Raw genomic sequence first — 56,572 nt, 5'->3', positions numbered from 1 at the left:
GTGCCGTAGATCGTCAGGGCAGGGCGCTTGCCGTCAATCGCGTCCAGCATCAGCGGGATCAGGTGCGTTTCGGGCTGGTGGAACTCGCCCACCTCGGCCTCGGGGTCGGCCCCCGCCACGTTGAAATAGCGAAAGATCACCGCCTCCAGATCGTGCCGGGCCGAGAAATCGCGCAATATCCCCTCGATGGCCAGCTTGGACCCGCCATAGGCGTTGATCGGCTCCTGCGGGGTATCCTCGGTCAGCGTCACCTCGTCCTTGTCGCCATAGGTGGCGCAGGTCGATGAAAACACGAAATGGCGGCAGTCCGCTGCAACCGTTGCTTCGATCAGGTTGAGCGCGCCCATGACGTTTTCGCGCCAGTAACGTCCGGGGTCTTGCATCGACTCGCCCACTTGGGACAGTGCCGCGAAATGCATGACGGCGGCGGGTTTGTGCTTGGCAAAAACCTCGTCCAGCCGCGCACGATCCAGCAGGTCGCCCTGTTCGAACGGTCCGAACTTCACGGCATCCTGCCAGCCGGTCGACAGGTTGTCATAGGTCACGGGCGTGAACCCCGCCGCTTTCAACGCCTTGCAGGCATGTGCCCCGATATAGCCCGCGCCGCCGGTGACAAGGATGGTGTCGGTCATGACGTATGCGTCCCGTTTGAAATATGCGGTCTGGATAGCAGGTCAGGCTTGCGATTCCATCCCTTTCCTGCCCGCGCCCCGGGACGAATTGTCGACTTTCGCACCTTGGCAGAGGGGGGCAGCCGCTGCCCCAGGAAACCGGCACCTTGCCCGTGATTTGGGCGCACCGGGGACCATCAGCGTCGGTGGGGCATGTTCAGGCCTGCCGTGCGTTCCTTTGCTGCCCAATTCATCACCACCTCGCCCATCTTTCAGCGCCTTTCGGCGTTTCGATAGCGGCCAGGTCGGGCCGTCCCGTGCCAATCGCGCCGCACCGCCTATACTCGCCCCATGTCGCCCTCACTCGCGCTTTTGGTGTTTACCGATCTCGACGGCACGTTGCTGGACCATGGCTCCTATAGATGGGACGCGGCCCGCCCGGCGCTGACCGCCCTGGCCCGGATCGGGGCGGGCGTTGTGCTGGCCAGCAGCAAGACCGCCGCCGAAATGGCCCCCCTGCGCGACCGATTGGGGCTGGGGGATTGGCCTGCCATTGTTGAAAACGGGGGCGGTGTCTTGCCGCCGGGCACGGGGGGCGAGTTGCCCGCAAACACCCATCAAACGGTCCGCGCGCGGCTGTCCGGCTTGCCTGCGGGCTTCGTTGGTTTTTCCGACCTGTCTGTTGCCGACCTCGCCGAGTTGACCGGATTGTCGACGGATGTGGCCGGGCTGGCCAAACAGCGCCGCTTTACAGAGCCGGGAATATGGACGGGGGCCGAGGCGGACCTGCCGGATTTCCTGAATGCAGCCGAACAGGCCGGGCTTGGCGCCACCCGCGGCGGGCGGTTCCTGACCCTGTCGCTTGGGCAAACCAAGGCGGGGCGGATGCAAGAGGTCATCGACCGCACCCGCCCGCTGCATAGCATTGCGCTGGGCGATGCCCCCAATGATGTCGAAATGCTGCAAGCCGCCGATCACGGCGTGATCGTGCAGAACCCCCATGGTCCGCGCGTGCCCCCCTTGCCGGGCGAGGCGACCGGGCGCATCCGCCGCACGACGCGGCCCGGACCGGCAGGTTGGAACCGCGCGGTGCTGGACCTGTTGCAAGAGTTGACCCTGATCGGAGACCCCCAAGGCGATGGCTGATTTTCACCAGAACGGGAACATCACGACCCTGCACAACCTGCGCACGCGACCGCTTGACGATCTGACGCTCGAACTCAAGACCTATGCCGCGACGCGCAAGATCACCCTGATATTGCCCTGTCTTTATTCCGAGTTGGAAGGACCGGCCCTGTCCAACATCCTCGATGAACTGGCCGAGGTGCCTTACCTGCACCGGATTGTCATCGGGCTCGATCAGGCAACCGGGGATCAATTCCGCCAAGCGAAGGCCTATTTTGCCCGCCTGCCGCAAAATCATATGGTGATCTGGAACGACAGTCCCCGGATGCTGGCGCTTGGCGCGCGGCTGGTCGAGCTGGGGCTTGCGCCGCAGGAACCGGGCAAGGGCAAGAACGTCTGGACCTGCATCGGCTACCTGCTGGCCTGCGCCGACAGTGCCGTGATGGCGATCCACGATTGCGATATCGTCACCTATGACCGCGACATGCTGGCGCGGCTGGTCTACCCGGTTGTGAACCCGTCCTTTTCCTACCAGATGGCCAAGGGCTTTTACCCGCGCATCGGGGATGGCAAGCTGAACGGGCGGGTGACGCGGCTGTTGGTCAGCCCACTTCTGATCGCGCTCAAACGCGTCATCGGCGACCGCGACTACCTCGATTACCTGCGCAGCTTTCGTTACCCGCTGTCGGGCGAATTTGCCATGCGCACCCATGTGCTGGCCGAATTGCGCATCCCCTCTGATTGGGGACTGGAGATCGGGGTGCTGTCCGAAGCGTGGCGCAACCTCGCGCCGAAATCGGTCTGTCAGGTGGAGATCTCGGATGCTTACGATCACAAGCATCAGGAGTTGTCGCCAGAGGACGCCTCCAAGGGGCTGAGCCGGATGTCGACCGATATCTGCAAGGCGATCTTCCGCAAACTCGCCGCCGATGGCACGGTTTTTACCCAGAACATCTTTCGCACGCTCAAGGCCACCTACTACCGCTCGGCGTTGGACCTGCTCGATGGCTATTACACAGATGCCAAGATGAACGGCCTCAGCATCGACCGGCACAGCGAAGAAAAGAATATCGAGCTTTTCGCAGAGAACATCCTGCGCGCCGGGCAGGTCTTTCTGGACAATCCGCACGAGACGCCCTTCATCCCGACATGGAGCCGGGTGCATTCCGCCGATATCGACTTTCTGTCAGACCTGCGTGCCGCCGCGGCGGCGGATGCAGAAGAGTTCGGCCAAGCTTACGCCCGCTCAGGCGCGGTTTGATATCCAGCGGCACTGGTAGGGCGCGAAGGGGATCTCGGCCCCCACCGGCAGGATCTCTTCCCCCGTCAGCAGGTCAAGCCACGGCTCGCCGTCGATCAGGTTCACCGCCGTGGGGCTGACCGTGACCGTTTCGTTGCTGACATTGTGGATGGCGAAAATCGACTGGTGCCGGTCGAGGCTCTGCCGCCAGATACCGAACAGCCGTTCATCCAGCGCCAGCGTGAATTGCGTGGCATTGGGGTGAAAGGCGGGCTGTTTCGCGCGCAGTTTCAGCCGCTCGGTCAGACCGGCCAGCACCCGCGCCTGGGTCGAGCTGGGGTCAGTCAGCCGCGCTTGCAGGTCGGGGTAATGCCAGCGGTGCCGGTTGATGGCGCGGTTCATGCCGCGATGGGCAACCGCGTCGTGATCGTTCGGGGTGGCCAGCAGGGAATGGATGTAGAAGGCGGGGATTCCTTCGAGCGACATGACGATGGTCTGCGAACACAGGAAGCGCGGAATATGGTGGTCGGCCTCGCCCGCGAAGGTCATGCGCAGCGCGTCGAAGAAGGTGCAGTTCAGCTCGTAGGGTTCTTCGCCGCCGTCTGGCGTGCTGCGCATCGACACCAACCCGCCCGCCTTGCGCACGGTTTCGATCACCTTGTCCTTTTCCTCGGGCGGCAACACCCCCTCGGCGGGGCGCATCCCTATGCCGTCATGGCTGGCGGTGAAGTTGAGATAGGCACAGCCCAGTTGCGCGGGCGGCATCGCCGCCTGCCAGCGGTTGAGAAAACGCGCCGTGCCCGATTGCATCGCGTGCAGGATCAAGGGCGGCAGCGGAAAGTTATAGATCGCGTGCGCCTCGTTGCGGTTGCCGAAATAGCTCAGGTTCTCGCTGCGGGGCACGTTGGTTTCGGTCAACAGAACCACGGACTCGACCGAGAAATCGCACAAGAGCCGCATCACCTGCACGATGGCGTGGGTTTGCGGCAGGTGAATGCAGGTGGTGCCCAGTTCCTTCCACAGAAAGGCCACCGCATCCAGCCGCAGGATGCGCACGCCCTTGTCGATATGCAGCCGCATGATGCGCAGGATTTCCAGCAGCACCTCGGGGTTCGAGAAATCGAGGTCGATCTGGTCATGGCTGAAGGTGCACCAGACATGGCGGGGGCCCATCCGGGTTTCGACCTCTTGCAAAAGCGGTGTGGTGCGCGGGCGCGTCACCCTTGAAAGATCGTCATCGGGACCGGCCTCGTAAAAGAACCGGTCATAGGGCGCGTTGCCCTGCCGGTACTGGTTGAACCATGTGCTCTGGCTGGAGACATGGTTCAGCACCAGATCGGACATCAGGTGAAACGCGTCCGCAATGCGGGTGATGTCCTCCCATCCGCCCAGTTGCGGGTTGACCTGCCGGTAGTCCGTCACCGCGAACCCATCATCCGAGGTGTAGGGAAAGAAGGGCAGGATATGCACGCCGTTCACCACGCCCGCCATCTGGCGCCGCAGAAAATGGTAGAGCAAATCCAGCGGCTTGTGGCGTCCGTCCTGAAACGTGTCGCCATAGGTGATCAGCACCGCGTCGCGTTCCGACCACAGGCCATTACCGGGCCGCCGCGCCCGTTTGCGCCGATGCGTGCCCTCGGGCCAGAACGCGGCAGCAATCTCTTGCCCAAGCGCCCCTGCGTCCTGCGCGGGATAGATCTGGCGCACCAGTTCCTGCAAACGGGTCTCGAAGGTCAGCGATGGGTGCGGCACGTTGGATCGGCTTTCAGTCTCGGGGGCCACTTGGCACGGGGCATTGAGGTCATGATTCGATCCCGGCCCGCCCTTGTCAAACCGCAGGCGGCGCCGCTCCGCCCGTCGCCTGCAAAGGCGGCACATCAGGGGCCGCCCGCCGCTTTTTCAGGTGGTTTGCAAAGGCCGGGAGGGTCCGATCGGCACGCCGCCACGCCAGACCTTGGCGGGCGCGTCCCCCGCCAAGGTGACATGCAGGAAATCCGCTGGCGCGCCGGGTCGCAACGTCCCGCTCCCGTCGCTCAGCCCGGCGACCTTGGCCGGGATCGCGGTTGCCATGGCCAGCGCGGTCTCTTCCCCTGCCGCCTGCCAGCGCAGCAGGTTGCGAATGGCGCTCAGCAGGCTCAGGTCCGCGCCCGCCAGCGTGCCGTCTTCGAGCGTCAGGCGCCCGTCGCGGCGCAGCACCGTGCGTCCGCCAAGATCGAAGCGCTCGGCGTCGGTCCCGGCCACCGCCATGGCATCGCTGACAAGGAAGATCTGACCGGGGGGCTCTTTGCCGCGCAGCGCCAGGCGCAGGGTCTCGGGGTGGACGTGATGGCCATCGGCGATCAGCCCGGCAGACAAGCCCCCCTCGGCCAGCGCCGCCCCGACAAGGCCCGGCGAACGACTGCCAAGCTGGCTCATGGCGTTGAACAGATGCGTGACACAGCGCGCGCCTGCCCCGACGGCGGCGCGCGCCTTGTCGAAACTGGCGTCGCTGTGCCCGAGCGAGACGACTGCGCCCGCCGCCGTCAGCGCGCCGATCTGCTCTGGCCCCACCACCTCGGGGGCCAGCGTCACCATCAGAACCGGCAGACGTCGCGCGGCATCGCACAGGGTTGTCACATCCTCTGGCGTCATCGGGCGGACGAAGGCGGGATCATGCGCCCCCTTGCGCGCCATGGCAATGTGGGGGCCTTCCAGATGCAGGCCACGCACGCCCGGCACCCCGGCAGCAATCGCGCGGGCCACGGCCTCGATGGCGGCGGCGGTCTTGGCCGGGCTGTCGGTGATCAGCGTCGGCAGGATCGCGGTCGCCCCCAGCCTGACATGCGCCTCGGCGATGCGGGTCAGGGTCTGGAGCGTGGGCGCGTCATTCAGCATGACGCCACCACCGCCATTCACCTGCACATCCACGAAGCCGGGGCAGATCATCCCGCCCGAAAGGCGGTGCACCGGTATGGCCGGATCAAGCTGACCAACCGCCACCATAGCGGCCACCCGGCCCGCTTCGATGACCAGCGCGTGGTCCTTGTGGCGGGTCTGCCCGTCAAAGATGTCGGCGCCTTGAAACGCGGTGCGAGGGCTGGTCATGGGGCGTTCGGTTCCTTTCTGGCGGATCGCAGGCGGGCAGGGCACATCGCGGGGGTCATGGCTGTTGCCATCCGGGGGCGATGGTGGCCGCAAGGGCCAGCGCCCCGTCCAGGCCGCTGCCCTTGGGCGGGGTCAGGGCGTCCGCCATCTCGTCGGGCAGACCGTCCCCGTAACATGCGGCAAGGCCACCCACCGGGCAAATGGCGTCGCCCGGCTGCCAGCCAAGCCGCCGCAAGCCCCGCTCGATATAGGCCGCCCCATCCGACAACAGGCCCCGAGCAACCCGGTCGCCTGCGGTCGCGGCCGCGACAATGCGCGGCGCAAGCTTGGCAAAATCGCGGGGCGTGGCCGTGGCCGCGAAGCCAATGACACCCGCTGGTCCGCCAAGCTCTTGCAGCACCGCCAGCGTCAGCTCCGAGGTCGGGCCAAGCCCGTCCACGCCCAGCACCGCCCGCTGCAACAAGCCGCGCCCCAGATGCGCGCCCGAGGCGTCGTCCCCAAGGTTCAAGCCCCATCCGCCGATCAACCGCGTCTGCCCCGCGACCTTGCGGGCAAGGAACGATCCGGTGCCGATGCCGATCACGCAGCCATCCGCCGCGCCAAGCGCCCCGGTGGTCGCGGCGATGCGGTCATCGGCCACGACGATATGGGGGAACGGCAGCCTTCGGGCAACTTCGGTGGCCAGATCGGCGCTGACCACGCCCGCCAGCGCGACATAAATCCGCGCCGTGGCAAGGTCAGCGACGGACCGGCCAGCGCGGTCTGCCAAGGCATGAATCCCGCCGTCCAGCGTTGCCATCGCCCCTTCGAAATCGGTCGAGACATTCGCCGGACCGCCCGAAACCTCGACCCGCTGCCCGCCCCGCACCAGCGCAAAGCGGCAGCCGGAGCCGCCGCCATCAATGCCGATCAGGGGGTCAGTCAGGGGTGTCATCATCGGTTCCCCCATTAAGGGGCCTTTCGGTGGATTGCCAAAAGGAATCTTGGCCAAGGTCGCGGCCGATCCTCATTTATACCCCCACCCCCGGCGCGCGCCGTCCGGTCAGGGGGCGGGCGGCGCGATCGCCTCCATCCGGCCCAACACATCCACCCCTTGCGTGTTCCAGAAATGCAGCAGGTCGATGAAGACCCAGTTCTCGGCCAGCTTGTCGCCCGCACGGCGGTAGATATCGACCACCCGGAATGCGCCCGCCTGTCCGGTGGCGGGCATCCCCATGAAGCCGCCGGTGGCGCGCGCGGTGAAATTGGGCCAGCCAAAGAACCCGCCGAAATGCCCCTCTGCCATCCGGCACAGGTGCTTGGTCTTGCTGCGATCGGCAAAGCCCGCGCGGAACGGGGCCGAATGCTGCTTGGCATAACGCGCGATGGTATAGGTCGCGCCAATCCCCGCCGGTCCCCACCACAGCATGTCGTCATGCCACGACCGCGCCAGTTCTTCTTCCAGCGGCAGGCCCGATTGCCATTGCCCAAGATCGGTGACCATGGCGTTGATCGCAGCCAGCGTCTGGCTGCCCTCGTCCTCCGGCTGCGCCTCGAACAGCAGCCCGTCATGGGTCAGCGGCCCCGGCTGCACCAGATGCGCGGCGGTTTGGGGCGGGAAGGGCGACAGCCCGGCCTGCATCATCAGGTGCGGGATGTCGATGAAAAGCGCGGTCTCGGTGATCCGTCCGCCCTCGACCCGGTGGAACGCGGCATAGCGCAGCATCGCCAGTTTCCCGGTGGGCGCGATCCCCAGCCATGGCCGGTCGAACAGCCCCATCAGATGCCCCATCGACGCGACCCAGACCGACGCGCCGCCATCCATTTCGTTCCGCCCGGCAAAGAAGATGTCCATCCGTCGCTGGATCGAGGACAGAGCGTCCTTGAGCGGGGCCCAGAATTTGGCGGCCACGTCATCAGGGCCGGTCATTTCGTGAAACGGATGCACCCCGCGCCAGAGTAATGCCGCATCGCAGTATTCATGCAGCACCGCAGCAGATTCGCGGCCCTTGGCGGAATCGAGGGCCGCGTAATAGCGTCGAACCAAGTCTTTCTCCGTTTGAAAGTCGCTCATACTCTCATCCTTTTCGCTGGCAAAGCCCTCGTTTTTCTCGGTTTCGGGCGGGGCAAGGGCGGCGCGTTGAATACGTTTGCAAAAAACTCTTGCCAAGTCATCCCCGACTTGTCTAGCGTTATTGCAAACGTATGCAATACATGCGCACGGGGAGGCCCATGGCTCAGATCCAGCTTCGCAACATCTCCAAGAGATGGGGCAGTTTCGTCGGCGTCGACAAATTCGACCTGACCATCGCCGACGAGGAATTCCTCGTTCTTCTCGGTCCGTCGGGCTGCGGCAAGACCACGACCATGCGCATGATCGCGGGTCTGGAAGACCCGACAGAGGGCGAAATCATCGTCGGCGACCGCGTTGTCAACGACCTCGACCCCAAGGACCGGGACGTGGCGATGGTGTTCCAGAGTTACGGCCTCTACCCCAATATGAACGTCTACGAGAATATCCGCTTCCCGCTCAAGGTGCGCAAGGTCGATCCGGCCACCCATGACGCGCGGGTGATGCGCGCAGCCGAGATGGTGGAACTGACCGAATTCCTGCACCGCAAACCGGCGGAACTTTCGGGCGGCCAACGTCAGCGCGTGGCCCTTGCCCGCGCCATCGTGCGTGAACCCAACGTATTCCTGATGGACGAGCCGCTGTCGAACCTCGACGCCAAGCTGCGGGTCTCGACCCGCGCGCAGATCAAGAACCTCAGCCACGAGCTCAAGGTAACCACGGTCTACGTCACCCACGACCAGATCGAGGCGATGACGCTGGCCGACCGCGTTGTGGTGATGGAACGCGGCGTGGTCCAGCAGGTGGGCACCCCGACCGAAATCTATGACCGCCCCGCGAACACATTCGTCGCGGGTTTCATCGGCAGCCCGGCGATGAACCTGATGCAAGGCGCGCTTGAGGGCGGTGTCTTCACCGGCAAGAACGTGCGCATCGAGGGGCTGTCCGGCCCCGACGGCCCTGTGCAACTGGGCTTCCGTGCCGAGGATGCCCGCGTTGCCGATGGCACCACCGAGGGCCAGATCACCGCGCCGGTCTACACGATCGAACTGTTGGGCGACGCCACCATGCTGACCGCACGGGCAGGCGGCGCGCTGGTGTCTGTCAAGGCGCACAAGGACTTCCGCGCTGAAATCGGGGACCGGATCTCGTTCTCGATCCCCGCTGAAATCTGCCACCTGTTCCATCACGAAACGGGGGCAAGACTCGAGGGCTGACAAGGCTCCGAACCTCAAATGGGTGCAGGCCTTCGAAGCTGCACCCGCTCATCGACAGGGAGACATTCGATGAAACTCAAGACCCTTCTTCTCGCAGGCGCTTTGTCTGCCGTCGCCAGCACGGCGATGGCCGATTGTGCCTTTGAAAACACTGTTCCGCTGCGGTCGCTGACCGCCGGGTTCGAGGCATGGAACGCCGTCACTGCCGCGTGGCAGGAATGCGGCAATATCGAACCGGAACTTAACCAGGAATTCCGCACCGTCCAGCCGCAGGCCTTTGCCGCGAACCCCTCGCTCTACCAGATCGGCGGCGTATCCAACGGCACCGTGACTCCGCTGCTCAATCAGGGCACCATCCGCCCGCTGGATGACCTGGTCGAAATGTATGGCCAGAACCTCAGCCCCAACCAGCTGATCCGCATCAACGGGCAGGTCATGGCCGTGGCCATGATGGTGAACACGCAGCACCTGATGTATCGCTCGGACATCTTCGCAGACCTCGGGCTCGATGTGCCCACCACTTGGGACGAGGTGCTTGACGCCGCCGCGGTTATTCAGGACGCGGGCGTCGTCGATTATCCGCTCGGCGCGACCATGGCCTCGGGCTGGAACCTGGCAGAGGACTTTATCAACATGTTCCTCGGCTATGGCGGGGCGTTCCTCAACGATGACGGCACCCCCAATGTCAATTCCGAGGCCGGCGTCAACGCGCTGACCATGATGATGGCGATGACCGACTACATGGACCCGGAATACCTGGTGTCCGACTCCACCTATGTGCAGCAGCAATTCCAGCAAGGCCGCATTGCCATGGCCAACCTGTGGGCGAGCCGCGGCAGCGCCATGGATGACGAAGGCGAAAGCCAGGTCGTCGGTCTGGTCGATGCCGCCGCCGCCCCGATGGCCGTCGCGGGCGCGGCCCCGGCGACCACCCTGTGGTGGGATGGCATCGTGATCGCCGCCAACATCACGGATGACGAGGCCGCGGCCGCCTTCCGCGTGGCTATGGAGGGTCTCGACAGCGACATGGTCGAAGCCAATAACGATGCCGCCATCTGGCTGGTCGAGGGCTATCAGCCCGGCCGCTTGGCGCAGGGCGCCATCGCCACCGCCTCGGCCCAGCCCGCACCGCCGGCCTATCCGTCGACCTCGCAAATGGGCCTGATGCACACGGCGCTGGGCAATGAACTGCCGGCCTTCTTCACCGGCAGCGCCACCGCCGAAGAGGCGCTGGCCGCAGTCGAGGCCGCCTACACCACCGCCGCACAGGAAGCGGGCGTGCTGGAGTAATCCACGCCCGCATGTCCTCACGGACGGGCGGGGCGCATCCAGTGCGGTCCTGACCGCGCGCGCGCCCCGCCACCTGCCCACCCCATTCGGAGTCAGGCCCATGAAATTCAAGACATTCGCGGCCTTTGTCGGCCCTTCGGTCTTCCTGATGTTCCTGTTTATCGCCGCCCCGCTGGTGTCGGTCTTCGTCGGCTCGTTCCAGTTGACGCAACCGGTTCTGGACCAGATCGAGGAAGAGACCTGCACGCCGGGCTTTCTGGCGCAGACCTGCACCACGACCATGGTCACGCGGCCGGCTCTGGATGAATACGGTCATATCGTCACCACGACCGAATGGGTGGGATGGCTCAACTATCAGCGGGTCCTGAACCCCGAGGCCGCATGGGCCGCGATTTCCAGCTTCGACTGGGGCGCGCTGATGCAGATCAACTTCTGGTCGGCGCTGCGTTTCACGCTGATGTTCACGCTGGTCACCCTGCCCTTGGTGATCGGGGTGGGGCTGGCCATCGCGCTGGCCGTCAACAACGCCGCCAAATCCATTCGCGGTCCCGTCATCTTCGTCTCGCTGCTGCCGTTCATCATCACGCCGGTGATCGGCGCTCTCTCGATCCGCTGGCTCTTCATCGGGGACGGCATCCTGACCACGGCATTGGAACATTGGCTGAACCGCGACATCGCCATGTTCGCGCAGGCCTGGACGATCGAGTTGATGATGCTGTTCTTCCGGGTCTGGCACGTCGCGCCCTTTGCCTTCGTCATCTTCTATGCCGGGCTGCAGACCGTGAATCAGGACACGTTGGAAAGCGCCATCATCGACGGCGCCAACCGGTGGGACCGGCTGCGCTACGTGATCGTCCCGCATCTGATGCCGCTGATCATCTTCATCGCGCTCATTCACCTGATGGACACCTACCGCGTGTTCGAGGAAATCGTCGGCTTCACCAGCCAGGCGCACGTGATTTCGCTGCAATGGCTGACCTATGATTTCCTGCAACCCGACGATGCCGGAAACCGCGCCTTCGGACGCGCCTCGGCCTCGGCCATGCTGACCATGGTGGGGATCGTCGTTCTACTCATTCCGCTCTTGCGCCGCACATGGCGTGACCACAAGGGAGGCTCCTACTGATGTCGACGCCCCGCGCCCTGCGCCAGCCCCTCGGTCTGCGCCTGACCTTTGCCGGTTTCCTCGCCTTCTGGTGCCTGCTTGCCGCTTTCCCGATCTTCTGGATCGGCGTGATGAGCTTCAAGTCCCCTGTCGATGCCTTCGCGGCCAACCCGCTCGACGTGATCTTCGGTCCCGCCACGCGGGCGGCGGGCAACGGGCTGTCGCTGCTCGACATCGCGCTTGGCCTGCTGGTTCTGGTCTGCACGGTTCGGCTGGCGATGCGCTGGCTGCCCCGCATGGTGTCCAGCTATTCGCCCGGCGGCCAGATGATCTTTGGCTGGGTCATCGCATCGGTGGGCTATGCGCTCAGCTTCGTGGTCGTGTTCTTCGTGATCCTGCCCGCGCTGTTGGGCGTGCTGAACCCGCTGCTTGGCCCGCTCGGCCACCCGGTTCTGGGCCTCACGACCGCCCATTACCAATCCGTCTGGATCGAGAACGCCTTTTACCACAACTTCATCAACTCGCTGATCGTGACCGGCGGCGTTGTTACCATCTCGCTGACGGTGGGCACGCTGGCAGGGTTTGCGCTGGCCCGGTCGGGGTCCAACCTCGCATTCTGGATCCTGATTCTCGCGCTGGTCTTTCGCGCACTGCCCCATTCGGTGCTGGTCGCGGGCTACCTGCCGGTCTTCGTGAACTCGGCCGAGATCCTGCGCCCCTATCTGGGCGACGCCGCGCCGACGCTCTACGGCCAGCCATGGGCGGTGATCGCGGTGCTTGTGTCGATCAACCAGCCCTTCACCATCTGGATGCTGCGCAGCTTCTTCCAGAACATCCCCAATGATCTGGACGAGGCCGCCCGCGTCGATGGCTGCACCCATTTTCAGGCGTTCCGCTGGGTCATCATGCCGGTGATGTGGCCGGGCGTCATCACCACGGGCCTGTTCAGCTTCCTCTTGGCCTATAACGACTTTCTGGTGACCTCGCTGCTGCTGGACCAGTCCAACCAGACCATGGTTCCCGCCATCGCCAGCTATTTCAACCGCGAGACGACGACGACCGATCAGGTCGAGGCCGTGGCCGCCGCCGTGTCGATCACCGCGCCGCTCTTCCTGCTGGTCATGATCTTCCAGCGCCAGATCGTCAGCGGCCTGACCGCGGGGGCGGTGAAAGGATGACGCGGTCGGGCGGCCATGCCCCGGCACGCCGCCCACCCACCCACCCCGACGCGCCGGGGCATGCCGGACGCGGGGATATGTGCAGGATAGAGACTGACCCGCGGCTGCGGGAAACCGAGGACTGAAAACATGACGATAAACTATCTCAAACGTGGCAAACCCGCAGCCGAACGGGCCGAGGATGACGCCAGAACCCGCGCCGTGGTCGAGGCGACGCTGGCCGATATCGAAACCCGCGGCGACGCGGCCGTGCGCGCGCTCAGCGAAAAATTCGACAAGTATTCACCCGCCAGCTACCGGCTGTCGCAAGGCGAAATCGACGCGCTGATCGACGAATTGACCGACCGGGAGCTGGCCGACATCAAGTTCGCACAGGAACAGGTGGTCAACTTCGCCAAGGCGCAGCGCGCCTCGATGGTCGATATCGAGGTGGAAACGCTGCCCGGCGTCATCCTGGGGCACAAGAACATACCCGTGCAGTCCGTGGGCTGCTACGTGCCCGGCGGCAAGTTTCCCATGGTCGCCTCGGCGCATATGTCGGTGGCCACGGCATCCGTCGCGGGCGTGCCGCGCATCGTGGCCTGCACGCCGCCATGGCAGGGCAAACCCAACCCCGCCGTGATCGCCGCCATGCATCTGGGCGGGGCGCATGAAATCTATGTGCTCGGCGGCATTCAGGCCGTGGGCGCCATGGCCATCGGCACCGAATCCATCGAGCCCGTTCACATGCTGGTCGGCCCCGGCAACGCCTTCGTGGCAGAAGCCAAGCGCCAGCTTTTCGGCCGCGTCGGCATCGACCTTTTCGCAGGCCCGACCGAGACCATGGTCATCGCCGACGACACCGTGGATGGCGAGCTGTGCGCGACGGACCTTCTGGGTCAGGCCGAACACGGCTACAACTCTCCCGCCGTGCTGGTCACCAATTCGCGCAAGCTGGCCGACCAGACCCTGTCCGAGATCAACCGCCTGCTGACCATCCTGCCCACCGCGGACACCGCCCGCAAAAGTTGGGAAGACTACGGCGAGGTTATCCTTTGCGACAGCTATGACGAAATGCTGACCGTGGCCGATGACATCGCGTCGGAACATGTGCAGGTCATGACCGACCGCGACGACTGGTTCCTCGACAACATGACCTGCTACGGCGCGCTCTTCCTCGGGCCGCGCACCAACGTGGCCAATGGCGACAAGGTGATCGGCACCAACCACACGTTGCCCACCAGGAAGGCCGGGCGTTATACCGGCGGGCTTTGGGTGGGCAAGTTTCTCAAGACCCACAGCTATCAGAAAGTTATGACCGACGAGGCCGCCGTCATGGTGGGGGAATACGGCTCGCGCCTGTGTATGTTGGAGGGCTTCGTGGGCCATGCCGAGCAATGCAACATCCGCGTGCGCCGCTATGGTGGGCTGAACGTGCCCTATGGCAAAGGCGCGCCCTATCGCGAGGCGGCGGAATAGCAGCAGACGGATCGCAGCGGGGGGCCAGCCCCGTCGTCATTGGGCTTGAACCAATGGCGCACCAACGACGACCCCCCGGAGTATTTGGACCAAGAAGAAGAGCATGACACGACAAGAGGAGTTGAAGGCCGCACTTGCCCCGCTTCGGGCGGCGATGGCCGATTTTGCCGAAGGCCCGGTGCGGCAGGCGCTGGCGGATATCGCGCCCAATGTCGCGGTGAATCTCTGCCACCCGTTCGGCGACCTGACCGGTGGCGCGGCGCTTTACGACACCGCCTATGCGCCACTGCTGGCGGCCATGCCCGACCTCGAACGCCGCGACATGATCGTCATGGCGGGCACGACACCGGAAGGGCAGGACTGGGTCGGTTGCATGGGCAATTACATGGGAACCTTCCGCGCGCCCTTCCTCGGCATTCCGCCGACCGGCCACCTCGCCCATATGCGCTATCACGAATTCTTCCGGATCGAGGATGGCAAGATCACCGAGATGCAGGCGATCTGGGATATTCCCGAACTGATGATGCAGGCCCGCGCCTGGCCGATGGCGCCGCAGCTTGGCGCGTATCTGTGCACGCCTTCGCCCATGTCGGGTGACGGGCTGTCGGTGCGAGGCGCCGGGCAGGCGGCGCTCGACCATGTCGTCGCCATGCTGACCGACCTGTGCAAATTCCCCGGCGATCCCAACCCCGAGGTCATGCGGCTCGACCACTACTGGCACCCGAAGGTCAACTGGTATGGGCCCGCAGGCATCGGCACGGCGCGCGGCATCTCGGGGTTCCGCACCTGGCACCAGGGGCCGTTCCTGCGCGGAATGCCGGACCGCAAGCTCGACGCCATGGGCGATCTTCTGTCCCACTGGGTGGGCGAGGGCGATTATGTCTGCGAAACCGGCTGGCCCAACATGCGGCTTACGCTGTCGGGCGACGGCTGGATGGGGGTCGCCCCCACGGGGGCCGAGATCCTGCTGCGCAGCCTCGACTTCTGGCGGCTGGAAGAGGGCCTGATCCGGGAAAACTGGGTGCTCGTGGACATTCTCGACGCCTACCGGCAGCTTGGGGTCGACGTGCTGGCAAGGATGCGCGAATTCAACAAGGCGCGGGTTCCCGGCGCAATCCCCGAACCGGACTGGAGAGCTGCATGACCCTGCCCAAGACCCCCTCCTTCCGCCTCGACGGCAAACGCGCTCTGGTCGCAGGGGCCTCGTCCGGCATCGGTCTGGCCTGCGCCGCCGCGCTGGCCGCGGCCGGGGCCCATGTGGTCGTCGCCGCGCGCTCTGCCGACAAGCTGGCCGGGCTGGTCGCCGATCTGCACGCCGGGGGCCACAGCGCCGAAGCACTGGCGATGGACGTGTCCGACGTGGCCGCGACCGAGGCCGCCGTTGCCGACCATGGCCCCTTCGACATCCTCGTCAACTCTGCCGGGATGGCCCGCCATGCGCCCGCGCTCGACACGACCGAGGCCGATTTCGACGCGGTCAGCACCCTCAACATCAAGGGGGCCTATTTCCTGACCCGCGCCGTGGCCAAGGGGCTGGCGGCGGCAGGCAAACCCGGCACGCTGATCAACATTTCCAGCCAGATGGCGCATGTGGGCGGGATCGACCGCGCGGTCTATTCTGCCACCAAGCACGCGGTGGAAGGCTTTACCAAATCCATGGCGATCGAATGGGGGCCGAAGCAGATCCGAGTCAACACGATCTGCCCCACCTTCATCCTGACCCCGCTGACGCAAGCCACCTTCGACGATCCCGACCGCGCGGAATGGATCAAGGAAAAGATCAAGCTCGGCCGCCCCGGCGAGGTCGAGGACATCATGGGCGCGGTCGTGTTCCTCGCCGCCGATGCCTCGGCCCTGATCACCGGCACCGCGCTGATGGTGGACGGGGGCTGGACGGCGGACTGATGGCGGAGAAAGTGACATCCCTGCAAGTGGCCGAACGGGCCGGCGTCTCCCAAAGCGCGGTATCGCGTGTGTTCACCCCCGGTGCCTCGGTCTCCGCCAAGACCGCCGACAAGGTAAAGAAGGCTGCGCTGGAACTGGGTTATCGCCCCAACGTGCTGGCCCGCGCGATGATCACCGGGCGTTCGCGGATGATCGGCCTCGTCGTTGCCTATCTCGAAAACCATTTCTACCCCGAGGTGCTGGAAAAGCTCTCGACCGCGTTGCAGGCACAGGGCTACCACGTCCTGATCTTCATGGCCTCGCAGACGGCGGGCAATATCGACGACGTGGTGTCCGAAATCCTCGACTACCAGGTCGACGGGATCATCATGGCCTCGGTCGCCATGTCGTCGGACATCACCCTGCGCTGCGAGGCGGCGGGCGTGCCCGTGGTGCTGTTCAACCGCTTGCAGGATGACGAAACGCTGGCCGGGGTCGCCTCTGACAACGTGGCGGGCGGGCGCAAGCTGGCGCGGTTTCTCGCCCAGGGCGGTCACCGCAAGGTCGCCCATATCGCGGGGTGGGAGGGCGCCTCGACCCAACGCGACCGCGAACGGGGCTTCCTCGACGGGCTGGCCGAGGCGGGATTGTCGCTGCACGCCCGCGCCGTCGGGAATTTCCATGCCGATCAGGCGCAGGCGGCGGCGCGCGATCTCTTTACCCGCCCCGACCGGCCCGATGCCGTGTTCGTCGCCAACGATCACATGGCGTTTGCGGTGATGGACGTTCTACGCTTCGACCTCGGGCTGTCGGTGCCCGGTGACGTGTCTGTCGTAGGCTATGACGACGTCACCATCGCCGCATGGCCCAGCTACAACCTGACCACCGTGCGTCAGCCCGCCAACCGCATGGTCGATGAGACCGTGCGCACCATGTTGGCCCGGATCGAAACCCCGTCGGCCCCGCCGCGCCGCGTGGCCATTGACGGGCCGTTGATGGTGCGCGGCTCGGCACGACTTCCTGAAGGATGGACAAAATGAAGGGCTTCGACCCCAAGTGGAAAGATTTTCCCGACTACATCATCGGCATCACCAAGGAGATCTGGGAAGATCGCGGCATCGCCACGCTTGACCACTACTACGGCGCCGACATGCCGGTACGCTCGCCCGGCTCTATCGTTATCGGCAACCAGAACGTGGTCGCCGCCACCATGGCGACACTGGCAGAGTTTCCCGACCGGACGCTGTATGGCGAGGACGTGATATGGTGCGAGGGCAATGATGACGGGTATCTCAGCTCTCATCGCCTGCATTCCACCGCGACCCACACCCATGACGGCGTCTATGGCAAGGCCACCGGCAAGACCCTGCATTATCGCATCATCGCCGACTGCTATGCCCGCGCCAACCGGATCACCGATGAATGGCTGGTCCGCGATCAGGGCGCCATCGTGCGGCAACTGGGGTGGACCCCCAGGGAATATGCCCGCGACCTGATCGCGCGCGAGGGCGGGCCGGAAACGTGCATCCAACCCTACCTGCCCGAGAATGATGTGCAGGGGCCCTATGCGGGCCGGGGCAATGACAATGAGTGGGGCCAGCGTTACGCCGATATCCTGACCCGGATGATGAATGCCGATTTCGCGGTCATTCCCACGGAATACGACCGCGCGGTGATCGGCGAATATCCCGGTGGCGTGACAAGGCAGAGCCATGGCGGCGTGGATGACTTCTGGCTCGGTCTGCGGGCTTCTTTCCCCTCGGCCACCTTCACGATCCACCACCAGATCGGGCGTGAGGACAATCTGATGCCGCCCCGCGCCGCGATCCGCTGGTCGCTCGACGGGCTGCACGATGGCTGGGGCAGCTTCGGCACCCCGACGGCCAAGCGCGTGCATATCATGGGCATGACCCACGCGGAATTCGGGCCATGGGGCCTGCGCCGCGAATACACGATCTTCGACGAAACCGCGATCTGGAAACAGATCCTGCTGCAAACAGGCGAGGTCTGAGTGACCACTTTGCGCGATACCCGGCGCTGCGCCGCCCCATCAGTGAGCCAGCTGTGCGTCGGCGGGCCGCGGTGCGGCGATCGGGCGCTGGAGCGAGGCGGTTTATTGTGGCCACGTCCGCGAGTGATTGGGGCGGTGCGCCGGTGGCAGCCAAATCGCCGTGCCGGGGGGCGGCCCGGCGATGCGCGGCGGCCGTTGGCCTTTGTCCCGCGCCGCGAGGTCCACGGCCTCCACCCCTCCAAAGCGCTGACACGCCTTCATGGCTACTTCGCGTCCCGCCGTGCGCGGCGCCTGAACCTGCGGCCACCGGGGGCGGGCTGATCCCGGCCCAATCACCCCAACCGCAGTTCCACACCAAGGACACATCAAATGACCCCGCAAGACATGGACGCCCGCATCGTTCGCTATGGCGACCTGCACCCCTGCAAGACCGCCTTCATCGACGCCCACACGCCGGGCAGCGACCAGAAGGAAAACTTTACCATCATCGGCGGCGGCGTGTCGGAAAGCCCCGACCAGCACGTCCACATCACCATCCCGCACGGCTTCAACATCGGGGCGGCGGGCCAGCCGCCCAAATGCCGCAACTCGCTGCACGATCACCGAACCGCAGAGGCGTTCTTCGTCCTCTCCGGGCGCTGGCGCTTCTTCTGGGGCCGCTGGGGCACGGCGGGCGAGGTCGTGCTGGAACCCGGCGACATCTTCAACATCCCCACTGGCGTGTTCCGGGGGTTTGAAAATATCGGCACCGATTACGGGATGATCATGGCAATCCTCGGCGGCGACGATGCTGGCGGCGGCGTCATGTGGGCCCCGCAGGTGATCGAGGACGCCGCCGATCACGGGCTGGTGCTGGCCGAAACCGGCAAGCTCTACGACACCAAGAAGGGCGAACACCTGCCCGAGGGTGTGCAGCCGATGCCCCTGATGACGGAAGAGGAACTCGCCAAGCGCCCCGAACCCACCACGGCAGAGGTGCTGCCCAACCACGTTGCGCGCTATTGGGACATGGTGGCGCTTGCCGACCGCAGCCCCTGCACCGTGATCGGCGAAACCGGGCTGCTTCAGGACAAGCCGGGCTTCGAGGTCGATTTCCTCACCCGCGCCTCGGCCACGCCCGCCAAGGCCGCGCAGGATCGCCCGACCGTTCTGATGCCGGTCAAGGGCCACTGGCGGGTGGACTGGGACGGAGGCAGCGCGACGCTCGCCCCAGGCGACACCATGTCGGTGCCCGAGCACCTCGCCCACAGCGTCGTGCCCGCGATGACCGGCGAAGCCGCGCTCTATCGCATTACCGCCACCCAAGACCCCGCTGGCCCCAGTTGGTCCGGGGCCTGACCCGACCGGGGCGGCCGTCGTCAAGGGCCGCTCCGACGCCGCTCCCGCGCCCGCGCAAATGCCGTTTTGTCTGCACGCGGGGTGTACGGGGGGTGTACAGGGGGTGTACGCAGGGCACCCCCTCCTTTTCGACCGAGGACGCAGCATGACACCCATTGTTTTCCTCCCCGGAATGATGTGCGACGCACGCCTCTTCGCCCCCCAGATCGCCGCCCTCTCCGGCCGCCACCCCGTCACCACAATGCCCCTCGGAAACGCTGCCAGCATGGGGCAATTGGCGAGGGGAATCCTTGCCGTGGCGCCGCCCCGCTTTGCCTTGGCGGGCCTTTCCATGGGGGGTATTCTGGCCATGGAAATCCTGCGCCAGGCCCCCGACCGGGTGGCACGTCTGGCGCTGCTCGACACCAATCCCCGCGCCGAACTGGATGCGGTCAAGGCCCGCCGCGCGCCCCAGATCGAGGCCGTCCGCGCCGGCCGCCTGCAAGAGGTCATGGCCGAGGCGATGATCCCCAATTATTGCACTGACAGCCCCCGCAGACCCCAGATCGAGGCGCTGTGCATGGCCATGGCCATGGACCTTGGGCCGCAGGTTTTTATCAATCAATCCATAGCTTTGCGTGATCGCCCCGATCAACAGGAAACGCTGCGGGCCTTTGATGGACCGGCCCTCGTCCTGTGCGGGCGGCAAGACAGGCTCTGCCCGGTCGAGCGCCATGAGCTGATGCACGGATTGCTGAAAAACAGCCGCCTTGAGATCATCGAGACCGCGGGCCACCTGCCCACACTGGACCACCCCGAACGCACCACGGCGGCCTTGACCCGCTGGTTGGAGGATTGATGAACAGCACGCTTCTGGACCTGCTCCGCACGGTCGATACCCCCACCGTCTGCAACGCCATCGAGGTCGTGCAAGGCAAACGCGGCTTCGATGCCTTCACGCGTGGCACGATGCTGGCATCGGCCCCGGAAGAGGGCGCCATCGTCGGCTATGCCCGCACCGCCCAGATCGCCGCCGTTGCCCCGCCCACCGATCCCGCCGACGCCGTGCGCGCGCGCCGCATGGCCTATTACCGCTACATGGCCGAGTCTCCGGATCCCGCCATCGCGGTCGTGGAAGACGTTGATTTTCCTCATGCAATCGGCGCGTACTGGGGTGAGATCAACACCACCGTGCACAAGGGCTTCGGCCTGTCGGGCGCCCTGACCAACGGTGTCATGCGCGACCTTGGCGACCTGCCAAAGGGCTTCCCGGTGATCGCGGGCTCGATCGGGCCAAGCCACGGCTTCGTCCATGTCCGCGCCATCGACTGCCCGGTCGAAATTTTCGGCCTGCGCATTTCCCCCGGCGATCTGGTCCACGCCGACCGCCATGGCGCGCTGGTCGTTCCCCGGGACGTGCTGCCCGCGCTTGCCGCGGCAATCCGGACGTTGCTGGACACCGAAAGGCTGGTCCTGGGCCCGGCGCGACAAGAGGGCTTTGATTTCGAGGCGTTCCAGCAGGCTTGGGAAGCGTTCGAAAAGGCGCGGGTCTAGGCCGCCCTCGACCGCGCGATATCAAGGGGTTGGCGCGTGTCGCCCGCGGGCGGTACCGGCGACACGCTTTCACAGGGCAAGCCTGCGGTTGGCCGCTGAAAATCCCGGTTGGTCGCCCGGCAGATACTTGACGCCAGCAACCCCATCCAATAAGTCGAACCACGCCGAGCGGGCGTTGTGTAATGGTAAGACCTCAGCCTTCCAAGCTGATGATACGGGTTCGATTCCCGTCGCCCGCTCCAATCCTTTCCCACGGATCGCCGCCCATGGCCGCCCCTTACGAGGGTGACAGGCAGTCCTGAAAGGCATCGGCGACATTTTCCAGAAACTCCGCGTAGAAATCCGGGCCGGGCGTGACCGACGCACCGACCGGGTCGATCACGCCGGTGGACAGGCCGCTGCTGCTGGCCACGGTCTCGACCAGTGCCGGGTTGAACTGCGGCTCTGAAAAGACGCAAACGACGTTGCGGTCGGTCACCAGCTCGCGGATCTCGGCAATGCGCGCGGCAGAGGGCGCGCTGGCGTCGCCGAGGGAAATTGCCCCGACCCCCGACAGCCCGAAGCGGTGCTCGAAATACTGGTAGGCGTCGTGAAAGGTGATGAACGGCACATCGGCCAGCGGCGCCATCCGGACTGCGATATCTTGTTGCAGGTCTGCCAGACGGGCCTCGGCCTCTGCGGCATTGGCGCGATAGGTGTCGGCGTGGTCCGGGTCCATGGACGACAGATCCTCGGCGATCACCTGCACCCAGACCCGCGCGTTTTCCGGGTCCAGCCACGCATGGGCATCGACCCCCTCGTGGGCGTGGTCGTGGTCATCATGCGCGTCCGCCGCGGCGTGGTCATCATGCGTATCTTGCGCGCCATGATCGTCCTCGCCAAAGGCAATCTGGTCGCGATACATCAATTCGTTCACGCCGGGCGCGTCCAGCAATTCCACCACCAGCGCGTCCCCGGCGAGGCTGTCGACCGGGCCTTCCAGCCACGGGGTCAGCGCGTGGGACACCATGAACACCGCGTCGGCCTGCGACAGGTCGCGCGCCTGCGAAGGGCGCAGCGCATAGCCATGTGGCGAGGCGCCGGGGTCGACGATCAGGTCGGGCACGCCCACGCCCACCATCACCTGCGCGACAAGGCTGTGCACCGGTGCGATGTCGGTGGCGACGCGGGGCAAATCGGCAAAGGCGGGGGTGGCCAGCAGCAAGGGCAGGGCGGTCAGGGGCAGGCGCATGGGAACCTCATATGTTACAGTATAACGTTTCTATCGGCTTGATACCTGTAATAGTATCACGTATCAAGAGGCGAATTTTCCATGAGGCCGCAGATGGATACGATCGGATTCGACAGACATGACCACAGCGCCTGCCGACATGGCGGGCTCGAGGCGGTCGAGGCCTATTGCGCCGAAGAGGGCCTGAAGCTGACCCCGGTGCGCCGCCGCGTGCTTGAAATCCTGTTGGAAGAACACCGCGCTCTCGGCGCCTATGAAATCCTTGACCGCTTGCGCGACGAGGGCCTCGGCTCGCAGCCGCCGGTCGCCTATCGGGCGCTCGATTTCCTGACGCGCCACCGCTTCGCGCACAAGATCGAGCGTCTCAATGCCTTCGTCGCCTGCACCCATCCCGGCGAAACCCATGCGCCGGTCTTCCTGATCTGCCGGATCTGCAATTCGGTGGCCGAGGGCATGGCCGAACCCGACAAGGGCAACCTCAACCGGGTCGCGGCCGAAACCGGCTTCCGGATCGAGCGCACCGTGACCGAGGCCGAGGGCGTCTGCCCCAACTGCCAGAAGAAGGACGCGGCATGAGCCTTGTCAGCATAACGGGCCTGAGCGTCCGTCTTGGCGGCAACACCGTCCTGCACCATGTCGATTTCACCATCGACCGGGGCGAGATCGTCACCATCGTCGGTCCCAACGGCTCGGGCAAATCCACGCTGCTGCGCGCCATCATCGGGGCGCTGCGCCCGACCGCGGGCCGGGTGACGCACAAGACCGGTTTGCGCATCGGCTACGTGCCGCAAAAGCTGCATATCGACCCGACCCTGCCGATGACCGTGCGCCGCTTTCTCGACCTGCCCGTGCGCGTCAGCAACGCCGAGGCGGTGGCGGCGCTTGACGAGGCCGGGGCAGGGGCCTTGACGGCACGCCAGATGGCGGGCCTTTCCGGCGGACAGTTCCAGCGGGTGCTGCTGGCCCGCGCCCTGCTCGGCAAACCCGATCTGCTGATCCTTGACGAGGCGACGCAAGGCCTCGACCAGCCGGGCTCCGCCGCGTTCTACCAGAAAATCGCCGAGGTCCGGGACCACTTGGGTTGCGCCGTGCTGATGGTCAGCCATGAATTGCACGTGGTCATGGCCGCGTCCGACCGGGTGGTCTGCCTCAACGGCCATATCTGCTGTCAGGGCGAGCCCGAGCATGTCGCCTCTGCCCCCGAATACCGCGCCCTTTTCGGCACCGGAACAGGGGGGGCACTGGCGCTCTACCGGCATGAACACAGCCACAGCCACGACCATGGACACGACCACGACCACACCCACCACGACCACGGGGAGGCGGCGGAATGACCCTGCTCGACGATTTCCTGATCCGCGCCGCGCTGGCCGGGATCGGCCTCGTGCTCGCTGCCGCGCCTTTGGGCTGTTTCGTGGTCTGGCGCCGGATGGCCTATTTCGGCGACGCCACGGCCCATGCCGCGATCCTCGGCGTGGCGCTGGCGCTGGCCTTCCAGACCTCGGTCTTCGGCGGCGTGCTGGTGGTGTCGCTGGTCATGGCGCTGACGGTTTCGACCCTGTCGAACCGGGGCTTTGCCATGGACACGCTCCTGGGGGTGCTGGCCCATTCGGCGCTCGCCTTCGGCCTTGTCGCGGTGTCGTTCCTGCATGGCGTGCGCGTTGACCTGATGGCCTATCTGTTCGGCGATATCCTTGCCGTCACGCGCGCCGACCTTGCCGTGGTCTGGGGCGGCGCGGCCCTTGTGCTCGTCCTTCTCTGGTGGCGCTGGTCGGCGCTCCTGACGGCCACGCTCAACCCCGACCTCGCCCATGCCGCCGGGATCGACCCGCGGCGCGAGCAACTGGTTCTGACCCTCGCCCTTGCCCTTGTTGTGGCCGTGGCGATCAAGGTCGTGGGCGCGCTGCTGATCGCGGCGCTGCTGATCGTGCCCGCCGCCACCGCGCGTGCCTTTGCCAACACGCCCGAGCGAATGGCCCTCGCGGCGGCGCTGATCGGCGCGCTTTCTGTGATCGGTGGCTTGCAGGCCTCGCTGCATTATGACACGCCCACCGGCCCCTCCATCGTCTGTGTCGCGGCCCTGCTTTTCCTTGCGTCCAGCACCGCGCAACTGCTGTTGCATCGCCGCCGCGGCTGACCCGCCGAAACCCCCGCGCGCTTTTGCATCAGGCCGGGGCCTTGTGCCGTCTTCGGTCGGGCGCTATCCAATCTGGCACCGCTAACAGCACCGGGGACTCTCATGGCCGACAGCCAGCACACCGCGCAAGCACCGGTATCGGAACAGGACCGCGAAAAGTCGCGCAAGATCGGCTCGCTCGGTGCCCTTTGGCCCTTCGTTCGGCCCTATCGCGGGATGCTGGTCGCGGCGCTGGTGGCCCTTGTCCTGACGGCCTCGGTCTCGCTCTCGATTCCGTTGGCGGTGCGCCGGGTCGTGGATGGGTTCGAGTCCGAGACCGTGCGCCTGCTCGACAAGTATTTCCTTGCGGCGCTCGTGCTGGCCACGTTGCTCGCGGTCGGGTCCGGCCTGCGCTATTACCTCGTCACCCGCCTTGGTGAACGGGTCATCGCCGACATCCGCAAGGCCGTGTTCGCGCGCATGATCTCGATGAGCCCGGCCTTTTTCGAGCGGATCATGACCGGCGAGGTGCTGAGCCGCATCACCACCGACACCACGCTGATCCTCTCGGTCATCAGTTCGTCGATCTCGATTGCGCTGCGCAACTCGTTGATCTTCCTCGGCGGGCTGGGGATGATGCTCTTTTCCTCACCCAAGCTGACCGGGCTGGTGCTGTTGATCGTGCCGGTGGTGATTGTGCCCATCGTCGTTCTGGGGCGCCGCCTGCGCGCGCTGTCCCGCAAGAACCAGGACTGGATCGCGGAAAGCTCGGGCAAGGCGTCCGAGGCGCTGTTGTCTGTGCAGACGGTGCAGGCCTTCACCAACGAACGCGCCACGGCGCATCAGTTTGACGAGGTGACCGAGCAGAGCTTCGACGCCGCCAAGACCCGCATCCGCACCCGCGCGATCATGACCATGATCGTGATCTCGCTGATCTTCTCGGGCGTGGTCGGCGTGCTATGGGTTGGCGCGCGCGACGTGCGCGGTGCCGATATGAGCATCGGAGAGCTGATCCAGTTCCTGATCTACGCGATCATGACCGCGGGCGCCGTGGGCGCGCTGTCGGAAATCTGGGGTGAATTGCAGCGCGCGGCAGGTGCCACCGAACGTCTGGTCGAGCTGTTGACCGGCAGAGACAGCGTTGCCGACCCCGCCACCCCCGCCGCCCTGCCGATGGCGGGCAAGGGCGCCATCGCCTTCGAGGATGTGCGCTTCACCTATCCCACCCGTCCCGATCAACAAGCGCTCGATGGCGTGACGCTGACCGTGCAACCGGGCGAAACCGTGGCCCTTGTCGGCCCGTCGGGTGCGGGCAAATCCACCATCTTCCAACTGCTCCTGCGGTTCTACGACCCTGCCTCGGGCCGGGTGACGCTGGATGGCACCGACCTGCGCGACCTGTCGCGCGCCGCGTTCCGCCAATCCATTGCCATGGTGCCGCAAGACCCGGTGATCTTCGCCGCGTCCGCGCGCGACAACATCCGTTTCGGTCGCCCCGATGCCAGCGATGCCGAGGTCGAGGCCGCCGCCCGCGCCGCCGCCGCGCATGGCTTCCTGTCGGCCCTGCCAGATGGCTATGACACCTATGTCGGAGAACGCGGGATCATGCTGTCGGGCGGCCAGAAGCAACGCATCGCCATCGCCCGCGCCATCCTGCGCGACGCGCCGGTCTTGTTGCTGGACGAGGCCACCAGCGCGCTGGACGCCGAAAGCGAGCGGCTGGTGCAACAGGCGGTGGCCGATCTGTCCGCCGACCGCACCACGCTGATCGTCGCGCACCGTCTGGCCACCGTGAAAAAGGCCGACAGGATCGTGGTCTTCGAAGAGGGCCGCATCGTCGCCGAAGGCACGCATGAAGAACTGGTGGCGGGCGACGGCCTGTATGCCCGTCTGGCGCGGCTGCAATTCACCGAAGGTCTGGCCGCCGAATAGCCCCCGAAGGCGCGCATTTGGGCAAGTGACCCTTCGTCACAACACCGCGATGCCAGCCCTTTGCGTTGCGTTACGCTTGCCAGATGCACGTCCTTGCCTGCATCCTGTCCGCCAACGAACGAATGGCCCGCGCGAAACCGGCGACGGGCCGTCGCAGGATGCATGGGGAGGATGCGGAATGACGCGGTTTGCAAATCTCGCGGACGTCAAGACGATCGAGCGGGAAAACCCTTGGCCCGATAGCCAGCCCGCAGCCACGATCTACGAATTGCTGGGCAAGACGCGCGATCGCGTCGGGCAGATGAACGCGATCAGCTATCAGCTCTTTTCCGGCCCGACCGACAAGGCCGAAACGCTGACCTGGACCCAGCTGCACGGCAAGGTTACCCAGGCCGCCAACCTCTTTCGCGCGCTCGGTGTGGGCGAAACCGATACCGTCGCCTATATCCTGCCCAACTGCAATGAGACGGTGGTCACCCTTCTGGGCGGCTGCGTGGCGGGCATCGCCGCCCCGATCAACCCGCTTCTCGAGCCCGAACAGATCAGTGCCATCCTGCGCGAAACCGGGGCCAAGGTGGTGGTCACGCTCAAGGCCTTTCCCAAGACCGACGTCGCACAAAAGGTGGCCGAGGCCGTGGGCTATGCCCCCAACGTCAAGACGGTGCTCGAGGTCGATCTGCTGCGCTACCTTACCCCGCCCAAAAGCTGGATCGTGCCGTTCCTGCGGCCCAAGGTCGAAGCCAGCCACCACGCCCGTGTGCTCAGCTTCTCTGCCGAGATGGCGAAACAGCCCGCCGACCGGCTGACCTTCGAAGATCCCAGGAAAGACCGCGTTGCAGCCTATTTCCACACCGGCGGCACCACTGGAATGCCCAAGGTCGCGCAGCACAAATATTCGGGCATGATCTACAATGGCTGGCTCGGGGACACGCTGCTGTTCAGCGAGCAGGACAATATCATGTGTCCGCTGCCGCTGTTTCATGTCTTCGCCTGCCATGTAATCCTGATGGCCGCCGTCGCCTCGGGCGCGCATGTGGTCTTCCCGACACCGCAGGGCTATCGCGGCGAGGGCGTGTTCGACAATTTCTGGAAGCTGGTCGAACGCTGGAAAATTACCTTCATCATCACCGTGCCCACGGCGATTTCCGCGATGATGCAGCGCAAGGTCGACGCCGATATCTCCACTGTGAAAACCGCCTTTTCCGGCTCTTCGCCCTTGCCCGTCGAATTGTTCCGCCGCTTCGAAAAGGCCACGGGCGTGACCCTGATCGAAGGCTATGGCCTGACCGAGGCGACCTGCCTCGTCTCTTGCAACCCGGTCGAGGGCGAAAAGAAGATCGGCTCGGTGGGCGTGCCCTTCCCCCACACCGAGGTGCGCATTCTCAAGCACACCCCCGAGGGCGTCGTGCAATGTGGCACCGACGAGGTGGGCGAGATTTGCATTGACAACCCCGGCGTCTTCGAAGGCTCGACCTACACCGAGAGCGACAAGAATATCGACCTCTTCCACGATGACATCTACCTGCGCACGGGCGATCTGGGCCGCATCGACCCCGATGGCTACCTCTGGATCACCGGCCGCGCCAAGGATCTGATCATTCGCGGCGGCCACAACATCGACCCCGCCGAGATCGAAGAGGCACTGGCCAGCCACCCCGCCGTGGCCTTTGCGGGTGCGATCGGCCAGCCCGATGCCTTCGCGGGCGAGCTTCCGTGCGTCTATGTCGAACTGGTCGACGGGGCCGAGGTTTCGATCAAGGAGCTGAAAGAGCATTGCGACGAACACGTCCATGAACGCGCGGCCCGTCCCAAATTTATCGAGATCATGGACGAACTGCCCAAGACCGCTGTCGGCAAGGTCTTCAAACCGGCCCTGCGCAAAAAGGCGATCACCCGCATCTACAACGCGGCGCTTGCCGAGGCAGGCCTTGCCGCCGAAGTGGTCGAGGTGGTCGAAAGCAAGAAGCTGGGCCTTGTCGCCCACATCAAAAAGACCGGCGAGGTGGACGAGGCCAAGGTGTCCGATGTTCTGGGCGAATTCACCCGGCCCTGGCAATGGGCAGAGTGACCGCAAAGGAACGCGACACGCCCAAACCTACTGATGTCGCATGTCGCAGGGGCGCAAGACCGGTTTCCACGTTTGTCCGGCGCGCTCTGGCTGCGAGGGCTGCCCCAACCGGGCGGCCTTTTCATTGCTGGAACACATATGTGCCCGGCGCGTCGCAAATCGCGCGATAGCCCTTGGCCCCCATCTTCGGCGGCGCGACCGGCGCACCGCTTTTCTCGGCCAGCCACGCAAACCAGGGCTCCCACCACGATCCCTGCTGCGGGTCATGCTGCGCCAGCCATGTTTTCGGGTCCATATACAACGCCCCCGGCAGCCGGTGCCCCAGCCGGAAATGCCGGTGTTTCTTGCCCGGCGCGCTCAGGATGCCGCCATTATGCCCGCCCGATGTCAGGCAGAACCGCATGTCGTTATCGGTGAACAGCTTGGCCTTGTAGACCGAATGCCACGGCGCGATGTGGTCCTGCTCGGTCCCCAGCACGAAGAGCGGCGCGGTGATGTCCTTCAGCGCAATGACCCGCCCATCGACGGAAAACCGCCCCGAAGTCAGCCGGTTTTCCAGAAACAGCCCGCGCAGGTATTCCGAATGCATCCGCGCGGGCATCCGTGTCGCGTCGGCGTTCCATGCCAGAATATCCGCGTCCGGGTCATCGTCGCCCAACAGGTAGCGATGCACGGCGTGTTGCCAGATCAGGTCTTCGGCCCGCAGGCTTCGGAACGCCCCCGCCATCTGCGCCCGATCCAGATAGCCCTGATCCCACATCATGTCTTCGAGATAGGCCACTTGGCTGTCGTCGAGGAACAGCAACAGCTCGCCCGCTTCGGTGAAATCGGTCTGCGCCGCCAACAGCGTGATTGACGCCAGCCGGTCATCGCCCTCGCGTGCCATCGTCGCCGCCGCGACCGACAGGATGGTGCCGCCAAGGCAATAGCCGCAGGCATGAACCTTCTGCTCGGGAACAATTGCACTCACCGCGTCCAGCGCCTGCATCACGCCCTTGCGCCGGTAGTCATCAAGGCTGACATCGCGCAGCGTTTCGTCCGGGTTGGTCCACGAAATGGCGAAAACGGTGAACCCCTGATCGACCAGATGCTTGATCAGCGAATTTTCCGGGCTGAGATCGAGAATATAGTATTTCATGATCCACGCCGGCACGATCAGGATCGGCTCTGGCCGCACGGTGTCGGTCGTGGGCGCGTACTGGATCAGTTCGAGCAGGTCATTTCGAAAGACCACCGTTCCGCCCGTGCAGGCGATCGTCTCGCCCACCTGATAGGCGCTTTGGGTGGGGTGGGGCTGGTCGGCCAGCGCATAGGCCGTGTCCTCGGCCAGTGCCTTGGCCCCGTGCATCAGGTTGCCGCCCATCGTCTCGCGCGTTCGTTCGATCACCTCCGGGTTCAGGAACGAGACGTTCGAAGGCGAGGCCGCGTCCAGCATCTGCCGGATCATGAAGCCCACGCGGTCGCCCGATTGCGGACGCATCCCGCGCAGGTTCTTGGTGGCGTCGTCCCAGAATTGCTCGGTCGCCAGATAGCTCTCCTTCCACTGGCGAAACGGGGGCCTGTGCCAGCCGTCGTGCTGAAACCGATGGTCGCCCTCCTCCGGCGCAAAGGCCGATCCCAGCCCGTCACCGCCATCCTCGGGCAAAAGCCCGCCCATCATCAGGCGAGTCCAGCTGTCGCGGGCGCGCTCTGCCAGCTCCAGTTGCCGTCCCGGTGCGCGCGACAGATGCAGGCTCCAATCCATCCACGCCGCCGCCGCCGCGTGCAAGGACACGCCCGAGGTCATCCGCGCCATCGCGGCCCGCGTCGCGCGATCCAACGTGTCATAGTGGTGGCCGGTGGCGGTCTTGGATTGGGTCATGGTGGGGTCGGTCTGTTTCGCAGTTGCAGCGATAATGCCACGGTGCAGCGAACAGGAATATGACAGGGATCAAGGCCCCATTTGTTAACGGGTTTCCGACAAAGCTGTCGGAAAGAACCGACATGCGCGTCGGTTTCCTCGGTCTCAGGCGCCGGGCAGGGACAGCAGCAACGCCGCGTGATCCGAGGCATGGGGGCGATGCCTCCCGACCCCCGGCAAATGCCCGGCCCGGTGGCGCGTGGCCTCAAACCCAAGGCCGGACCGCAGCACGACCGGCACCGAGTCCGGCCAGCGCGTGGCCAGCGCAGGCGCGGCCAGCAGCGCGTCCGGTTGTCCGTATCTATCTGAATGGAAATCATAATATGTCCACCGGTCTGACTCTGGCAATCGCGCCATCAGGTCGACACTAAAGGGCGGCAGCAGCGGTGCAATGGCCGGGGTCGCGTCGGCGTCCCACGGCTCATTCAGGTCGCCAAGGATCAACCAAAGCCCTTGTTCCGGCTGGGAAAACCGTCGTTCGACCAAGGCCCGCACCGCCGCCGCCTCCAACCGCCGCACCGGCCACGCGGCGCTCGGGTCGGGATGGGGGGCCTTGAAATGACATGCAAAAACAATGATTTGGCCAATTTCGATCTCAACGCAATCGCGCCGGAACACGGGCAAATCTGGCGTATCCGACCGCACCCCAAGCTCTGCTTCGGTCAGTGCTGCATGGCTCGTGACCCGCACCGCGCGCCGGGACAGCACCGCGATATCAAGGCCTCGCCCGTCATTTCCCGGCAGGCAAACCGCGTACGGGTAGGGCCTCAAACCCGCCTTTGGCAGCACGTGCCTGTTGAACCAGTCCAGCGTTTCGCTGTCGAAAACCTCTTGTAAAACAACAAGGTCCGCGTCTGATGTGGCCAGCAGTGCGGCGGCAAGGCGGCGGTCGGCGGCGTCGAGCGTCTCGGGCTCGCCAACCTCATCGCGGTCCCGCGCCCCGTCCAGCCGCGCCACGCCGTCCGGGTGGCGCAGCCGCAGATTCTGGATGTTGAAACTGACAATCCGCATGACAACAGCAAGCCGCGTCATCCCGGTTTGATCAAGCGATTCCCGCCGCCCGACGGGTTTAGCCGATCACCGCTGTGGCCTCGATCTCGACCAATGCTTCGTTCTCGACAAGGCCGCTGACAACCACCATTGCCATCGCCGGGAAGTGGCGCCCCAGAACCCGGCGATAGGCGGCACCTACCTCGGTCTGGTGGTCAAGATAGTCTTTTTTATCAGTGACATACCAAGTCAGTCGCACGATGTCCTCGGGCGTGCCACCAGCCGCCTCCACCACCTCGCGGATGTTTTTCAACGCCTGTTCCATCTGGCCAAGGAACGTGTCCGAGACGAAATTCTGCTCAGCGTCCCAGCCAATCTGACCGCCGATGAACAGTGTGCCGTTCGAGGCGAGGATGCCATTGGCGTAGCCCTTGGGTGTCGGCCAATTTTCCGGATGGATGGTTTTATGGGGCATGGTCGGGGCCCTCCTGAAGGGAAAGGAATTTCTGTCGGATCGTATCGGGCCACGCCGTCGGGCGGCCCGCGCCATCCACCAGAACGAGGGTGGAGGCGGCGGTGAACCGGGTTTCGTCTCCCGCCCGCGCAACCACGGCCAGCCCGACAGAGCGGCCCCCGACGCGGGTGACGGACAGGGACAGGGTCAAGTGGTCGCCATGGTGGCTTGGGGATTGAAATCGCGTGGAAATTTCTGCGGTCGGGATGCCTTTGGAAGTCAGGATTTCTTCGAATGGCCAGCCCATGGCCTCGGCAAAGAACGCCTCGACACAATCGTTGATCATCTCGAAATAACGGGGATAAAAGACGATCCCGGCCGGGTCGCAATGCTTGAACAGCACCTTTTGCGGGAAGGAAAACGCCATCGCCTCAGACCCCCAGGAACCGGTCGGTTGTGGCGCGGTCGAGCGTGGCGAAAGGACCGGACCAGACGGTCACGCCCTTTTCGATGATCACCCCGGTATCGGCGACCGTGCCCAGTTCCTTCAGCGATTTGTCGATAACGAGGATCGCCAGCCCGGTTTCCGCCTTGAGCCGCGAAATCACGGCCCAAATTTCCTGTCGGATCACGGGGGCCAGTCCTTCCGTCGCTTCATCGAGGATCAACAGGCGCGGGTTGGTCATCAGCGCGCGGCCAATGGCCAGCATCTGCTGCTCGCCGCCCGACAGCGAGGCCGCGATCTGCCCCCGCCGTTCGCCCAATCGCGGGAACATCTCGAAGACCCGGGCCAAGTCCCAGGCACCGTTGCGGGCGGCAGCAGTCAAGTTTTCCTGCACGGTGAGCGGTGCGAAACAGCGCCGCCCCTCGGGCACCAGTCCGATGCCCGCCCGCGCGGCCTTGTGGGCGGGGACGTGGCCCAGATCCTGGCCATCGAACAGCACGCTGCCACCCCTGTTTTTCAACAGCCGACAGATCACCTTGACGGTGGTCGACTTGCCCATCCCGTTGCGGCCCATGAGGGCAAGAACCTCTCCCTCGGCCAAGTCCAGATGGACATCGAAGAGCGCCTGCGAAGGTCCGTAGAAGGCAGAGACATGGGCAAGTTTCAACAGGCTCATGCTGCGTCCTCCTCGCCCAGGTAGGCTTGGCGCACCTCAGCATTGGCGCGGATTTCGTCCGCCGTGCCGGTGGCGATGATGCGGCCATAGACCAGCACGGAAATCCGGTCAGCCAATGCGAAAACCGCATCCATGTCATGTTCTACCAGCAAGATCGGCGCGCGGTGGCGCAACCCGTCGAGAAAGCCTGTCAGCCGCTGTGACCCCTCGGCCCCAAGCCCGGCCATGGGTTCATCCATCAAGAAGACCTTGGGTTTCAGCGTCAGCGCCACGGCGACCTCCAACTGGCGGCGTTGCCCATGGGACAGCTCTGCCGTCACGGTGTTTCGGAACTCGGAAAGGCCCACCTCTTGCAGCGCAGACTCGGCGCTCTCCAGCAGGGCCTTGTCCCGCATCACCTTGCCCAAGACGCGAAAGGCGCGGCCGCGTTGGCCCAAAGCGCCCAGAACCGCGTTTTGCAGAACCGTGAACTCCATCGCCAAAGCCGAAATCTGGAAGGTGCGCCCCAGTCCCAACCGCGCCCGCGCGACAGTGGGCAGCGGTGTCACATCCTGCCCGTCGAAGATCACCGAGCCGCTGTCGGGGCGCAGCGCACCCGAAATCTGCGCGATCAGCGTCGATTTCCCGGCCCCGTTCGGGCCGATCAGCGCGTGGATTTCGCCCGCCCGCAGGTCCAGCGAGACAGAGTCCGACGCCTGCAACGCGCCGAAGGATTTGCTCAAAGAGCGGGTGGACAGGATCGCGTCAGTCATGCGCCACCTCCCGCCCGGCAATCAGGCCGACCAGCCCGCCACGGGCGAAAAGCACCACCAACAGCAGGATCGCGCCAAGGTAGATGTGCCAATAATGGCTGAGATCCTCCAGCACATATTCCAGCGCGATGAACACCATCGCCCCCGCCACCGGGCCAGACAGGCGCGCGATGCCGCCAAGGATAACCAGCACCATGATCTCGCCCGACATCTGCCAGCTCAGCATCGAGGGGCTGACGAAGCGGTTGAGATCGGCGAAGAGCGCCCCCGCCAGACCGGTGATCGCGCCCGAGAGGACAAAGGCCATCAGGCGCAGCTTGTACGGGGCCAGCCCCACCGCCTCGACCCGCGCCACGTTCTGCCGCGTTGCCTGCAACGCCAGCCCGAAAGGGGATTTTCCCAGACGGCCCGCGAAGATCAGCACGACCGCCAGAACAGCGAAGCAGATCAGGAAAAAATTCAGCGGCACCAGCGTGTTGAGGCCGGGGAAATTGTTGCGCATGTAGATTGAAACGCCATCCTCGCCGCCATAGGCGGGCCAGGAAATGGCGAAGTAGAACAGCATCTGCCCGAAGGCGAGCGTAATCATGATGAAATAGACGCCCGAGGTGCGCAGGGACAGTGCCCCGATCACGAGGGCGGCCAACCCCGAGGCAATCACCGCGACCAGCCAGATGATCGGCATCGACGTGGTGCCGCCGATCACGCCCCAGAGCGGCATGTAGGTCTGGGCGTGAAACGCGAGGATGCCCATGGCATAGCCGCCGATCCCGAAAAACGCCGCATGGCCAAGGCTGACCAGCCCGCCAAGACCAAGCGCGATATTCAGACCCACGCCCGCCAGCGCAAGGATCGCGGCGCGGGTTGCCAGCGTAATGATATAAGTCTCGTCCAGCGCATAGGCGAGCAGGCCGATCGCCAGCAACAGCCCCGGAATACCGACATTCAGGATCGTCTCGCGCCGCATCACGCCTGCCCTCCGAAAAGGCCCGATGGCCGAAACAGCAAGATCCCCGCCATCAGGATGTAGATCGACATCGACGCCAGCGAGGCGCCCACCGTGGTGGCGCTGCTCGCGTCCATGAACAGGCCGAAGGCTTGCGGCAGCAGCACCCGGCCAAGCGTGTCGGTCATGCCTACCAGAAGCGCGCCAACGAAGGCCCCCTTGATCGACCCGATGCCGCCGATCACGATCACAACGAAGGCAAGGATCAGCACAGGCTCGCCCATGCCGACCTCGACCGACTGGATTGCGCCGATCATCGCCCCGGCCAGCCCCGCCAGCGCCGCGCCAAGGGCGAAGACCAGCGTGTAAAGGCGTCGGATGTCGACGCCGAGGGCGGCGATCATTTCGCGGTCCGCCTTGCCCGCGCGGATCTGGATGCCAAGCCGGGTGCGTGCGATCAGCCAGAAGAGGCCCCCACCCACGGCCAGTCCGACCGCGATGATGAACAGCCGGTATTTGGAATACTCCAACCCGCCAAACAGCGTGGTCGGTCCCGACAAGAGGTCGGGCGTGTCGAGGTAGAGCGGCAGCGAGCCGAACAGGAACCGCGTGCCCTCGGAAAAAATCAGGATAAGCGCGAAGGTTGCCAGCACCTGATCAAGGTGATCGCGGTCATAGAGCCGCCGGATCACCACCATTTCCACGATGGCGCCGACAATCGCCGCCGCCATCAGCGCCGCCGCCAGCGCCAGCAGGAACGAGCCCGTCAACGCCGCCATTCCGGCCGCCGCGAAGGCGCCGATCATGTAGAGCGAGCCGTGCGCGAGGTTGATGAGCCCCATCACCCCGAAAATCAGCGTCAGGCCCGCCGCCATTAGGAAAAGCATCACGCCGAATTGCAGCCCGTTCAGAAGCTGCTCGGCCAGAAGAGCTGCCGACATGGAAAATCCCTTGTTGGGCCGGGCCTTGAGCGGCCCGGCCGGTCAGGCGTTTGCCTTACATGTTGCACTGGTCCGCATAGGCGTCGCCACGATCTTCCAGTGCGGTGCCCACGATGCGGTTGGTCAGCACGCCGTCCACCATCACCACTTCGCGGACATAGATGTCCTGGATGGGGTGGTGGTTGGGACCGAAGGCGAAATCGCCCCGCGTGCTGTCGAAATCCGCCGCTTCCAGCGCCGCCCGGAAGGCATCTGGGTCATCGGGGCTGGCCACGTCCAGCGCCGAGAGCATCAGGTTCGCGGTGTCGAATCCCTGACTCGCATAAAGCGAGGGCAGGCGACCATACTCGGCTTGGAAGGCTTCGACAAAGGCCATGTTGGTCGGGTTGTCGATATCCGCGCTCCATTGCGAGGTGTTGTGCACGCCAAGCGCGGCGTCGCCCACGGCGCCCAGAATGCCCTGGTCAAAGCTGAAGGCCGGGCCGATCAGCGGGATGTCCACGCCGGATTCCGCGTATTGCCGGACGAAGGCGATTCCCATGCCACCGGGCAGGAAGAAATAGACGCTGTCCGCGCCCGAATTGCGGATCTGGCTGATCTCGGCGGCGTAGTCGGTTTGGCCAAGCTGGGTGTAGACCTCTTGCGCCACGTCACCCTCGAACATCCGCTGGTATCCGGTCAGTGCATCCCGCCCCGCCGGGTAGTTTGGCGCAAGGATGAAGCTGTTGGAATAGCCCGCCGTATTGGCATAGGCGCCCGCCGCCTCGTGCAGGTTGTCGTTCTGCCAAGCCACGTTGAAATAGTTCTCGTTGCAGCCTGCACCGGCCAGCTGCGACGGCCCCGCATTGGGCGACAGGTAGAAGACGCCCTGCGCCACGGTCGACGGGATCACCGCCATGGCAAGGTTGGACCAGATGATGCCGGTCATGATGTCCACGTCATCGGACTGGATCATGCGGTCAGCCAGTTGCACCGCGCGGTCCGGCGCGCGTTCGTCGTCTTCGATGATGACCTCGATATCGTCGCGGCCCGCTTGCTCCATGGCCAGCATGAACCCGTCCCGCACGTCGATGCCGAGGCCAGCGCCCCCGCCCGACAAGGTGGTGATCATGCCCACGCGCACCGGCTCCTGAGCCATGGCGAAGGTCGAAACACCGGCCATCAGGCCGGCAAGGGCGATTGTCTTGAGTGTCATGCGAGTCGTCTCCCTGTTGTTGATCAGAACGCCTTGAAGGTTATGGTTGTCAGCGTCCGCTCGATCCCGTCCACGTCGAGCAAGTGGTGGTTGATATATCGTCCGATATCCTCGCCCTCGGGAATGATGAGCTTCAACAGAAGATCATATTCCCCTGACGTGGAAAACAGGTCTGCATGGATTTCCTTCAGCACGATCCGAAAGGCGACATCGTATGTCGTGCCGGGGGTGCAGCGGATCTGGACGAAAACGGTCTGCATCTCAGTCCTCTTGCCGCAGCTTGTAGCGCAGGATCTTGCCCGTGGGGGTCTTGGGCAGCGCCTCGACAAAGGCGATGCGGCGCGGGTATTTGTAGGGGGCGATGGTGGTCTTGACGTGGGTTTGCAGCAGTTCGATCAGCGCCCGGCTGCCCTCGTGTCCGTCGGCCAGCACCACATGCGCCTCGACAATGCTGCCGCGCGCCTCGTCCGGGGCCGCGACCACGGCGCATTCGGCCACGGCAGCATGGGACAGCAACGCCGCCTCCACCTCGGGCCCCGCGATGTTGTAGCCCGACGACACGATCATATCATCGTTGCGCGCCGCGAAATGCAGGTAGCCGTCGGCATCCATGGTGAAGCTGTCGCCGGTGATGTTCCAGCCGTCCCGCACATAGATGGTTTGGCGCGGATCATTCAGATAGCGGCACCCGGTCGGCCCGCGCACCGCTAGCCGCCCGATCTCGCCGCGCGGCACCTCTTGCATCTCGTCATCCACCACCTTTGCCTGATAGCCGGTCACGGGCCGCCCCGTGCAGGCCGGGCGGTGATCGTCGAAGCGGTTGGTGACGAAGATATGCAGCATCTCGGTCGCGCCGATCCCGTCGAGCATCGGCTTGCCGGTCTTTTCCATCCACTCATCATAGACCGGGGCGGGCAGGGTTTCCCCGGCGCTGACCGCCGCCCGCAGGCTGGACAGGTCGGCCCCCTCATCCATCGCCCGCAGCATCACGCGATAGGCCGTGGGCGCGGTAAAACAGACCGTCGCTTTGAACTGTTGAATGATCTCGATCATGTTGGGCGGCGAGGCGTTTTCCAGTAGCGTCGCCGCCGCCCCGAAGCGCAGCGGGAAGACCGCGAGGCCACCGAGGCCAAAGGTGAAGGCGAGGGGCGGGGAGCCGACGAAAATATCCTCGGGCGTGACCTTCAGCACCTCTTTCGCGTAGCCATCCGCGATGATCAGCAGGTCGCGATGGAAATGCATCGTGGCCTTGGGCTCGCCCGTGCTGCCAGAGGTGAACCCCAACAACGCCACGTCATCGCGCCCGGTCTGCACCGTGTCGAACTGCACCGGTTTGGTCAGGGCCAGCCGGTCAAGTTCCGCGTCATGGTTGGCGGTTCCGTCGAAGCCAACGACCGATTTCAGGAACCGGCTGTCCTTGGCGCAAGCGATCATGTCTTCCATCAGCCGCGTGTCGCAGAGGGCAAACTGCACCTCGGCCTTGTCGACGATCTTGCTCAACTCGCCCGCCCGCAGCATCGGCATCGTGTTGACCACCACCGCGCCCGCCTTGGTTGCCGCCAGCCAGGCCGCCACCATTGCCGGGTTGTTGGCGGACCGTATCAGCACCCGATTGCCCGGTTTCACGCCCATGTCCTCGACCAGCACATGCGCCAGCCGATTGGTCCAGTCGGTCAGCTCCTTGTAGGTCCGTCTGCGGCCGTTGCCGATCAGCGCGGTGTGGTCGCCAAAGCCCTTGGCAACCATCGCATCGGTCAGCTCATAGCCCGCGTTTAGGTTGTCGGGGTAGGGGAACCCGTCCAGCAGGACATCCGGCCATTGCTCTGCAGGCGGCAACCCGTCGCGGGAAAACGTATCGGTATGGGCCGTTGGTCCTAGCATGTCAGCCTCCCAGATGCGCGGCCATGGTCTGGCGCGCGATGATGACTTTCTGAACGTCCGAGGCACCCTCGTAGATGCGCAGCGCCCGTATTTCACGGTAGAGCTTTTCCACGGTTTCGCCGGATTTCACCCCGTCGCCGCCATGCAGCTGCAACGCGCGGTCAATGACCTTCTGCGCCTGATCGGTGGAAAAGAGCTTGGCCATCGCCGCCTCTCGCGTGATCCGCGCCGCGCCGGAATCCTTGGCCCATGCCGCGCGGTAAACGAGCAGGGCGCTCGCATCCACATCCACCGCCATATCCGCGATGTGCCCCTGCACCATTTGCAGGTCAAAGAGGGCCGCGCCCTGCACATGGCGGGTGGTCGCGCGCGTCAATGCCTCGTCCAGCGCGCGCCGGGCAAAGCCCAAAGCGGCGGCGGCAACGGTCGAGCGGAACACGTCCAGCACCGACATGGCGATCTTGAACCCCTCGCCGCGCGCGCCGATCAGGGCCGCTTTGGGAATGCGGCAATCGCTGAACCGCAGGCGGGCCAGCGGATGCGGGGCGATTGTTTTCAACCGCTCAACAACTTCAAACCCGGTCGTGTCCGCAGGCACCACGAAGGCCGATAGGCCCTTGGCCCCCGGTGCCCCGCCCGTGCGGGCGAAAACGGTATAGACATCCGCTATGCCACCATTTGAAATCCACGTCTTTTCGCCGTTCAGAACGAAATGATCGCCGTCTTCCTCTGCCGTCATCGTCGAATTGGCCACGTCAGACCCAGACTGAGGTTCTGTCAACGCGAAGGCCGAAATCGCCCGGCCTGTCCGCGTCAGCGGCAACCATTCGGCTTTCTGTGCAGGCGTTCCGAACAGTGAAATCGCCCCTGTCCCCAACCCCTGCATGGCAAAGGCAAAATCGGCCAGCCCGTCATGGCGTGCCAGCGTCTCGCGGCTCAGGCACAGGGTGCGCACATCGAAGCGGTCACCCTCTTCGGCGGCGGTCGGCTGCAACCACCCGGCTTCGCCAAGCGCCTTCACCAACCCCCGGCAGGTCGCATCGGTGTCCGCATGGTCCAGCCCTTGAACGGCCAGTCCCGCCCATGCATCCAGCCCGTCGGCCCAGTCTTTGTGCCGGGCGTCAAAAAACGGCCAGTCGAGAAAGCTGCGATCTGCCATCAATCCCCCCTGAACACCGGCTTTTCTTTCGCCACAAACGCCCGGTAGGCGCGTTCGAAATCCGCCGTCTGCATGCAAATGGCCTGCGCCTGCGCCTCGGCCTCGATCGCCTGATCGAGACCCATGTTCCATTCCTGGTTAAGCTGCGTCTTGGTGATGCCATGGGCAAAGACCGGCCCCGCCGCCAGACGATCCGCCAGTTCCATCGCCTTGTCTTCCAGTCGATCCGCCGGGTGCAGGGCGTTCCAGAAGCCCCAGGCATGGCCTTCCTCCGCGTTCATCGACCGCCCGGTGTAGAGCAGTTCCGCCGCGCGGCCCTGACCGATGATCCGGGGCAGCATCGCGCAGGCCCCCATGTCGCAGCCTGCCAGCCCCACGCGGGTAAACAGGAAGGCGCATTTCGCCTCTGGCGTCGCCAGTCGCATATCCGATGCCATCGCCGCAATCGCGCCCGCGCCCACGGCCACGCCATCAACGGCGGCGATGATGGGTTTGCCACACCCGATCATCGCCTTGACCAGATCGCCGGTCATGCGGGTAAAGGCCAGAAGCTCTTTCATGTTCATCTTGGTCAGAGGCCCGATAATGTCGTGCACATCGCCCCCCGAACAGAAATTGCCCTCGTTCGAGGCAAAGACCACAACGTCCACATCCTCGGCATAGACGAGCGCCCGGAACGTATCGCGCAGCTCGGCGTAGCTGTCGAAGGTCAGGGGGTTCTTGCGATCGGGCCGGTTCAGGCGCACCCGCGCCACGCGCTCGCGCACGCGCCAGTCAAAATGTGTCGGGTTCAGATCAGCCATTTTGGCCATCGCTCGCCTCCTCCACGCGGTGCAGAATATCCCGCAGTGCATCCAGTTCTTCATGTTCCAGCATCGAAAACAGGCGATCGACCTCGGCCCGGTGATCCGCTGCCTGCGCCTCGAAAACGGCGCGGCCCTTGTCGGTCAGTTCCACCAGCACCACGCGCCGGTCGCCTTCGCCGGGCGCGCGTTGCGCCAGCCCCTCTTTTTCCAGCCGTTCGACCACCGCCGTTGCATTGCCATTCGAGACCAGCAATTGTCGGCTCAGGTCGCTCATCTTCATCGGGCCATCCACCCGGTGCAGCGCTGCCATCACGTCAAAGCGGGGCAGGGTGGTGCCGTGCTTGACCCGCAAATATTCGCGCAGGTGGTTTTCCGTGGCCCGTGTCAGGCGCAAGAGCCTGATCCACGTCCGCAATCGGCGGGTGGCCAGATCGGTGTCGCGCATCAGACCTCTCCTCCGGAAATCGACAGGGCATGACCGTTCACGCCGTCGGACCCTGCACCGCAAAGCCAAAGCGCCGCCGCCGTCACCTCGGACGGTTGGATCAGCCGCCGCTGTGGGTTGTTCGCGGCCAACGCCTTGCGGGCGTCGTCCTCGCTCATGCCGGTGTTCTCGCGGATCGTGGCGACCGAACGGTCCGTCATCTCGGTGTCCAGAAATCCGGGGCAGAGCGCGTTCACGGTCACCGGCCGCCGCGCCACCTCCAACGCCAGCGACCGGACCAGTCCGACCACCCCGTGTTTTGCCGCCGCATAGGGCGCGACATAGCGATACCCTTTGAGACCAGCGGTCGAGGCCACGGCAATCAGCCGTCCCCAGCCCGGCATCCGCGCCAGCCCTTCGCGGAAGGTCAGGAACGTGCCGGTCAGGTTGACCGCCATCATCGCCTGAAACGCGTCCAACGAGGTTTCCGCGAACGGGCTGGACGAGGCCGCGCCCGCATTGGCAATCACCACGTCGCAGGGGCCGGCCGTCTCGAACATGGCCCGCACCGAGGCTTCGTCGCGCACATCCGCCACCACCGGGCGAATGGTCTTGGCCTCTGCGGCGACCTTGGCCAGCGGTTCCTCTCGGCGCCCCGCCACCACCACGTCGGCCCCGGCCTGCGCAAAGCCCCTCGCCAAGGCGGCGCCAACGCCGGTGCCGCCGCCGGTGATCAGAACGCGTTTGCCGGAAAGGGTCATGCCCGGATCTCCTCCTGTGCCTTCTTCTCCTGCAAACGGTAGGCCTGATCGCGCCCCGGCAGGTAAGGATCAGGCCAACGCGTGCTGGTATCGTTCAGCGCCACGCCCGCGTGCAGTGTCCAGTAAGGATCGGCCAGGTGCGGCCGGGCGAGGCAGACCAGATCGGCCCGCCCCGCCATGAGGATCGAGTTCACGTGGTCGGTTTCGTAGATATTGCCCACGGCCATCGTCGGCATGTCCAACTCGTTGCGGATGCGGTTGGAAAACGGCGTCTGGAACATGCGGCCATAGATCGGCTTGGCCTCGGTGCTGGTCTGGCCTGCCGACACGTCCACGATATCCGCGCCCGCATCGCGGAACATGCGCGCGATCTCGACGGCCTCTTCCGGGGTCACGCCGTCTGCGCCTACCCAATCGTTTGCCGAAATCCGCACCGACATGGGCTTGTCCTCGGGCCACGCCGCGCGCATGGCGGCAAAGACCTCCAACGGGTAGCGCATCCGGTTTTCCAGCGATCCGCCATAGGCGTCGGTCCGTTGGTTCGACACCGGCGAGATGAAGGATGAAATCAGGTAGCCATGGGCCGCGTGCAATTCGATCATGTCGAAGCCTGCCCGCGCCGCCATCTCGGTCGATCGGACGAATTCCGATATGACCCTGTCCATATCCGACCCCATCATTTCGCGCGGGGTCGGGTTGCGGTCGGACCACGCGACCGGCGAGGCCGACATGACCTCCCAGTTACCGTCCTTCAGCGGCGCGTCCATCTCTTCCCAGCCAAGCTGGGTCGACCCTTTGCGCCCCGAATGTCCGATCTGGCAGCAGATGCGGGCTTCGGTCTCTGCATGGACGAAATCGACCAGTCGTTGCCACGCGGCTTCATGCTCCGGCGCATAAAGCCCCGGACAGCCCGGCGTGATCCGCCCCTCGGGGCTGACGCAGGTCATCTCGGTATAGACAAGGCCCGCACCGCCCTTGGCCCGCTCGGCGTAATGCACGAAATGCCAGTCGGTCGGGCAGCCTTCCACGGCCTTGTACTGCGCCATGGGCGACACCACGACGCGGTTTTTCAGCGCCATGTCGCGCAGTTTGAACGGCGTGAACATGGGCGTGCGATGCGGCGCGTCGGCGGGCAGACCGGCCTGATCCATGAACCACCGCTCCGCGCTTTCCAGCCAGTCGGGATCGCGCAGGCGCAGGTTTTCATGGGAAATCCGCTGGCTTCGCGTCAGCAGGTTGTAATTGAACTGCACCGGGTCCTGATCCAGATAGCGCTCCACCTCCTCGAACCATTCCAGCGAATTGCGCGCCGCCGATTGCAGGCGCAGCACTTCCAGCCGCCGCTCTTCCTGGTAGCGTTCAAAGGCTTGCTGCATCGTCGGTTCGGAATGCAGGTATTCGGCCAACGCAATCGCGCTGTCAAAGGCCAGCCGCGACCCCGAGCCGATGGAAAAATGCGCCGTCGCCGCCGCGTCGCCCATCAGCACCACGTTCTCATGGTACCATTTCTCGCAGATCACGCGGGGGAACTGCATCCAGACGGCGGACCCGCGCAAATGCTCGGCGTTCGACATCAACTTGTGCCCGTCCAGATGCCGTTCAAACACCTTGCGGCAGGTTTCGACCGTGTCCTCCTTGGTCATGTCCTCGAAGCCCCACGCGTCCCATGTCTCGGGCAGGCATTCGACGATGAAGGTCGCGGTGTTTTCATCGAACTGGTAGACATGCGCCCACATCCAGCCATGCGCGGTCTTCTCGAAGATGAAGGTAAAGGCATCGTCGAATTTCTGATGCGTGCCCAGCCAGACGAACTTGCACAGCCTTGTGTCGATATCGGGCTGGAACACGTCCACATATTCGCTGCGCACGCGCGAATTGATCCCGTCTGTCGCGACCACGAGGTCATAGTCGCGGCGATAGGTCTCGGCGCTCTCGAACTCGGTCTCAAATCGCAGGTCGATTCCCAACTCGCGCGCCCGCTCCTGCAACAGGATCAGCATTTGCTTGCGCCCAATCCCGGCGAAGCCATGCCCGCCCGAAACCGTGCGCACCCCGTCATGCACCACCGCGATATCGTCCCAATAGGCGAAGTGATCGCGGATCGCCCGTGTCGACTTGGGGTCGTTGGTTTCCATCCGGCTCAGCGCGTCATCCGACAGCACCACGCCCCAGCCGAACGTGTCGTTGGCGCGGTTGCGTTCCAGCACCGTGATCTCATGCGAGGGATCGCGCAGCTTCATGCTGATTGCGAAATAGAGCCCCGCAGGGCCGCCACCGAGACAGATGACCTTCATGGGGATGCAGTCCTTTCCCTTGACACGCATGAGTCGTGATGGAGAAAGGCTACCGGTGCCAGCACTTATTTCAAGCTTAAAGTTTCAAGCTTGAAGATCGTGTTGTGATCTTTCTGTGAAAATTGCCTGTCATGGTCCGAAAGAGGGTAGCCGACTCACATTTAATTCCATAATTCATGAAATATGGAAAAAGAACTCGACCAACTGGCCACCCTTGCCCACGCGGGCCGCAATGGCGTCTTCCGGCTGCTCATGCGCCGCTATCCCGATGCGGTCCCGGCGGGCGAAATCGCGGCGGCGCTCGACCTCAAGGCGTCCACGGCGTCGGCCTATCTCGCCAGCTTGCGCGAGTCGGGGCTGATCGGGCAGGCGCGGCAGGGCACCTCGCTGCGCTACCGGGCCGAGATCGGCACCGCGCAGGCACTGGTCGGGTTCCTGTTCAACGAGTGTTGCCGAGGGCGCCCCGACCTGTGCCCGCCCATGCCCCTCCCTCACGCCAACGGAGACACCCCCATGGCCGACCGGAAATACACTGTCCTGTTCATCTGCACCGGCAATTCCGCCCGCTCCATCTTTGCCGAATCCATCCTGCGGGACATGGCCGGCGACCGGTTCGAGGTCTTCTCGGCCGGGACCAAACCCTATTCCGAGCTCAACCCCTTCGCCGTCGAGATGCTGCAAAACAAGGGCCATGACACCAGCCACCTGCGCGCCAAGAACGTGTCGGAGTTTCAGGGCCCCGACGCCCCGGCGCTCGATTTTGTCTTCACCGTCTGCGATCAGGCCGCGAACGAGGAGTGCCCGGTCTGGGAAGGTCAGCCGCTCAGTGCCCATTGGGGTATGCCCGACCCTGTCAAGGCCACCGGCACCGAGGCGGAACAACGCCTCGCCTTCCAACTGGCCTATGGCGCGCTCAAGAACCGGATCACCCTGTTCACCGCGCTGCCGCTGGACGCCCTCGACCGGATTTCGCTGCAAGGCGAGATCGACAGCATCGGCGCTTCCAACCTTGAAGGAGACACCGCATGACCACCTACGCCCTGAACGGCCTGGGCCGGATTGGCAAGCTCGCGCTGCGCCCCCTGCTCGAACGTGGCGCCAAGATCGCCTGGATCAACGACGTCGTGGGCGATCCGGAAATGCACGCGCATCTGCTGGAATTCGACACCGTCCATGGCCGCTGGCGCGCCAGTTTCGCCCATGATGCGGACAGCATTACCATCGACGGCACCCGCCTGCCGGTCCTGAACGAGCGCAACCTTGAAAACCTGCCGCTTGAGGGCGTCGATGTGGTCATCGACTGCACCGGCGTCTTCAAGTCCGAGGCCAGGCTTGCCCCCTATTTCGCGGCGGGCGTGAAAAAGGTGGTCGTCTCCGCCCCGGTCAAGGATGGCCCCACGGCCAATATCGTCTACGGCGTCAACAATCACGATTATGACCCGGCGGCGCATGATATCGTGACAGCGGCCAGTTGCACCACGAACTGCATCGCGCCAGTGGTCAAGGTCGTGCACGAAACCTTCGGCATCAAGCACGGCTCCATCACCACGATCCACGACGTGACCAACACGCAAACCATCGTGGACCGCCCCGCCAAGGACCTGCGCCGTGCGCGGTCGGCGCTGAATTCGCTGATCCCCACGACCACGGGCAGCGCCACCGCGATCACGCTGATCTACCCCGAATTGACCGGCAAGCTGAACGGCCATGCCGTGCGGGTGCCGCTGTTGAATGCCTCGCTGACCGACATGGTGTTCGAGCTGGATCGCCCCGTCACGGTAGAGGAGGTCAACGCCGCCTTCGAGGCCGCTGCAAACGGCGATCTCAAGGGCATCCTCGGCTACGAAACCCGCCCCCTCGTCTCGACCGACTACACCAATGACGACCGCTCCTCGATCGTCGACGCGCCCTCGACCATGGTCGTCAATGGCACGCAACTGAAGGTCTATGCGTGGTATGACAACGAATGGGGCTATGCCTATCGCCTCGCCGACGTGGCGCAGATGGTGGGGGAGAGCTTGTGAGTCAAAAGGGCCTCGCCGCCTATGTCGCGGTGACGGCGGCCTACTGGGCCTTCATGCTGACCGACGGGGCGCTTCGGATGCTGGTGCTCCTGCATTTCCACACGCTGGGTTTCTCGCCGGTGCAGCTGGCCTACCTCTTCGTGCTCTACGAAATCGCGGGGGTCGTCACCAATCTCAGCGCGGGCTGGATCGCGGCGCGGTTCGGCCTGACCTCGACACTCTATGCCGGGCTGACGCTTCAGGTCGGCGCGCTGCTGGCGCTGTCCTTGCTTGACCCCGGCTGGTCGGTCGCGGCCTCGGTCGTCTTCGTGATGGCGGTGCAAGGGGCCTCGGGCGTGGCCAAGGATCTGGCCAAGATGTCCTCCAAATCCGCCGTCAAGCTCTTAGCCCCCAAGGAAAGCGGCGGCCTCTTCCGATGGGTCGCCCTGCTCACCGGCTCCAAGAACGCGGTCAAGGGCCTTGGCTTCCTGCTGGGGGCTGCGTTGCTGGCGCTGGCGGGCTTCCATGCGGCAGTGCTCGGCATGGCGGCGGTGTTGGCGGTGATCCTTGTCACGGTCGTGCTGCGGATGCCCGCGGGCCTGCCCGTAGGCCGCAAGGACGCGAAGTTCAAAGAGGTCTTTTCCAAGAACCGCGACATCAACTGGCTCAGCTTCGCCCGCGTCTTCCTGTTCGGGGCACGGGACGTGTGGTTCGTGGTGGGCATCCCGGTCTATTTCTACGCCGTGCTATCGGACGGGACCGAGGCGGGAAATCGTTCGGCCTTCTTCGTCATCGGCAGCTTCATGGCGCTCTGGATCATTCTCTACGGGGCGGTGCAAGCGTCGGCCCCCCGCCTCCTGCGGGCCGCCGACCGGTCGCCCACGCAGATCGTCGCCACCGCGCGCCACTGGGTCGCGGCGTTGATCGTGGTGCCTGCCAGCCTCGCCGTCCTGACGCAAATCGCCGGGGCCCCGGCCCCGTGGCTGACGGCCACGCTGATCGTCGGGCTGCTGGTTTTCGGAGCGATCTTCGCGGTGAATTCCTCGCTCCATTCCTACCTGATCCTCGCCTTCACCAGCGACGAGCGGGTGACGATGGATGTGGGCTTTTACTACATGGCCAACGCGGCGGGCCGCCTGCTCGGCACGGTGCTCTCCGGGGCCAGCTACCAGGTCGGCGGGCTGCCGCTCTGCCTTGCCACCGCCGCCGCGATGGTTGCCCTCAGCGCGCTCGGTGCGTCCCGGCTGGGGCGTGGCCGCTAGCGGCCACGATCCCGAAAATCGCCAAACAGGTGTACGGGGGGTGCACGGGGGGTGTACGCGGGGTGTACGGGTGACAACGGCCCCTTGAACCCCGTCCCGATCCCCCGTAGCCCTGCGGTCGAGCAGAGCAGGACCGCGCATGGACTACTGGATCGTCGCCTTCATCGCCGCCTATCTGATGGGCCTTTCCAAGGGCGGCGTCCCCATGATCGCGATCCTCTCGGTGCCGCTCATGTCGCTGTTCATGGACCCCGCCCATGCCGCCGGGCTGCTGCTGCCGATCTATATCGTGGCCGACATGTATGCGGTCTGGCTCTTCCGCAAGGACTTCTCGGTCCGCAACCTCGCCATCCTGCTGCCCCCCGCCATTCTCGGCATCGCGATTGCCTATTTCACCGTCACCCTCGTGCCGGTCTGGACCATGAAGCTGCTGGTTGCGGCCATCGGGATCTACTACCTCTTCAATGCCGTTCGAAAACGCCTTTCACGGCAAGAGCATCCGGCCCGGCCCGCCGATGTGCCGCGCGGGGTTTTCTGGGGCACGCTGACCGGCATCACCAGCTATATCGCCCACGCGGGTGGCCCCCCTTACCAAAGCTACGTGTTACCGCAGCGCCTGTCGAAGATGACCTATCTCGGCACCAACGCGATCTTCTTCTCGGCAGTCAACCTTCTGAAAGTGCTTCCCTTTATTCTTGCGGGCCAAATCACTTGGGACAGCGCGGGGCAAGCGGTCTGGCTTGCGCCCGCAGCCCTTCTGGGGGCGTGGAGCGGGTCCAGGATCACCCGCCACCTGCCGGAACGTGCCTTCTTCCTGCTGATCGAGATCGCGCTGGCCGTGGTGTCTGCCAAGCTCGTCTACGAGGTGGTCACGGGCTGACCCTCAGGCGCCCTGAAACCCGCTCAGCACGCTGGTCAGGTTGTCGCCCAGCCCGTCGCAGATATAACCGCCCTCCTGCACGAAAAGCGTCGGCACCCCCAGCCCCGCAATCGCCGCGCCGATCCGGGCAAAGCCCGGCGTCGTGACGGCCAGTCCTTGAAAAGGATCGCCTTCAAAGGCGTCTAGGCCAAGCGCCACCACCACCACGTCGGCCCCGAAACTGGTGATCCGGTCCAGCGCCGTATCCAGTGTCTTGAGATAGCCCGCGTCATCGGTCTTGCGCCGCAGCGGCAGGTTCAGGTTCGCACCCATCCCGTCTGCTTCGCCACGTTCCTGCGCGTGGCCCCAGAAGAAGGGGTAGAACCGCTCGGGATCGGCATGGATCGAGACCGTCAGCACATCGCCCCGGCGGTAGAACATGCCCTGCGTGCCATTGCCGTGATGCACGTCCACATCAAGGATCGCGGGCCGTAACCCCTTGGCGCGCAAGCGTTCCGCGGCGATGCCGGAATTGTTGAGAAAGCAGAACCCGCCGGCCAGATCGGCAAAGGCATGATGCCCCGGCGGGCGCGACAGGACATAGGCCGCGCGCTCGCCGCCCGTCACCAGATCTGCCCCGGTAATTGCCGATTGTGCAGACCAATACGCGGCCTCCCATGTGCCCTCCGCAATCGGACAGGCGGTGTCTGCCTGATGATAGCCCGCTTGCCCAACGGCGGATTTCGGGTAGCCGTCGCTGCGGTTGGCCGGGTGGATATTGGGGATCACCTCTTCGCCCGCGCCGTCGATCCGCTGCCAGCGGGGGTAGATGTGGCGCAGGAAACTCAGGTATTCCGCCGTGTGAACCGCTGCAATGGGGCCAAGCCCGGCATCTGCCGGAGCCTCGAACACACAGCCCGCCGCCTGCGCCCCGGTGCGCAGGATGTCGATGCGCGCGGGCTGTTCCGGGTTGGGCAGGATCGCCCCGTTGGCCATGAAATGCTTGGGGTCGTGGCGCCACTGCCGGTCGTCGAAGATCGCTCTCATGCCTCACCTTTCAGTCTGTCAAAGCCGTCGCCGGACAGGGCCAGCGTCTGCTGCCCCGTCATCGGTGTCAGGCCCAATCGGTTGTAAAACCCCTGCGCCCCCGCGCTGTCGTCATAGACATCGAGCCGCAAATACCCCGCGCCCCAGAGCGCGCAGGCCCGCGCCGCCGCCGCCGCCAGCAACCGCCGCCCCAGCCCCGTGCCGCGCGCCGCGTCCGACACCCAGAGGTCAGACACGTAAAGCCCCGGCACGCCGCGCACCGTGGAAAACACGGGCGAAAACATGATCGCCCCGACCATATCCGCCCCGTCCAGCGCCAGCAGGGCATGGAAGGCGGGGCAGGGGCCGAACCCGGCGGCTCGCAGCGCCTTCATCCCCGCCCGATGCGGATCGTCCAGATCGTCCGACAGCGCCCGCAGCGCCGAGTCCAGCAAGGGCAGGTCGGCCTCTTCCACGGGCCGGATTGTCACGGTGTCCATGGCTCAGATCGCCGTCCTGTCCGCGCCCTTGAGGTCCAGCATGGCGCGCGCCTCGGTCGGCGTGGCAACCTCTCGGCCAAGGTCTTCGACAATGCGGCGGATCTTGGCGACCTGCTCGGCATTCGTTTTGGCCAGTTGCCCCCGCGCGATCATCAGGCTGTCTTCCAGCCCCACGCGTACATGGCCCCCCATGGTGGCCCCCATGGTGATCAGCGGCATCTGGTGACGTCCGGCGGCCAGCACCGAAAAGGCATAGTCGTTGCCGAAAAGCTTGTCGGCGATCAGCTTCATATGCATCAGGTTTTCCGGGTCGGGGCCGATCCCGCCAAGCACGCCAAAGACGAATTGCACGAAGACCGGGGCCTTGACCAGCCCACGATCCACGAAGTGGCGCAGCATGTAGAGGTGGCTGACATCGTAGCATTCGAATTCGAACCTCGCGCCGCGGTCTTCGCCCATTTCGGTCAGGATGCGGGCAATGTCGCGGGGGGTGTTCTTGAACACGAGGTCGTCGGAATTGCGCAGGAAGGGCTCTTCCCAGTCGTGTTTCCACTCGGTGATCCGGTCGGCGGCGGGGTAGAGCGCGAAATTCATCGTGCCCATGTTCAGGCTGCACATCTCGGGCTCGGCCCGTTTTGGCGCGGCAAGCCTTTGGTCCAGTGTCATCACCGCGCTGCCGCCGGTCGAGATGTTCAGCACCGCGTCCGTCGCCTGCTTGATCCGCGGCAGGAAGGACATGAAATGATCGGTTTCCGCCGAGGGCTGCCCGGTTTCGGGGTCGCGCGCGTGCAGGTGCAGGATCGACGCCCCGGCCTCGGCCGCCTCGACGGCATGTGTCGTGATTTCGTCCGGCGTCACCGGCAGATAGGGCGACATCGAGGGGGTGTGGATCGACCCGGTGACCGCACAGGTGATGATGATTTTTGACATGGGGCCTCAGGCGGTTTTGGGCAGCTTGTGGTGGATTTCCTCCATGAACTGCTTGAGCGATGCGTCGAGCATATGGGTGATCTCATCCAGATGGGTCTCGGTCACGATCATCGGCGGGCAGACGAGGATATGGTCGCCTTCGGTCCCATCACGGGTGCGGCGGGAATAGACGATCAGACCGTTTTCATAGGCGATCTGCACGAAGCGGTCGAAGGCGCGCAGTTCCTTGGGAAGTGGCGCCTTGGTCTTGCGATCCGACATGAACTCGAACGCCGTCAGCAGACCCTTGCCGCGCACGTCGCCGATGATCGGATAGCGGTCCATCAGGCCCTTGAGCCGCGCTTTCAGCCCCATACCCATGACTTCGGCGTTGTGGCACAGGTTCAGGCGCTCGATTTCCGACAGCACCGCCACCCCGGCAGCACAGGCCAGTGGGTTGCCCGCGTATGTGAACCCGTGCTGAAAGCCGCCGTCGTCCAGCACCGGTTCGACCAGCCGTTCATGCGCGACCATGGCCCCAAGGGGCATATAGCCCGCGGCAAACCCCTTGGACATCACGACGATATCGGGGCGGATCCCCCAGTGATCGCCAGCCAGGAACTTGCCGGTGCGGCCCGCCCCGGTCATGACCTCGTCCAAAATCAGAAGCACACCGTGGCGCGCGCAGATCTCCTGCACCCGCTCCATGTAGCCAACAGGCGGCACCAGCGCGCCGGTCGAGGCACCGCCGACCGGCTCGACGATGAAGGCCAGCACGCTGTCGGGGCCTTCCTCAAGGATCTTGGCCTCCAGCATGTCGGCGTAGTGGTGGCCGGTCGCCTCATCCTCGGGGTCCAGCCCGTCGAGATAGGCGCGGGGGGCCGGAACCTTGGGCATGGGCTGCATCATCGGCTCGAAGGGCCGGGTGAGCGGGGAATAGCTGGTGATGGCCAGCGCACCGAGCGTGCAGCCATGATAACTGGGCGCGCGGGAAATCACCTTCCAACGGCTGCCGCTTCCGGTCGCCACGGCATATTGGCGGGCCAGCTTCATCGCGCTTTCCACCGCTTCAGAGCCACCCGAGACAAAGAACACCTTGTCCAGCCCCTCTGGCGTCACGGCAGCTGTCTTGCGGGCCAGCGTTTCCGAGGCTTCGGTTTCGAAATGCAACCGGTAGCCGAAGGTCGAGCGCTCCATTTGGCGGCGCATTGCATCCAGCACGGTATCGTTGGAATGGCCGATATTGCAGACCATGGCGCCCGACGAGCCATCGAGGTAGCGTTTGCCCTCGGTGTCCCACATATAGACGCCACGCGCCTGATCCAGAACGGGTTTGCGCCCCCGCCCCTGATAGAACAGGTGACTTTTCCCCTCCCTCGTCATCCTCTCACGCTCCTGGCAGGGCCGCGCAATCGCGTGGCCTGAACTGGACCCGCACCGTGTCGCCTTCGGCGAAGGGGCGCGTGTCGATCATGTTGATCGCCTGCAACTGGGTGTCGCCAACGCGCACGAAATAGCGCACGGCCTGCCCCTGGTAGTCTACCGTTTCCACGACGGCCTCGGTTGAGATCAAGCCATCAGACGGGGCGTTTTTCGCCACGAGTTGCAGTTTCTCGGCCCGAAGCACCAGCTTGGCGGCGCCGGGGCCGGGGATGTTCGGGGCCTTTTCGGCGGGCACGGGCACGGTGCCAAACAGCGGGGCGTCAATGGCAACGGTGCCGTTTTCGCGTGCGGTGCACTGCCCGGACAGGATGTTGGAGGCGCCGAGGAAATTCGCCACGAATTCACTGGCGGGCGCATTGTAGACCTCTTCCGGCGGGCCCACCTGTTCCACGCGGCCATCCGACATCACCACGATCTGGTCGGACATCGCCAGCGCTTCTGCCTGGTCGTGGGTGACGAAGATCGAGGTTACGCCGATGCGGTGCTGGATGCGCTTCAGTTCCACCCGCATATCTTCGCGCAGGTTGGCGTCGAGGGCCGACAGCGGCTCGTCCAGCAACAGAACGTCAGGCTCGATGACGATGGCGCGGGCCAGGGCGATCCGCTGTTGTTGACCGCCAGACAGGGCCGAAGGGTAGCGGTCAGCGACATGCGGCAGTTGCACCAATTCCAGCGCGTCCTTCACGCGGCGGGCGGCGTCGTCTTTGGACACGTTGCGATAGCGCAGGCCGAAGCCGACGTTCTCGGCGATGGATTTGTGCGGAAACAGCGCATAGTTCTGGAACACGATGCCCAGGTTGCGCTTGTGGATTGGCAGGTCGTTCACCCGGCGTCCCTTGATCGAGATTTCGCCCTTGGTCGGGTCGAGCAGCCCGGCGACCATGCGCAGGGTGGTGGTCTTGCCGCAGCCGGACGGACCCAGAAGGGTCACGAATTCCCCCTCGGGAATTTCCAGCGACATGGGATGGACGGCGGTGAAATTGCCGAACTTCTTCTCGATATTGCTCAGGGTGACGGCGCTCACGACCACAGTCCTTCCAGTGGGGGGAGGGGCGGCGCGAACAGGCGCCACCCCTTGGGTCAGGTTCAGTATCCGCGCTGTACGCGGCTGAAGGTTTCGGACCACTCCTGCTCGTTCCCGTTCCAGTAATCCGGCACGGCAAAGGTCAGGCCCGACAGGGTGCCGGTCGGATCGAAAGCGGGCAGGGTCGGGATCTTGTCGCCCAGATCCACCTGCGTCGGGTCGAGCGCGGGGGGATAGTTCTGCCCTTCGGCCACGGCGATCGAGGTTTCCGGCGCCAGCATGAAGTTCAGCAGTTCTTCGCAGGCTTCCAGTGGCGACCCTGCCAGAACGAACAGGCATTCCTGCCAGCCGAACCCGTTGGGCGGGTCGATATAGCCGATGTCGTGGCCCTGTTCTTGCAGGGCGTAGATGCGGCCCGACCAGCCTTCGGTCACGTAGATCTCTTCTTCCGCCAGAAGGCTCATCAGTTCGGCGCCCGAGGTCCAGTAACGCAAGGCAAGGTCGCGGTGCTGGCGCACGGCGTCCCAGACGGCCTCCATGTCCTGGATGTTGTTGGGGTCCTGGTCGGTTTGCAATGCACCATACCAGATCCGGGTGCGCCAGTCGGCCCAGCCACCGATTTTACCGGAATAGGCCTCGTTGATCAGCAGACGTGCGCCTTGAGCCTGCGCTTCCTCGTCCGAGATATAGGCGCGGTTATAGGCGATGCCGGTGGTGCCATAGTCATAGGGCACGGCCGACAACGGCCCGCCGCTGATCGAGCGGAACGCGTCCGACAGCGCGGGAATGCAGAGGTCGAGATTGGGGATATTGGCTTCGTTCAGTTCCACCGAGAGGCCGAGGTTGTGATAGCGCGCATAGTCGAACACGCCCGACAGGTGCGCGATGTTGTATTCGCCCGGCTGGCTGGTGCGCACACGGGCGAGGTATTCGTCACCGCCGCCGAAAGTGCCGTCGACCACGTTGATGCCGGTCGCGGCCGTGAAAGGGTCGAAGGCATATTCGCGGAAGGCCTCGGACACGATGCCGCCCCAGCCGTCGAAGCGCACTTCGCTGACACTTTGCGCGGCGGCATACTTGGCGAAGGGCGTCTGCACCCCATAGGCCAGGCCCGCGGCCCCGATCAGGCCGAGGAAATTCCGGCGTTCGATATCTCCGTTCTGGAACCGCTCCAGCAGGCGTTGATAACGGGTTGTATTGTCCATTTTTTCGATCTCCCTGTTCTTGGTGAGGTCTTGAGGTTGGTTGGTCTTGTTATTATTCGGATTGTCCCGCCCGCTCGCGCCGCAGCGCCAGACGGCGGGAAATGGCAAGGCCAAGCAGCGGCAGCCCGGCGGTGATCACGATCATCAGCGTGCCGAGCGCGTTGATCTCGGGGCTGATGGAATTGCGCAGCATTGCGAAAATCTGGGTGGGCACGGTTTCCACTCCGCCCGGCTTCCAGAACAACGTTCCGGTGATGTCGTCGAAGCTGATGGTGAAGGCAAAGAGCCCGCCCGCCGCGACAGCAGGCGTCAGCAGGGGCAGTGTGATGGTGAAAAAGGTCTGCATCGGCGAGGCGCCAAGGCTCATCGCGGCCTCTTCCACATCGCGGCGGATGCCGACCAGTCGCGCCTGTACCACGAGGATCACGAAGGGCAGGGTGAAAATCACATGCCCGAAAAGCAGCAGGGTAAAGCTCTTGTGGATGCCGAGGAATTGCAGGAACAGCAGCAGCGCGACGGCCAGCACGACCTCGGGCACAAGGATGGGCGCGATCAGCAGGGTGGAGATCGCGTTGCGGAAGGGGATGTTGTAGCGGACGAGGGCAAGGCTGGCGAGCACGCCAAGCGTGGTGGACACGACCGCCGTCAGGCTGCCGAGGATCAGCGAGGTGCGCAGCGCCCGCAGGATCGCATCATTGTTGAACAGCGCCTCGAACCATCGCAGCGACAGGCCGGTCATCGGGAAGGCGCCGAACTGGCTGGCGTTGACGCTGAGCAGCACCACCACCGCGATCGGCAGGAACATGAACAGGTAGACCAGAATGGCCCACAGGCGGATCAGTGGCCATCCCATCAGCCCAACCCCTTCATCAATTGGCCGAGGCCGAGGAAATGATTGTAGACCATCACCAAAACCCCAAGCACGGCCAGCAGCAGCAGCGACAGCGCCGCGCCCATTGGCCAGTTGAGCTGGGTGATGATCGCCTCGAAGACGAGATTCGCGAACATGGCATCACGCGGTCCGCCCAGAACGGCGGGGGTGATATAGGTGCCGGCCCCAAGGACAAAGCACAGCAGCCCGCCGGCGGCGAGGCCGGGCAACGAAAGGGGCAGGGTCACTTGCAGGAAGCTTTGCCACTTGGTCGCGCCGAGCGATCCGGCCGCGTCTTCCAGTGTGGTATCGACGCCCTCAAGGCTGACATAGACATTCAGCACCATGAACGGCAGCAGGAAATGCACGAGGCCGAGAATGACGGTCGTCTCGTTGTAGAGCATCTGGATCGGCTCGTTGATGATGCCGAGCCATTCCATCGCCGTGTTGAGCGCGCCGGAGGTGCCGAGAATGTAGATCCAGCTCATCGTGCGGATGATGTAGCTGATCCAGAAGGGCAGCATCAAAAGCAGCAAGAGCAGCGCCTTGTTGCCCTTGGCCCGCGCGATGAAATAGGCCGCCGGGTAACCCATCAGGGCACAGACCACCGTGGTAATTGCTGCTATTTTCAATGTGTTGAGCAGGATGTCCCGAAAGAATCTGTCAGTCAGCGCATCTTGCCAGTTGTCGAGGAAAAAGCCTGGCTGAACATCGCCGACCGAGGTGCGCAGCCAGAAGGAATAGACCACGATGAACAGGACCGGCACGATCAGCAGCAAAGTGATCACCGCAAGCGACGGTGATAGCAGGATCCAGGGCTGGCGGGCCTCTCGGGCTTCGATCGACATCCGGTGTCCTTTTGCGGGCGGGGTTGGACGGAGCATGGAAAGGCGCTAAGCATAGATCAAATAGATAATCGGTATTCTGATAATAGGTTTCATCTATGCCCGGTCGTGATACCCGCCTGTCCCCCGAACGAATCCTGCGGGAATTGGACTGGAACCTGTTGCGCACCTTCGTGGTGCTGGCGCAGTCGCGCTCGGTGACCGATGCGGCGCGGCGGTTGAACCTGACGCAGCCCTCTGTCTCGGCCGCGTTGCAGCGGTTGGAGGACCGGTTGGGCCGCACCCTGATCGACCGAAAACCCGGGCGATTTCAATTGACTGAGGCGGGTGAGCGGCTGTTCACCGAGGCGCTGGACATCCAGGGGTCAATTCTGCGGTTGACGACCTTGATGCGGGAAATGACGGATGAGGTCAGCGGCCATGTGCAACTGGCCGTGGCCAGCCATGTGATCTGTCCGCTGCTCGATGAGGCACTGGCCGAATTCCACGCGGCCCATCCCAAGGCGACGCTGTCCATCGACGTGTTGACC

General features: G+C 64.6%; 54 protein-coding genes, 1 tRNA gene and 1 pseudogene (2 of these 56 only partly in view). 25 read left to right on the top strand and 31 right to left on the bottom strand.

From position 1 onward, the window contains the following. Positions 1-632, bottom strand: the 5' portion of a protein-coding gene (galE, locus tag BKY27_RS08575; protein WP_071674052.1) for a UDP-glucose 4-epimerase GalE. It extends 355 nt beyond the left edge of the window; only the first 632 of its 987 coding nucleotides appear in the window; it begins with the start codon at positions 630-632; its stop codon lies off the left edge, out of view. Positions 633-962: 330 nt separating this feature from the next. Here galE and BKY27_RS08570 point away from each other — a divergent pair, with 330 nt between their 5' ends. Next, positions 963-1,757: an HAD-IIB family hydrolase gene (locus tag BKY27_RS08570; protein WP_071674051.1), complete on the top strand. Its 795-nt coding sequence runs from the start codon at positions 963-965 to the stop codon at positions 1,755-1,757. Continuing rightward, positions 1,750-2,997 carry a glycosyltransferase family protein gene (locus BKY27_RS08565; RefSeq protein WP_071674050.1) on the top strand — a complete coding sequence of 416 codons (1,248 nt, stop codon included), beginning with the start codon at positions 1,750-1,752 and terminating at the stop codon, positions 2,995-2,997. Before BKY27_RS08570 ends, BKY27_RS08565 begins: the two co-directional genes overlap by 8 nt. On the opposite strand, the gene BKY27_RS08560 is transcribed toward BKY27_RS08565, so the two are convergent. The 4 genes from BKY27_RS08560 to BKY27_RS08545 form a co-directional block, all read right to left on the bottom strand. Continuing rightward, entirely contained in the window at positions 2,983-4,758 is a 1,776-nt protein-coding gene (locus BKY27_RS08560; RefSeq protein WP_233491802.1) for a sugar phosphorylase, read from the bottom strand. The genes BKY27_RS08565 and BKY27_RS08560 overlap by 15 nt on opposite strands. A gap of 117 nt (positions 4,759-4,875) precedes the next feature. After that, positions 4,876-6,060, bottom strand: a complete 1,185-nt coding sequence (nagA, locus tag BKY27_RS08555; protein WP_071674049.1) for an N-acetylglucosamine-6-phosphate deacetylase — start codon at positions 6,058-6,060, stop codon at positions 4,876-4,878. Positions 6,061-6,115: 55 nt separating this feature from the next. Continuing rightward, positions 6,116-6,997, bottom strand: a complete 882-nt coding sequence (locus tag BKY27_RS08550) for a BadF/BadG/BcrA/BcrD ATPase family protein (RefSeq protein WP_233491801.1) — start codon at positions 6,995-6,997, stop codon at positions 6,116-6,118. Between the two features lie 105 nt (positions 6,998-7,102). Beyond that, positions 7,103-8,113: a nuclear transport factor 2 family protein gene (locus BKY27_RS08545; RefSeq protein WP_071674048.1), complete on the bottom strand. Its 1,011-nt coding sequence runs from the start codon at positions 8,111-8,113 to the stop codon at positions 7,103-7,105. A gap of 158 nt (positions 8,114-8,271) precedes the next feature. Here BKY27_RS08545 and BKY27_RS08540 point away from each other — a divergent pair, with 158 nt between their 5' ends. From BKY27_RS08540 to BKY27_RS08480, 13 genes are all read left to right on the top strand, one after another. After that, positions 8,272-9,327, top strand: a complete 1,056-nt coding sequence (locus tag BKY27_RS08540) for an ABC transporter ATP-binding protein (RefSeq protein WP_071674047.1) — start codon at positions 8,272-8,274, stop codon at positions 9,325-9,327. A gap of 69 nt (positions 9,328-9,396) precedes the next feature. Further along, a complete protein-coding gene (locus tag BKY27_RS08535; protein ID WP_071674046.1) occupies positions 9,397-10,617 on the top strand; it encodes an ABC transporter substrate-binding protein in 1,221 nt (406 codons plus the stop codon). A 100-nt stretch (positions 10,618-10,717) separates the two neighbouring features. Then, the gene (locus BKY27_RS08530) at positions 10,718-11,743 is read left to right on the top strand and encodes a carbohydrate ABC transporter permease (RefSeq protein ID WP_071674045.1); all 1,026 of its coding nucleotides are present in this window, start codon (positions 10,718-10,720) and stop codon (positions 11,741-11,743) included. Beyond that, positions 11,743-12,900, top strand: coding sequence for a carbohydrate ABC transporter permease (locus BKY27_RS08525; protein WP_071674044.1), 1,158 nt, complete (start codon positions 11,743-11,745; stop codon positions 12,898-12,900). The genes BKY27_RS08530 and BKY27_RS08525 overlap by 1 nt, the downstream gene beginning before the upstream one ends. A gap of 129 nt (positions 12,901-13,029) precedes the next feature. Beyond that, positions 13,030-14,358, top strand: coding sequence for a histidinol dehydrogenase (hisD, locus tag BKY27_RS08520; protein WP_071674043.1), 1,329 nt, complete (start codon positions 13,030-13,032; stop codon positions 14,356-14,358). A gap of 103 nt (positions 14,359-14,461) precedes the next feature. Continuing rightward, positions 14,462-15,502: an ester cyclase gene (locus BKY27_RS08515; protein WP_071674042.1), complete on the top strand. Its 1,041-nt coding sequence runs from the start codon at positions 14,462-14,464 to the stop codon at positions 15,500-15,502. Then, positions 15,499-16,263 carry an SDR family NAD(P)-dependent oxidoreductase gene (locus BKY27_RS08510; RefSeq protein WP_071674041.1) on the top strand — a complete coding sequence of 255 codons (765 nt, stop codon included), beginning with the start codon at positions 15,499-15,501 and terminating at the stop codon, positions 16,261-16,263. Before BKY27_RS08515 ends, BKY27_RS08510 begins: the two co-directional genes overlap by 4 nt. Next, positions 16,263-17,282 carry a LacI family DNA-binding transcriptional regulator gene (locus BKY27_RS08505; RefSeq protein WP_407668412.1) on the top strand — a complete coding sequence of 340 codons (1,020 nt, stop codon included), beginning with the start codon at positions 16,263-16,265 and terminating at the stop codon, positions 17,280-17,282. Before BKY27_RS08510 ends, BKY27_RS08505 begins: the two co-directional genes overlap by 1 nt. Then, positions 17,279-18,253, top strand: a complete 975-nt coding sequence (locus BKY27_RS08500; protein ID WP_071674040.1) for a nuclear transport factor 2 family protein — start codon at positions 17,279-17,281, stop codon at positions 18,251-18,253. Before BKY27_RS08505 ends, BKY27_RS08500 begins: the two co-directional genes overlap by 4 nt. 369 nt (positions 18,254-18,622) lie before the next feature. After that, positions 18,623-19,591: a cupin domain-containing protein gene (locus BKY27_RS08495; protein ID WP_071674039.1), complete on the top strand. Its 969-nt coding sequence runs from the start codon at positions 18,623-18,625 to the stop codon at positions 19,589-19,591. A 145-nt stretch (positions 19,592-19,736) separates the two neighbouring features. After that, entirely contained in the window at positions 19,737-20,429 is a 693-nt protein-coding gene (locus BKY27_RS08490; protein WP_071674038.1) for an alpha/beta fold hydrolase, read from the top strand. Continuing rightward, positions 20,429-21,124: an RraA family protein gene (locus tag BKY27_RS08485; protein WP_071674037.1), complete on the top strand. Its 696-nt coding sequence runs from the start codon at positions 20,429-20,431 to the stop codon at positions 21,122-21,124. Before BKY27_RS08490 ends, BKY27_RS08485 begins: the two co-directional genes overlap by 1 nt. A 168-nt stretch (positions 21,125-21,292) precedes the next feature. After that, positions 21,293-21,366 (top strand) — tRNA-Gly (locus tag BKY27_RS08480). A gap of 35 nt (positions 21,367-21,401) precedes the next feature. Here the strand turns inward: BKY27_RS08480 and BKY27_RS08475 are convergent. Then, on the bottom strand, positions 21,402-22,355 hold the full coding sequence (locus BKY27_RS08475; protein WP_071674036.1) for a zinc ABC transporter substrate-binding protein: 954 nt from the start codon (positions 22,353-22,355) through the stop codon (positions 21,402-21,404). A 93-nt stretch (positions 22,356-22,448) separates the two neighbouring features. On the opposite strand from BKY27_RS08475, the gene BKY27_RS08470 reads away from it, so the two are divergent. The 5 genes from BKY27_RS08470 (at position 22,449) to BKY27_RS08450 (ending at position 28,471) form a co-directional block, all read left to right on the top strand. Beyond that, positions 22,449-22,931, top strand: coding sequence for a Fur family transcriptional regulator (locus BKY27_RS08470; RefSeq protein WP_071674035.1), 483 nt, complete (start codon positions 22,449-22,451; stop codon positions 22,929-22,931). Further along, entirely contained in the window at positions 22,928-23,689 is a 762-nt protein-coding gene (locus BKY27_RS08465) for a metal ABC transporter ATP-binding protein (RefSeq protein WP_071674034.1), read from the top strand. Before BKY27_RS08470 ends, BKY27_RS08465 begins: the two co-directional genes overlap by 4 nt. Further along, a complete protein-coding gene (locus tag BKY27_RS08460; protein ID WP_199559088.1) occupies positions 23,686-24,492 on the top strand; it encodes an iron chelate uptake ABC transporter family permease subunit in 807 nt (268 codons plus the stop codon). Before BKY27_RS08465 ends, BKY27_RS08460 begins: the two co-directional genes overlap by 4 nt. Before the next feature lie 102 nt (positions 24,493-24,594). Further along, entirely contained in the window at positions 24,595-26,403 is a 1,809-nt protein-coding gene (locus BKY27_RS08455) for an ABC transporter transmembrane domain-containing protein (protein WP_071674033.1), read from the top strand. Positions 26,404-26,581: 178 nt separating this feature from the next. Then, on the top strand, positions 26,582-28,471 hold the full coding sequence (locus BKY27_RS08450; protein WP_071674032.1) for an acyl-CoA synthetase: 1,890 nt from the start codon (positions 26,582-26,584) through the stop codon (positions 28,469-28,471). A gap of 121 nt (positions 28,472-28,592) precedes the next feature. On the opposite strand, the gene BKY27_RS08445 is transcribed toward BKY27_RS08450, so the two are convergent. The 17 genes and pseudogenes from BKY27_RS08445 to BKY27_RS08370 all read right to left on the bottom strand — a co-directional run bounded on the left by BKY27_RS08445 (position 28,593) and on the right by BKY27_RS08370 (position 44,095). Then, entirely contained in the window at positions 28,593-30,332 is a 1,740-nt protein-coding gene (locus BKY27_RS08445; RefSeq protein ID WP_071674031.1) for a PHA/PHB synthase family protein, read from the bottom strand. A gap of 144 nt (positions 30,333-30,476) precedes the next feature. Next, on the bottom strand, positions 30,477-31,382 hold the full coding sequence (locus tag BKY27_RS08440) for an endonuclease/exonuclease/phosphatase family protein (protein WP_071674178.1): 906 nt from the start codon (positions 31,380-31,382) through the stop codon (positions 30,477-30,479). 58 nt (positions 31,383-31,440) lie between these two features. Next, positions 31,441-31,836, bottom strand: a complete 396-nt coding sequence (locus BKY27_RS08435; RefSeq protein ID WP_071674030.1) for a RidA family protein — start codon at positions 31,834-31,836, stop codon at positions 31,441-31,443. Then, entirely contained in the window at positions 31,826-32,242 is a 417-nt protein-coding gene (locus BKY27_RS08430; RefSeq protein WP_071674029.1) for an acyl-CoA thioesterase, read from the bottom strand. The genes BKY27_RS08435 and BKY27_RS08430 overlap by 11 nt, the downstream gene beginning before the upstream one ends. Before the next feature lie 4 nt (positions 32,243-32,246). Next, positions 32,247-32,936 (bottom strand): ABC transporter ATP-binding protein, encoded by a 690-nt coding sequence (locus BKY27_RS08425; RefSeq protein WP_071674028.1) that lies wholly within the window; start codon positions 32,934-32,936, stop codon positions 32,247-32,249. Beyond that, a complete protein-coding gene (locus tag BKY27_RS20645; RefSeq protein WP_407668414.1) occupies positions 32,933-33,070 on the bottom strand; it encodes an ABC transporter ATP-binding protein C-terminal domain-containing protein in 138 nt (45 codons plus the stop codon). The genes BKY27_RS08425 and BKY27_RS20645 overlap by 4 nt, the downstream gene beginning before the upstream one ends. A gap of 99 nt (positions 33,071-33,169) precedes the next feature. Then, positions 33,170-33,616: pseudogene (locus BKY27_RS20640) on the bottom strand (ATP-binding cassette domain-containing protein); the annotation flags it as partial. Positions 33,617-33,680: 64 nt separating this feature from the next. Continuing rightward, positions 33,681-34,655 (bottom strand): branched-chain amino acid ABC transporter permease, encoded by a 975-nt coding sequence (locus BKY27_RS08415; protein ID WP_071674026.1) that lies wholly within the window; start codon positions 34,653-34,655, stop codon positions 33,681-33,683. Next, positions 34,655-35,575 (bottom strand): branched-chain amino acid ABC transporter permease, encoded by a 921-nt coding sequence (locus tag BKY27_RS08410; RefSeq protein ID WP_071674025.1) that lies wholly within the window; start codon positions 35,573-35,575, stop codon positions 34,655-34,657. Before BKY27_RS08410 ends, BKY27_RS08415 begins: the two co-directional genes overlap by 1 nt. Before the next feature lie 55 nt (positions 35,576-35,630). Further along, positions 35,631-36,770: an ABC transporter substrate-binding protein gene (locus BKY27_RS08405; protein WP_071674024.1), complete on the bottom strand. Its 1,140-nt coding sequence runs from the start codon at positions 36,768-36,770 to the stop codon at positions 35,631-35,633. 23 nt (positions 36,771-36,793) lie between these two features. Next, a complete protein-coding gene (locus BKY27_RS08400) occupies positions 36,794-37,030 on the bottom strand; it encodes an Lrp/AsnC ligand binding domain-containing protein (RefSeq protein WP_071674023.1) in 237 nt (78 codons plus the stop codon). A 1-nt stretch (position 37,031) separates the two neighbouring features. Further along, the gene (locus BKY27_RS08395) at positions 37,032-38,651 is read right to left on the bottom strand and encodes an AMP-binding protein (protein ID WP_071674022.1); all 1,620 of its coding nucleotides are present in this window, start codon (positions 38,649-38,651) and stop codon (positions 37,032-37,034) included. A 1-nt stretch (position 38,652) separates the two neighbouring features. Continuing rightward, complete coding sequence (locus tag BKY27_RS08390; protein WP_071674021.1) at positions 38,653-39,810, bottom strand: acyl-CoA dehydrogenase family protein; 1,158 nt, start codon at positions 39,808-39,810, stop codon at positions 38,653-38,655. Next, positions 39,810-40,622, bottom strand: a complete 813-nt coding sequence (locus tag BKY27_RS08385) for an enoyl-CoA hydratase family protein (RefSeq protein WP_071674020.1) — start codon at positions 40,620-40,622, stop codon at positions 39,810-39,812. Before BKY27_RS08385 ends, BKY27_RS08390 begins: the two co-directional genes overlap by 1 nt. Beyond that, positions 40,606-41,061 carry a MarR family winged helix-turn-helix transcriptional regulator gene (locus BKY27_RS08380; RefSeq protein ID WP_071674019.1) on the bottom strand — a complete coding sequence of 152 codons (456 nt, stop codon included), beginning with the start codon at positions 41,059-41,061 and terminating at the stop codon, positions 40,606-40,608. Before BKY27_RS08380 ends, BKY27_RS08385 begins: the two co-directional genes overlap by 17 nt. Next, positions 41,061-41,801 (bottom strand): SDR family NAD(P)-dependent oxidoreductase, encoded by a 741-nt coding sequence (locus BKY27_RS08375; RefSeq protein WP_071674018.1) that lies wholly within the window; start codon positions 41,799-41,801, stop codon positions 41,061-41,063. The genes BKY27_RS08380 and BKY27_RS08375 overlap by 1 nt, the downstream gene beginning before the upstream one ends. Further along, positions 41,798-44,095 (bottom strand): bifunctional salicylyl-CoA 5-hydroxylase/oxidoreductase, encoded by a 2,298-nt coding sequence (locus BKY27_RS08370; protein ID WP_071674017.1) that lies wholly within the window; start codon positions 44,093-44,095, stop codon positions 41,798-41,800. The genes BKY27_RS08375 and BKY27_RS08370 overlap by 4 nt, the downstream gene beginning before the upstream one ends. Positions 44,096-44,278: 183 nt before the next feature. Between BKY27_RS08370 and BKY27_RS08365 the strand changes: the two genes are divergently transcribed. The 4 genes from BKY27_RS08365 (at position 44,279) to BKY27_RS08350 (ending at position 48,240) form a co-directional block, all read left to right on the top strand. Next, positions 44,279-45,124, top strand: a complete 846-nt coding sequence (locus tag BKY27_RS08365) for an arsenate reductase/protein-tyrosine-phosphatase family protein (RefSeq protein ID WP_071674016.1) — start codon at positions 44,279-44,281, stop codon at positions 45,122-45,124. Next, positions 45,121-46,119 (top strand): ArsJ-associated glyceraldehyde-3-phosphate dehydrogenase, encoded by a 999-nt coding sequence (locus BKY27_RS08360; protein ID WP_071674015.1) that lies wholly within the window; start codon positions 45,121-45,123, stop codon positions 46,117-46,119. Before BKY27_RS08365 ends, BKY27_RS08360 begins: the two co-directional genes overlap by 4 nt. Next, positions 46,116-47,360, top strand: a complete 1,245-nt coding sequence (gene arsJ / locus BKY27_RS08355; protein ID WP_084667905.1) for an organoarsenical effux MFS transporter ArsJ — start codon at positions 46,116-46,118, stop codon at positions 47,358-47,360. Before BKY27_RS08360 ends, arsJ begins: the two co-directional genes overlap by 4 nt. 139 nt (positions 47,361-47,499) lie before the next feature. Further along, a complete protein-coding gene (locus tag BKY27_RS08350; protein WP_071674013.1) occupies positions 47,500-48,240 on the top strand; it encodes a sulfite exporter TauE/SafE family protein in 741 nt (246 codons plus the stop codon). A gap of 3 nt (positions 48,241-48,243) precedes the next feature. On the opposite strand, the gene BKY27_RS08345 is transcribed toward BKY27_RS08350, so the two are convergent. The 8 genes from BKY27_RS08345 to BKY27_RS08310 all read right to left on the bottom strand — a co-directional run bounded on the left by BKY27_RS08345 (position 48,244) and on the right by BKY27_RS08310 (position 56,045). Beyond that, positions 48,244-49,266, bottom strand: coding sequence for a histone deacetylase family protein (locus tag BKY27_RS08345; protein ID WP_071674012.1), 1,023 nt, complete (start codon positions 49,264-49,266; stop codon positions 48,244-48,246). Next, the gene (locus tag BKY27_RS08340) at positions 49,263-49,745 is read right to left on the bottom strand and encodes a GNAT family N-acetyltransferase (RefSeq protein WP_071674011.1); all 483 of its coding nucleotides are present in this window, start codon (positions 49,743-49,745) and stop codon (positions 49,263-49,265) included. The genes BKY27_RS08345 and BKY27_RS08340 overlap by 4 nt, the downstream gene beginning before the upstream one ends. Positions 49,746-49,748: 3 nt before the next feature. Next, positions 49,749-50,675 carry a BKACE family enzyme gene (locus tag BKY27_RS08335; protein ID WP_071674010.1) on the bottom strand — a complete coding sequence of 309 codons (927 nt, stop codon included), beginning with the start codon at positions 50,673-50,675 and terminating at the stop codon, positions 49,749-49,751. A 6-nt stretch (positions 50,676-50,681) separates the two neighbouring features. Continuing rightward, the gene (locus BKY27_RS08330) at positions 50,682-52,037 is read right to left on the bottom strand and encodes an aminotransferase family protein (RefSeq protein ID WP_071674009.1); all 1,356 of its coding nucleotides are present in this window, start codon (positions 52,035-52,037) and stop codon (positions 50,682-50,684) included. 4 nt (positions 52,038-52,041) lie between these two features. After that, a complete protein-coding gene (locus BKY27_RS08325; protein ID WP_071674008.1) occupies positions 52,042-53,121 on the bottom strand; it encodes an ABC transporter ATP-binding protein in 1,080 nt (359 codons plus the stop codon). A 62-nt stretch (positions 53,122-53,183) separates the two neighbouring features. Next, positions 53,184-54,326: an extracellular solute-binding protein gene (locus BKY27_RS08320; protein ID WP_071674007.1), complete on the bottom strand. Its 1,143-nt coding sequence runs from the start codon at positions 54,324-54,326 to the stop codon at positions 53,184-53,186. Between the two features lie 52 nt (positions 54,327-54,378). Beyond that, positions 54,379-55,179, bottom strand: coding sequence for an ABC transporter permease (locus tag BKY27_RS08315; protein ID WP_071674006.1), 801 nt, complete (start codon positions 55,177-55,179; stop codon positions 54,379-54,381). Continuing rightward, positions 55,179-56,045, bottom strand: a complete 867-nt coding sequence (locus BKY27_RS08310; protein ID WP_071674005.1) for an ABC transporter permease — start codon at positions 56,043-56,045, stop codon at positions 55,179-55,181. Before BKY27_RS08310 ends, BKY27_RS08315 begins: the two co-directional genes overlap by 1 nt. 95 nt (positions 56,046-56,140) lie before the next feature. On the opposite strand from BKY27_RS08310, the gene BKY27_RS08305 reads away from it, so the two are divergent. After that, positions 56,141-56,572, top strand: the 5' end (the start) of a protein-coding gene (locus tag BKY27_RS08305; RefSeq protein WP_071674004.1) for a LysR family transcriptional regulator. 537 nt of this gene lie beyond the right edge of the window; the window shows 432 of its 969 coding nt (coding positions 1-432); its start codon is at positions 56,141-56,143; the stop codon falls past the right edge of the window.

The sequence above is a fragment of the Nioella nitratireducens genome (assembly GCF_001879715.1).
In the GTDB taxonomy this organism is placed as follows: domain Bacteria; phylum Pseudomonadota; class Alphaproteobacteria; order Rhodobacterales; family Rhodobacteraceae; genus Nioella; species Nioella nitratireducens.
Note: the sequence above shows the minus strand (reverse complement) of the source record. Positions and strands in the feature narration are given on the sequence as shown.

Bases quoted from the DNA above. Each gene is read 5' to 3' on its own strand.
- BKY27_RS08570 (WP_071674051.1), top strand. From the start codon at position 963: ATGTCGCCCTCACTCGCGCTTTTGGTGTTTACCGATCTCGACGGCACG.
- BKY27_RS08565 (WP_071674050.1), top strand. From the start codon at position 1,750: ATGGCTGATTTTCACCAGAACGGGAACATCACGACCCTGCACAACCTG.
- nagA (WP_071674049.1), bottom strand. From the start codon at position 6,060: ATGACCAGCCCTCGCACCGCGTTTCAAGGCGCCGACATCTTTGACGGG.
- BKY27_RS08550 (WP_233491801.1), bottom strand. From the start codon at position 6,997: ATGATGACACCCCTGACTGACCCCCTGATCGGCATTGATGGCGGCGGC.
- BKY27_RS08545 (WP_071674048.1), bottom strand. From the start codon at position 8,113: ATGAGCGACTTTCAAACGGAGAAAGACTTGGTTCGACGCTATTACGCG.
- BKY27_RS08540 (WP_071674047.1), top strand. From the start codon at position 8,272: ATGGCTCAGATCCAGCTTCGCAACATCTCCAAGAGATGGGGCAGTTTC.
- BKY27_RS08535 (WP_071674046.1), top strand. From the start codon at position 9,397: ATGAAACTCAAGACCCTTCTTCTCGCAGGCGCTTTGTCTGCCGTCGCC.
- BKY27_RS08530 (WP_071674045.1), top strand. From the start codon at position 10,718: ATGAAATTCAAGACATTCGCGGCCTTTGTCGGCCCTTCGGTCTTCCTG.
- BKY27_RS08525 (WP_071674044.1), top strand. From the start codon at position 11,743: ATGTCGACGCCCCGCGCCCTGCGCCAGCCCCTCGGTCTGCGCCTGACC.
- hisD (WP_071674043.1), top strand. From the start codon at position 13,030: ATGACGATAAACTATCTCAAACGTGGCAAACCCGCAGCCGAACGGGCC.
- BKY27_RS08515 (WP_071674042.1), top strand. From the start codon at position 14,462: ATGACACGACAAGAGGAGTTGAAGGCCGCACTTGCCCCGCTTCGGGCG.
- BKY27_RS08510 (WP_071674041.1), top strand. From the start codon at position 15,499: ATGACCCTGCCCAAGACCCCCTCCTTCCGCCTCGACGGCAAACGCGCT.
- BKY27_RS08505 (WP_407668412.1), top strand. From the start codon at position 16,263: ATGGCGGAGAAAGTGACATCCCTGCAAGTGGCCGAACGGGCCGGCGTC.
- BKY27_RS08500 (WP_071674040.1), top strand. From the start codon at position 17,279: ATGAAGGGCTTCGACCCCAAGTGGAAAGATTTTCCCGACTACATCATC.
- BKY27_RS08495 (WP_071674039.1), top strand. From the start codon at position 18,623: ATGACCCCGCAAGACATGGACGCCCGCATCGTTCGCTATGGCGACCTG.
- BKY27_RS08490 (WP_071674038.1), top strand. From the start codon at position 19,737: ATGACACCCATTGTTTTCCTCCCCGGAATGATGTGCGACGCACGCCTC.
- BKY27_RS08485 (WP_071674037.1), top strand. From the start codon at position 20,429: ATGAACAGCACGCTTCTGGACCTGCTCCGCACGGTCGATACCCCCACC.
- BKY27_RS08475 (WP_071674036.1), bottom strand. From the start codon at position 22,355: ATGCGCCTGCCCCTGACCGCCCTGCCCTTGCTGCTGGCCACCCCCGCC.
- BKY27_RS08470 (WP_071674035.1), top strand. From the start codon at position 22,449: ATGGATACGATCGGATTCGACAGACATGACCACAGCGCCTGCCGACAT.
- BKY27_RS08465 (WP_071674034.1), top strand. From the start codon at position 22,928: ATGAGCCTTGTCAGCATAACGGGCCTGAGCGTCCGTCTTGGCGGCAAC.
- BKY27_RS08460 (WP_199559088.1), top strand. From the start codon at position 23,686: ATGACCCTGCTCGACGATTTCCTGATCCGCGCCGCGCTGGCCGGGATC.
- BKY27_RS08455 (WP_071674033.1), top strand. From the start codon at position 24,595: ATGGCCGACAGCCAGCACACCGCGCAAGCACCGGTATCGGAACAGGAC.
- BKY27_RS08450 (WP_071674032.1), top strand. From the start codon at position 26,582: ATGACGCGGTTTGCAAATCTCGCGGACGTCAAGACGATCGAGCGGGAA.
- BKY27_RS08445 (WP_071674031.1), bottom strand. From the start codon at position 30,332: ATGACCCAATCCAAGACCGCCACCGGCCACCACTATGACACGTTGGAT.
- BKY27_RS08440 (WP_071674178.1), bottom strand. From the start codon at position 31,382: ATGCGGATTGTCAGTTTCAACATCCAGAATCTGCGGCTGCGCCACCCG.
- BKY27_RS08435 (WP_071674030.1), bottom strand. From the start codon at position 31,836: ATGCCCCATAAAACCATCCATCCGGAAAATTGGCCGACACCCAAGGGC.
- BKY27_RS08430 (WP_071674029.1), bottom strand. From the start codon at position 32,242: ATGGCGTTTTCCTTCCCGCAAAAGGTGCTGTTCAAGCATTGCGACCCG.
- BKY27_RS08425 (WP_071674028.1), bottom strand. From the start codon at position 32,936: ATGAGCCTGTTGAAACTTGCCCATGTCTCTGCCTTCTACGGACCTTCG.
- BKY27_RS20645 (WP_407668414.1), bottom strand. From the start codon at position 33,070: ATGGATGCGGTTTTCGCATTGGCTGACCGGATTTCCGTGCTGGTCTAT.
- BKY27_RS08415 (WP_071674026.1), bottom strand. From the start codon at position 34,655: ATGCGGCGCGAGACGATCCTGAATGTCGGTATTCCGGGGCTGTTGCTG.
- BKY27_RS08410 (WP_071674025.1), bottom strand. From the start codon at position 35,575: ATGTCGGCAGCTCTTCTGGCCGAGCAGCTTCTGAACGGGCTGCAATTC.
- BKY27_RS08405 (WP_071674024.1), bottom strand. From the start codon at position 36,770: ATGACACTCAAGACAATCGCCCTTGCCGGCCTGATGGCCGGTGTTTCG.
- BKY27_RS08400 (WP_071674023.1), bottom strand. From the start codon at position 37,030: ATGCAGACCGTTTTCGTCCAGATCCGCTGCACCCCCGGCACGACATAC.
- BKY27_RS08395 (WP_071674022.1), bottom strand. From the start codon at position 38,651: ATGCTAGGACCAACGGCCCATACCGATACGTTTTCCCGCGACGGGTTG.
- BKY27_RS08390 (WP_071674021.1), bottom strand. From the start codon at position 39,810: ATGGCAGATCGCAGCTTTCTCGACTGGCCGTTTTTTGACGCCCGGCAC.
- BKY27_RS08385 (WP_071674020.1), bottom strand. From the start codon at position 40,622: ATGGCCAAAATGGCTGATCTGAACCCGACACATTTTGACTGGCGCGTG.
- BKY27_RS08380 (WP_071674019.1), bottom strand. From the start codon at position 41,061: ATGCGCGACACCGATCTGGCCACCCGCCGATTGCGGACGTGGATCAGG.
- BKY27_RS08375 (WP_071674018.1), bottom strand. From the start codon at position 41,801: ATGACCCTTTCCGGCAAACGCGTTCTGATCACCGGCGGCGGCACCGGC.
- BKY27_RS08370 (WP_071674017.1), bottom strand. From the start codon at position 44,095: ATGAAGGTCATCTGTCTCGGTGGCGGCCCTGCGGGGCTCTATTTCGCA.
- BKY27_RS08365 (WP_071674016.1), top strand. From the start codon at position 44,279: ATGGAAAAAGAACTCGACCAACTGGCCACCCTTGCCCACGCGGGCCGC.
- BKY27_RS08360 (WP_071674015.1), top strand. From the start codon at position 45,121: ATGACCACCTACGCCCTGAACGGCCTGGGCCGGATTGGCAAGCTCGCG.
- BKY27_RS08350 (WP_071674013.1), top strand. From the start codon at position 47,500: ATGGACTACTGGATCGTCGCCTTCATCGCCGCCTATCTGATGGGCCTT.
- BKY27_RS08345 (WP_071674012.1), bottom strand. From the start codon at position 49,266: ATGAGAGCGATCTTCGACGACCGGCAGTGGCGCCACGACCCCAAGCAT.
- BKY27_RS08340 (WP_071674011.1), bottom strand. From the start codon at position 49,745: ATGGACACCGTGACAATCCGGCCCGTGGAAGAGGCCGACCTGCCCTTG.
- BKY27_RS08335 (WP_071674010.1), bottom strand. From the start codon at position 50,675: ATGTCAAAAATCATCATCACCTGTGCGGTCACCGGGTCGATCCACACC.
- BKY27_RS08330 (WP_071674009.1), bottom strand. From the start codon at position 52,037: ATGACGAGGGAGGGGAAAAGTCACCTGTTCTATCAGGGGCGGGGGCGC.
- BKY27_RS08320 (WP_071674007.1), bottom strand. From the start codon at position 54,326: ATGGACAATACAACCCGTTATCAACGCCTGCTGGAGCGGTTCCAGAAC.
- BKY27_RS08315 (WP_071674006.1), bottom strand. From the start codon at position 55,179: ATGGGATGGCCACTGATCCGCCTGTGGGCCATTCTGGTCTACCTGTTC.
- BKY27_RS08310 (WP_071674005.1), bottom strand. From the start codon at position 56,045: ATGTCGATCGAAGCCCGAGAGGCCCGCCAGCCCTGGATCCTGCTATCA.